Annotated in this window: 55 protein-coding genes and 1 pseudogene; 34 read left to right on the forward strand and 22 right to left on the reverse strand. The window is 72.3% G+C overall.

Translation table 11 applies throughout. The annotated features are described in order from the left end of the window. Positions 1–132: 132 nt before the first annotated feature. Genes ABZ215_RS15710 through ABZ215_RS15720 form a run of 3 tightly spaced genes read right to left on the reverse strand, consistent with a single transcriptional unit; the run spans position 133 to position 3,507 of the window. Positions 133–1,722: an NAD(P)/FAD-dependent oxidoreductase gene (locus tag ABZ215_RS15710; protein WP_354950077.1), complete on the reverse strand. Its 1,590-nt coding sequence runs from the start codon at positions 1,720–1,722 to the stop codon at positions 133–135. Between the two features lie 11 nt (positions 1,723–1,733). Then, positions 1,734–2,810, reverse strand: a complete 1,077-nt coding sequence (locus tag ABZ215_RS15715) for an NAD-dependent epimerase/dehydratase family protein (protein ID WP_354950078.1) — start codon at positions 2,808–2,810, stop codon at positions 1,734–1,736. 52 nt (positions 2,811–2,862) lie between these two features. Then, the gene (locus ABZ215_RS15720) at positions 2,863–3,507 is read right to left on the reverse strand and encodes a TetR/AcrR family transcriptional regulator (RefSeq protein WP_020422982.1); all 645 of its coding nucleotides are present in this window, start codon (positions 3,505–3,507) and stop codon (positions 2,863–2,865) included. Between the two features lie 115 nt (positions 3,508–3,622). On the opposite strand from ABZ215_RS15720, the gene ABZ215_RS15725 reads away from it, so the two are divergent. The 3 genes from ABZ215_RS15725 to ABZ215_RS15735 are packed head-to-tail and all read left to right on the forward strand — an operon-like array spanning position 3,623 to position 5,658. Continuing rightward, a complete protein-coding gene (locus ABZ215_RS15725; RefSeq protein WP_354950079.1) occupies positions 3,623–4,549 on the forward strand; it encodes an NADP-dependent oxidoreductase in 927 nt (308 codons plus the stop codon). A 9-nt stretch (positions 4,550–4,558) separates the two neighbouring features. Continuing rightward, on the forward strand, positions 4,559–4,999 hold the full coding sequence (locus tag ABZ215_RS15730; protein ID WP_354950080.1) for an ester cyclase: 441 nt from the start codon (positions 4,559–4,561) through the stop codon (positions 4,997–4,999). Continuing rightward, positions 4,996–5,658, forward strand: coding sequence for an alpha/beta hydrolase family protein (locus ABZ215_RS15735; protein WP_354950081.1), 663 nt, complete (start codon positions 4,996–4,998; stop codon positions 5,656–5,658). The genes ABZ215_RS15730 and ABZ215_RS15735 overlap by 4 nt, the downstream gene beginning before the upstream one ends. Here the strand turns inward: ABZ215_RS15735 and ABZ215_RS15740 are convergent. Both ABZ215_RS15740 and ABZ215_RS15745 read right to left on the reverse strand, forming a co-directional pair. Continuing rightward, positions 5,649–6,452: an SDR family NAD(P)-dependent oxidoreductase gene (locus ABZ215_RS15740; RefSeq protein ID WP_354711871.1), complete on the reverse strand. Its 804-nt coding sequence runs from the start codon at positions 6,450–6,452 to the stop codon at positions 5,649–5,651. The two genes, ABZ215_RS15735 and ABZ215_RS15740, sit on opposite strands and share 10 nt — an antisense overlap. A gap of 37 nt (positions 6,453–6,489) precedes the next feature. After that, on the reverse strand, positions 6,490–6,909 hold the full coding sequence (locus tag ABZ215_RS15745; protein WP_354711870.1) for a CBS domain-containing protein: 420 nt from the start codon (positions 6,907–6,909) through the stop codon (positions 6,490–6,492). A 118-nt stretch (positions 6,910–7,027) separates the two neighbouring features. Here ABZ215_RS15745 and ABZ215_RS15750 point away from each other — a divergent pair, with 118 nt between their 5' ends. Then, positions 7,028–7,456: a cupin domain-containing protein gene (locus ABZ215_RS15750; RefSeq protein WP_020422988.1), complete on the forward strand. Its 429-nt coding sequence runs from the start codon at positions 7,028–7,030 to the stop codon at positions 7,454–7,456. Between the two features lie 327 nt (positions 7,457–7,783). Next, entirely contained in the window at positions 7,784–8,527 is a 744-nt protein-coding gene (locus tag ABZ215_RS15755) for a GAF and ANTAR domain-containing protein (RefSeq protein ID WP_354711869.1), read from the forward strand. Positions 8,528–8,540: 13 nt separating this feature from the next. On the opposite strand, the gene ABZ215_RS15760 is transcribed toward ABZ215_RS15755, so the two are convergent. Further along, on the reverse strand, positions 8,541–9,017 hold the full coding sequence (locus ABZ215_RS15760) for a GNAT family N-acetyltransferase (RefSeq protein WP_354950082.1): 477 nt from the start codon (positions 9,015–9,017) through the stop codon (positions 8,541–8,543). 32 nt (positions 9,018–9,049) lie between these two features. On the opposite strand from ABZ215_RS15760, the gene ABZ215_RS15765 reads away from it, so the two are divergent. Further along, entirely contained in the window at positions 9,050–10,150 is a 1,101-nt protein-coding gene (locus ABZ215_RS15765) for an FUSC family protein (RefSeq protein ID WP_354950083.1), read from the forward strand. A 55-nt stretch (positions 10,151–10,205) separates the two neighbouring features. Beyond that, positions 10,206–10,418, forward strand: a complete 213-nt coding sequence (locus ABZ215_RS15770; RefSeq protein ID WP_354950084.1) for a DUF2795 domain-containing protein — start codon at positions 10,206–10,208, stop codon at positions 10,416–10,418. Between the two features lie 833 nt (positions 10,419–11,251). Here ABZ215_RS15770 and ABZ215_RS15775 read toward each other — a convergent pair. Beyond that, entirely contained in the window at positions 11,252–12,346 is a 1,095-nt protein-coding gene (locus ABZ215_RS15775; RefSeq protein ID WP_354711864.1) for a glycosyltransferase family 9 protein, read from the reverse strand. Between the two features lie 96 nt (positions 12,347–12,442). On the opposite strand from ABZ215_RS15775, the gene rfaE2 reads away from it, so the two are divergent. The 4 genes from rfaE2 to ABZ215_RS15795 all read left to right on the forward strand — a co-directional run bounded on the left by rfaE2 (position 12,443) and on the right by ABZ215_RS15795 (position 15,690). Further along, entirely contained in the window at positions 12,443–13,948 is a 1,506-nt protein-coding gene (gene rfaE2, locus ABZ215_RS15780; protein WP_354950085.1) for a D-glycero-beta-D-manno-heptose 1-phosphate adenylyltransferase, read from the forward strand. Next, a complete protein-coding gene (locus tag ABZ215_RS15785; RefSeq protein WP_354950086.1) occupies positions 13,945–14,745 on the forward strand; it encodes a glycosyltransferase family 2 protein in 801 nt (266 codons plus the stop codon). Before rfaE2 ends, ABZ215_RS15785 begins: the two co-directional genes overlap by 4 nt. A gap of 5 nt (positions 14,746–14,750) precedes the next feature. Further along, positions 14,751–15,464, forward strand: coding sequence for a methyltransferase domain-containing protein (locus tag ABZ215_RS15790; protein WP_354950087.1), 714 nt, complete (start codon positions 14,751–14,753; stop codon positions 15,462–15,464). Positions 15,465–15,531: 67 nt separating this feature from the next. Continuing rightward, entirely contained in the window at positions 15,532–15,690 is a 159-nt protein-coding gene (locus ABZ215_RS15795; RefSeq protein WP_017984551.1) for a hypothetical protein, read from the forward strand. Here ABZ215_RS15795 and ABZ215_RS15800 read toward each other — a convergent pair. After that, positions 15,687–16,529, reverse strand: coding sequence for a hypothetical protein (locus ABZ215_RS15800; protein WP_354950088.1), 843 nt, complete (start codon positions 16,527–16,529; stop codon positions 15,687–15,689). The two genes, ABZ215_RS15795 and ABZ215_RS15800, sit on opposite strands and share 4 nt — an antisense overlap. Before the next feature lie 142 nt (positions 16,530–16,671). Next, entirely contained in the window at positions 16,672–17,091 is a 420-nt protein-coding gene (locus tag ABZ215_RS15805) for a MarR family transcriptional regulator (protein ID WP_354950089.1), read from the reverse strand. A 75-nt stretch (positions 17,092–17,166) separates the two neighbouring features. Between ABZ215_RS15805 and ABZ215_RS15810 the strand changes: the two genes are divergently transcribed. Then, entirely contained in the window at positions 17,167–17,772 is a 606-nt protein-coding gene (locus ABZ215_RS15810) for a maleylpyruvate isomerase family mycothiol-dependent enzyme (RefSeq protein ID WP_354950090.1), read from the forward strand. On the opposite strand, the gene ABZ215_RS15815 is transcribed toward ABZ215_RS15810, so the two are convergent. From ABZ215_RS15815 to ABZ215_RS15825, 3 genes are all read right to left on the reverse strand, one after another. Next, positions 17,769–18,230: a DUF4383 domain-containing protein gene (locus ABZ215_RS15815; protein WP_020423059.1), complete on the reverse strand. Its 462-nt coding sequence runs from the start codon at positions 18,228–18,230 to the stop codon at positions 17,769–17,771. The genes ABZ215_RS15810 and ABZ215_RS15815 overlap by 4 nt on opposite strands. Before the next feature lie 59 nt (positions 18,231–18,289). Then, a complete protein-coding gene (locus ABZ215_RS15820) occupies positions 18,290–18,775 on the reverse strand; it encodes a MaoC family dehydratase (RefSeq protein ID WP_020423060.1) in 486 nt (161 codons plus the stop codon). 176 nt (positions 18,776–18,951) lie between these two features. Further along, positions 18,952–19,977, reverse strand: coding sequence for a glycosyltransferase family 4 protein (locus ABZ215_RS15825; protein ID WP_354950091.1), 1,026 nt, complete (start codon positions 19,975–19,977; stop codon positions 18,952–18,954). Positions 19,978–20,081: 104 nt separating this feature from the next. Between ABZ215_RS15825 and ABZ215_RS15830 the strand changes: the two genes are divergently transcribed. Continuing rightward, entirely contained in the window at positions 20,082–21,284 is a 1,203-nt protein-coding gene (locus tag ABZ215_RS15830) for an FAD-dependent oxidoreductase (protein WP_354950092.1), read from the forward strand. On the opposite strand, the gene ABZ215_RS15835 is transcribed toward ABZ215_RS15830, so the two are convergent. Continuing rightward, entirely contained in the window at positions 21,281–21,874 is a 594-nt protein-coding gene (locus tag ABZ215_RS15835; RefSeq protein WP_237338830.1) for a TetR/AcrR family transcriptional regulator, read from the reverse strand. The two genes, ABZ215_RS15830 and ABZ215_RS15835, sit on opposite strands and share 4 nt — an antisense overlap. Positions 21,875–21,922: 48 nt before the next feature. Between ABZ215_RS15835 and ABZ215_RS15840 the strand changes: the two genes are divergently transcribed. The 3 genes from ABZ215_RS15840 to ABZ215_RS15850 all read left to right on the forward strand — a co-directional run bounded on the left by ABZ215_RS15840 (position 21,923) and on the right by ABZ215_RS15850 (position 23,639). Beyond that, positions 21,923–22,396 (forward strand): hypothetical protein, encoded by a 474-nt coding sequence (locus ABZ215_RS15840; RefSeq protein ID WP_237338829.1) that lies wholly within the window; start codon positions 21,923–21,925, stop codon positions 22,394–22,396. Positions 22,397–22,472: 76 nt separating this feature from the next. After that, positions 22,473–22,643 carry a hypothetical protein gene (locus tag ABZ215_RS15845; protein WP_020423065.1) on the forward strand — a complete coding sequence of 57 codons (171 nt, stop codon included), beginning with the start codon at positions 22,473–22,475 and terminating at the stop codon, positions 22,641–22,643. 90 nt (positions 22,644–22,733) lie between these two features. Next, complete coding sequence (locus tag ABZ215_RS15850; RefSeq protein WP_354950093.1) at positions 22,734–23,639, forward strand: PfkB family carbohydrate kinase; 906 nt, start codon at positions 22,734–22,736, stop codon at positions 23,637–23,639. A 438-nt stretch (positions 23,640–24,077) separates the two neighbouring features. Here the strand turns inward: ABZ215_RS15850 and ABZ215_RS15855 are convergent, their stop codons facing one another. Together ABZ215_RS15855 and ABZ215_RS15860 are read right to left on the reverse strand one after the other, a co-directional pair. Further along, a complete protein-coding gene (locus ABZ215_RS15855) occupies positions 24,078–25,307 on the reverse strand; it encodes an erythromycin esterase family protein (RefSeq protein WP_354950094.1) in 1,230 nt (409 codons plus the stop codon). Continuing rightward, positions 25,304–25,693, reverse strand: coding sequence for a hypothetical protein (locus ABZ215_RS15860; protein ID WP_020423069.1), 390 nt, complete (start codon positions 25,691–25,693; stop codon positions 25,304–25,306). Before ABZ215_RS15860 ends, ABZ215_RS15855 begins: the two co-directional genes overlap by 4 nt. A 148-nt stretch (positions 25,694–25,841) precedes the next feature. Between ABZ215_RS15860 and ABZ215_RS15865 the strand changes: the two genes are divergently transcribed. From ABZ215_RS15865 to ABZ215_RS15875, 3 genes are read left to right on the forward strand one after another with little or no spacing between them, the layout of a single operon-like run. Then, positions 25,842–27,047 (forward strand): site-2 protease family protein, encoded by a 1,206-nt coding sequence (locus tag ABZ215_RS15865; RefSeq protein ID WP_354950095.1) that lies wholly within the window; start codon positions 25,842–25,844, stop codon positions 27,045–27,047. Between the two features lie 37 nt (positions 27,048–27,084). Continuing rightward, complete coding sequence (locus ABZ215_RS15870; protein WP_354950096.1) at positions 27,085–27,525, forward strand: hypothetical protein; 441 nt, start codon at positions 27,085–27,087, stop codon at positions 27,523–27,525. After that, positions 27,522–29,048, forward strand: a complete 1,527-nt coding sequence (locus ABZ215_RS15875; protein WP_354950097.1) for a glycoside hydrolase family 13 protein — start codon at positions 27,522–27,524, stop codon at positions 29,046–29,048. Before ABZ215_RS15870 ends, ABZ215_RS15875 begins: the two co-directional genes overlap by 4 nt. Here ABZ215_RS15875 and ABZ215_RS15880 read toward each other — a convergent pair. Continuing rightward, on the reverse strand, positions 29,040–29,444 hold the full coding sequence (locus tag ABZ215_RS15880) for a four-helix bundle copper-binding protein (RefSeq protein WP_354950098.1): 405 nt from the start codon (positions 29,442–29,444) through the stop codon (positions 29,040–29,042). The two genes, ABZ215_RS15875 and ABZ215_RS15880, sit on opposite strands and share 9 nt — an antisense overlap. A gap of 83 nt (positions 29,445–29,527) precedes the next feature. Between ABZ215_RS15880 and ABZ215_RS15885 the strand changes: the two genes are divergently transcribed. Further along, positions 29,528–29,854 (forward strand): hypothetical protein, encoded by a 327-nt coding sequence (locus ABZ215_RS15885; RefSeq protein ID WP_020423074.1) that lies wholly within the window; start codon positions 29,528–29,530, stop codon positions 29,852–29,854. 155 nt (positions 29,855–30,009) lie between these two features. Beyond that, a pseudogene (locus tag ABZ215_RS15890) lies at positions 30,010–30,203 on the forward strand (IS481 family transposase); the annotation flags it as partial. 39 nt (positions 30,204–30,242) lie between these two features. Here the strand turns inward: ABZ215_RS15890 and ABZ215_RS15895 are convergent. After that, positions 30,243–30,764: an NUDIX domain-containing protein gene (locus ABZ215_RS15895; RefSeq protein ID WP_354711848.1), complete on the reverse strand. Its 522-nt coding sequence runs from the start codon at positions 30,762–30,764 to the stop codon at positions 30,243–30,245. 50 nt (positions 30,765–30,814) lie between these two features. Here ABZ215_RS15895 and ABZ215_RS15900 point away from each other — a divergent pair, with 50 nt between their 5' ends. Continuing rightward, positions 30,815–32,416, forward strand: coding sequence for a RecQ family ATP-dependent DNA helicase (locus ABZ215_RS15900; RefSeq protein ID WP_354950099.1), 1,602 nt, complete (start codon positions 30,815–30,817; stop codon positions 32,414–32,416). A gap of 9 nt (positions 32,417–32,425) precedes the next feature. Here the strand turns inward: ABZ215_RS15900 and ABZ215_RS15905 are convergent, their stop codons facing one another. After that, entirely contained in the window at positions 32,426–34,012 is a 1,587-nt protein-coding gene (locus tag ABZ215_RS15905; RefSeq protein ID WP_354711846.1) for a transposase, read from the reverse strand. A 146-nt stretch (positions 34,013–34,158) separates the two neighbouring features. On the opposite strand from ABZ215_RS15905, the gene ABZ215_RS15910 reads away from it, so the two are divergent. Then, on the forward strand, positions 34,159–36,750 hold the full coding sequence (locus tag ABZ215_RS15910; protein WP_354950100.1) for a bifunctional FO biosynthesis protein CofGH: 2,592 nt from the start codon (positions 34,159–34,161) through the stop codon (positions 36,748–36,750). Between the two features lie 389 nt (positions 36,751–37,139). On the opposite strand, the gene ABZ215_RS15915 is transcribed toward ABZ215_RS15910, so the two are convergent. After that, positions 37,140–37,643 carry an FBP domain-containing protein gene (locus ABZ215_RS15915; protein WP_354950101.1) on the reverse strand — a complete coding sequence of 168 codons (504 nt, stop codon included), beginning with the start codon at positions 37,641–37,643 and terminating at the stop codon, positions 37,140–37,142. 57 nt (positions 37,644–37,700) lie between these two features. Here ABZ215_RS15915 and ABZ215_RS15920 point away from each other — a divergent pair, with 57 nt between their 5' ends. From ABZ215_RS15920 to ABZ215_RS15940, 5 genes are all read left to right on the forward strand, one after another. Continuing rightward, positions 37,701–38,519 carry an inositol monophosphatase family protein gene (locus ABZ215_RS15920; RefSeq protein WP_237338819.1) on the forward strand — a complete coding sequence of 273 codons (819 nt, stop codon included), beginning with the start codon at positions 37,701–37,703 and terminating at the stop codon, positions 38,517–38,519. 534 nt (positions 38,520–39,053) lie between these two features. Next, positions 39,054–39,431 carry a pyridoxamine 5'-phosphate oxidase family protein gene (locus ABZ215_RS15925; protein WP_027936369.1) on the forward strand — a complete coding sequence of 126 codons (378 nt, stop codon included), beginning with the start codon at positions 39,054–39,056 and terminating at the stop codon, positions 39,429–39,431. Between the two features lie 19 nt (positions 39,432–39,450). Continuing rightward, complete coding sequence (locus ABZ215_RS15930) at positions 39,451–40,959, forward strand: GAF domain-containing protein (RefSeq protein WP_354950118.1); 1,509 nt, start codon at positions 39,451–39,453, stop codon at positions 40,957–40,959. After that, on the forward strand, positions 40,956–41,651 hold the full coding sequence (locus ABZ215_RS15935) for a response regulator transcription factor (protein ID WP_354950102.1): 696 nt from the start codon (positions 40,956–40,958) through the stop codon (positions 41,649–41,651). Before ABZ215_RS15930 ends, ABZ215_RS15935 begins: the two co-directional genes overlap by 4 nt. A gap of 137 nt (positions 41,652–41,788) precedes the next feature. Next, on the forward strand, positions 41,789–42,385 hold the full coding sequence (locus ABZ215_RS15940) for a VOC family protein (protein ID WP_354950103.1): 597 nt from the start codon (positions 41,789–41,791) through the stop codon (positions 42,383–42,385). Positions 42,386–42,753: 368 nt separating this feature from the next. Here the strand turns inward: ABZ215_RS15940 and ABZ215_RS15945 are convergent, their stop codons facing one another. After that, positions 42,754–43,920: an aminotransferase class V-fold PLP-dependent enzyme gene (locus tag ABZ215_RS15945; RefSeq protein ID WP_354950104.1), complete on the reverse strand. Its 1,167-nt coding sequence runs from the start codon at positions 43,918–43,920 to the stop codon at positions 42,754–42,756. Between the two features lie 132 nt (positions 43,921–44,052). On the opposite strand from ABZ215_RS15945, the gene ABZ215_RS15950 reads away from it, so the two are divergent. Beyond that, complete coding sequence (locus ABZ215_RS15950; RefSeq protein ID WP_020421518.1) at positions 44,053–45,840, forward strand: AMP-dependent synthetase/ligase; 1,788 nt, start codon at positions 44,053–44,055, stop codon at positions 45,838–45,840. 3 nt (positions 45,841–45,843) lie between these two features. Here the strand turns inward: ABZ215_RS15950 and ABZ215_RS15955 are convergent, their stop codons facing one another. Then, on the reverse strand, positions 45,844–46,737 hold the full coding sequence (locus ABZ215_RS15955; protein ID WP_020421519.1) for an SDR family oxidoreductase: 894 nt from the start codon (positions 46,735–46,737) through the stop codon (positions 45,844–45,846). A gap of 437 nt (positions 46,738–47,174) precedes the next feature. Between ABZ215_RS15955 and ABZ215_RS15960 the strand changes: the two genes are divergently transcribed. Further along, entirely contained in the window at positions 47,175–48,368 is a 1,194-nt protein-coding gene (locus ABZ215_RS15960; protein ID WP_020421520.1) for an MFS transporter, read from the forward strand. A 445-nt stretch (positions 48,369–48,813) separates the two neighbouring features. On the opposite strand, the gene ABZ215_RS15965 is transcribed toward ABZ215_RS15960, so the two are convergent. Next, positions 48,814–49,086 carry a hypothetical protein gene (locus ABZ215_RS15965; protein ID WP_354711842.1) on the reverse strand — a complete coding sequence of 91 codons (273 nt, stop codon included), beginning with the start codon at positions 49,084–49,086 and terminating at the stop codon, positions 48,814–48,816. 103 nt (positions 49,087–49,189) lie between these two features. Between ABZ215_RS15965 and ABZ215_RS15970 the strand changes: the two genes are divergently transcribed. From ABZ215_RS15970 to ABZ215_RS15985, 4 genes are all read left to right on the forward strand, one after another. Further along, the gene (locus ABZ215_RS15970; protein ID WP_354711841.1) at positions 49,190–50,212 is read left to right on the forward strand and encodes a GGDEF domain-containing protein; all 1,023 of its coding nucleotides are present in this window, start codon (positions 49,190–49,192) and stop codon (positions 50,210–50,212) included. Positions 50,213–51,047: 835 nt separating this feature from the next. Next, entirely contained in the window at positions 51,048–53,210 is a 2,163-nt protein-coding gene (locus ABZ215_RS15975; protein ID WP_237338815.1) for a phospholipase A2, read from the forward strand. Positions 53,211–53,298: 88 nt separating this feature from the next. Then, a complete protein-coding gene (locus ABZ215_RS15980; protein WP_354950105.1) occupies positions 53,299–55,083 on the forward strand; it encodes an LCP family protein in 1,785 nt (594 codons plus the stop codon). A gap of 190 nt (positions 55,084–55,273) precedes the next feature. Next, positions 55,274–55,747, forward strand: a complete 474-nt coding sequence (locus ABZ215_RS15985; RefSeq protein WP_020421524.1) for a helix-turn-helix domain-containing protein — start codon at positions 55,274–55,276, stop codon at positions 55,745–55,747. Positions 55,748–55,807: the final 60 nt, after the last annotated feature.

Consider the following 55,807-nt stretch of genomic DNA (forward strand, 5'->3'; position numbering starts at 1 on the left):
CGAGCAGCCGTGTCAAGGCGGGAAAGCGTGCCTTGACACGGCTGGTCGGCGACTAAAGATCGGCTGTGGATCGGGGGCGGGGGAGGTCTGGTTGGAGTGGTCGGCTGCTTTGCGTTGCCGGGTGGCGGTTTGCTACGAGTAGATGGCTCGTTGTGCTGCTTGGATCGCACTTCCGTATAGGCCGCCGGTGATTCTGTTGCGCGCCAAGGCTGCTCGTGCTGCGTTGGCTCCTGGGGCGCCGTGCACCGCGCCTCCCGGGTGGGCCGAAGCTCCGGCCAGGTAGAGCCGATCGACTGGGGTGTCGGCCCGCGAAAGGCCTGGCACTGGGCGGAACACGAACTGCTGGTGGATCGCCGCTGTGCCGGCGTTGATCGCGCCCTGCACGAGGCTCGGGTTGAGCGCCTCCAGCTCCGCCGGCCCCTGCGGGCACCGCGCCTTGATCAGGCTTCGGAAGCCGGGTGCGCGGCGCTCGATGACCTCTTCCATCCGGTCGGCGTAGCGCTCCAGCCGGTCCCTGTCCCAACGCTCGCCGCGCGGGACGTGCGTGTACGCCCACACCGACTCGGTGCCCGCCGGGGAGCGGGACGGGTCCGTCGTCGTCATCTGGCCCAGCAACAGGAACGGCTGCTCGGGCACCCGGCTGCACGCCAGGTCCGCGCCGTACGCGGTCAGTCCATCGAGGTCCGCGTCCAGGTGCACCACGCCCGACCGGCGCGCCTCTTCGGCCGTCCACGGGATCTTCCCATCCAACGCCCAGTCGACCTTGATCGTCGCGTTGTCCCATTGGAAACGGTCCAGGTCGGACACCAACCTGCCGGGCAGGTGCTCCTCCCCGACCAGCTCCCGGTACAGCGCCGGGGCGGGCACGTCCGCCAGCACCGCCCGCTTGGCCCGCACCAGTTCACCGTGCTCGTCCCGCACACCCATCGCCCGGTTGCCCGCGATCAACACGTCCCGCACCCGGCGGTTGCACTCGACCCGGCCACCGCGATCCGCGAGACGGCGCACCAGCGCGGTGATGATCCGGTCCGCGCCGCCCTCCGGCACCGGGAAACCCACGTCCTGCCCTGCCATCCCCAGCAGCCACCCGAACACGCCGCTGCCCGCGTTGTCCGGACCGAGATCCGTGTGCAGGGCGTTGCCGGCGAACAACAACCGCGCGCCCTCGCCGTCGAACAGCTCCTCGCCCAGCCGCCGCACCGGCAGCGTCACCATCCGCACCAGCCGCAGGGTCTCCGCGACCCCGATCCGGCGCACCAGCCTCGACGCCGACCGCACCGGCGGGAACGGGCGCAGCACCGATTCCAGCAGGTCGTCCCGCACCCTCTGCCACTGCGCGAACGCGTCGCGCCAGGCGTCGCCGTCCTTGGCGGCGAACGTGGACACCGATGCGGCCGTCTCGTCGAGGTCCCGCGACAACGCCACGCACCGGTCGTCGTGCAGGACGTGGGCCAGCACCAGCGGCGCGTGCTTCCACACCAGGCCGTAGGAGTCCAGCCCCAGCTCACGCAGCACCGGCGACGCGTAACCGAGCGGGTAGAACGCGCTGCACAGGTCGCTGCGGAACCCGGGCGCGGTGACCTCGGCACTGCGCACCGCGCCGCCGGGCTCCGGCGCGGCTTCGAGCACGAGCACGCTCCACCCGGCGTCGGCGAGCACGTTCGCCGCCACGAGGCCGTTCTGGCCCGCCCCCACGACGACCGCGTCGACAGTTTCGGTCACGAAGCTCCCTTCTAGGCCTGCGTCTGACGACTGGGCCGCCCCAGCCTGATCCCAGCCAACCGCTGCAGCCACGATTCCGCACCCCGCGGCGCGAGCGGTCCACTGCCCGTACCGCTGCCGTCGCGCATCCCGGCGACCAGTTCGGCCAGCGCCTCCTTCGCGTCGTACCGCGGTTCCCAGCCGAGGTGGGCGCGGGCGCGAGTGGTGTCGATCAGCGGGGCCTTGTCGGCGAGGCTGAGCCAGCCCGGGTGCATCGGCTGCAACCCGAGCCGCCACGTCGGCAGGGCCAGGGTGGTGACCAGCCGCCGCGGCACCGGGACGCGGAAACCGCCGAACAGTTCGGCGAGGTCGTTGACGCCGAGCACCGGTTCGGAAGCGAGGTTGAAGGCACCCTCCGCGCGCTGGTCGAGCATGAGGCAGATCGCGTCGGCGACGTCGTCGGCGTGCACGACCTGGCCACGCAGACCACTCCACAGCGGCACCGGCAGCAGGCGGTTGCCGATCAACGCGGTGGGCAGGAGCGGGCTCAGCGTCCACCGCGCGAGCTGCGCACCGGAGTCGTACTGGGCGACGGCGCACGGCCGGAACACCGCGACCCGCACGTCCGGGTGCTGCCGGGCGAACAGTTCGACGAGGCGTTCCAGGCGCGCCTTGTCACGGCTGTAGGCGCTGCCCGGGACGCCGGTGCGCGGCCAGTCCTCGTCGACGCGGGTCCAGCGCGGGGCCGGGGTGTAGGCGGCGACGGAGGACGCGCAGACCAGCTGCGGCACCCCGGCCTCGGCGACGGCGGCCAGGACCTCCTGCGAACCCTCGATGTTGGTCCGGTTGCGGGGCGGCTCGTCGACACCCGGGTGGATGGCCCAGGCGAGGTGGACGACGGCGTCCGCGCCCGCGAAGACCTTCGGCAGGACGTCCGGGGCGGAGTCGGAGTCGAGGTCGCAGTCGACCCACTGGGCGCTGACATACGGTGGACGAGCGTCCGGAATCCGCCGCGCCAGCCCCACGACCTCCCAGTCCGGCCTGCGCGCGGCCGCGCGCAGGAACGCGGTGCCGATGCTGCCGGACGCCCCGGTGACCACGACCTTCATGCCGGACGTGTTCCACCAGGGCGGGTTCGCTAACCGCCGGGCACGGAACTTCTCAGTCCACCGGCAGGGCGGGCGCGTCCGGCGTCGCCACCGCCGCCAGCCGCGCGCGGACCGCCGTGCGGGCGTAGTCGTAGCGGGACGGGTCGTCGTGCAGGAGGGCGTCCTCGGCGGCGGCCCTGGTGAGCGCGTCCAGCTCGAAGGCCAGCTGCGCCGGGTCCACGTCCGGATCGATCTCGCCGAGCTCCTGCGCCTCGGCGATCGTCGTGCGGTACAGCGTCTGCCAGTCCCGCCGACCGGCGGCTATCGCGTCGCGCACGCGGCCGGGGCGCGCGTCGAACTCGGCCGCGGTCGCGACGAAGAAACACCCGCCCGCGAACACCGGCTGCCGCACGTACGCCAGCCACGACTCGGCCAGCGCCCACACCCGCCGCAGCCCCGCCGGCGCCTTCCGCGCGGGCTTCACGACCTTGCCGACGAACACCTCGACGGCCGCGCGCACCGTCGCCAGCTGCAGCTCCTCCTTCGAGCCGAACTGGGCGAACACCCCGCTCTTGCTCACGTCCAGCTCGGTCGCCAGCCGGCGCACGGACAGGCTCTCCAGCCCCTCCACGGAGGCGATGTCCATCGCCCGGTCCAGGATCGCGCGCCGCGAGCGCAGCCCGCGCTGCACCCGCTTGTCCACGTGCACGTCAGCCACCCGGCCAGTCTATCCCGGACAGCCGTCCACCGCCTGCTCGATTCCCTGCGGAGAATTGTCGTCTTCAACCGCGCGAACTTACCGTACGGGTGTCCACCAACTTAGAGGAGACGACATGCGAGCGGTACTGCAGCGGGCGTGGGGCGACCCGCTCGAAGTGGCCGAGGTGCCCGCACCGCGGCCCGCCCCCGGCGACGTCCTGGTCCGGGTCTTCGCGGCGGGCGTCAACCCCGTCGACCACTACACCGCGATCGGCCAGGCCTACAACATGGTCCTGTCGCTGCCCCACACCCACGGCTGGGACGTCGCGGGGGCGGTCGAGCAGGTCGGCTACGGCGTGACGCGGTTCGCGCCCGGCGACCGCGTCTACGGCATGCCGTGGTTCCCGCGCGCGGCGGGCGCGTTCGCCGACTACCTGACCGCCCCGGCCCGCCACCTCGCGCCGATGCCGGAGGGGCTCGGCTTCACCGACGCCGCCGCCCTGCCGCTCGCCGGGCTGACGGCGTGGCAGATCCTCACCGAAGTGGCCGGCGTGTCGGCCGGGCAACGTGTCCTGGTCTCGGGCGCGGCCGGCGGCGTCGGGCATCTCGCCGTGCAGATCGCCAAGGCCCGCGGCGCGTACGTGATCGGCACGGCGAGCCCGCCGAAGCACGAGTTCGTACGCGCGCTGGGCGCCGACGAGGTGACCGACCACCGGACCGGGCCGCCCGCGCGGGACGTGGACGTGGTGGTCCAGATGTTCGGCGGCGAGCACGGCCTGACCGCGCTGCGCGCCCTCCGGCCGGGCGGACTGCTGGTCAGCGGCCAGTCCGCGTGGACGCCGGGCCTGCACGAGCGCGCCGCGGAACTCGGCGTGCGCGCGGCCGGCTACCTCGTCGACCCGGACGCGGCCGGGCTCGCCGCGCTCACCGATCTGGTCCACAAGGGACAGTTGTCGCCGCACGTCAGCGAAACGTTCCCGCTTACCGAGGCCCAGCGCGCCTTGAGCCTGCTCGCCGAGGGCCGCACCACCGGCAAGGTCGTCCTGACCGTCACCGACTGAGGAGGAACCGTGGAAAGCACAGTCCGCGCCTACGCCGAAGCCAAGAGCCGCGCCGACACCGGCGCCGCGCTCGCCCGGTGCCACCCCGGCGTGGTCATCGAAACCGTCCCCTTCCGGGCCGTCGCGCACGGCACCGCGGAGGCCGAGCGCCAGTTCGCCGGGTTCTTCCGCGCGTTCCCCGACTACCGCGTGCGCGCCGACTACCTGCGCACGGCCGGGGACCTCGTGGTCTGCTCGGGCACGATCAGCGCCACGATGCGCGGCGCGCTGGCGGGGATCGAACCGACCGGGAAGTCGTTCGAGCTGCCGTTCGCCTGCCACTGGCAGGTGCGTGGCGGCCTGATCGCCCACGAGCGGTTCTTCTTCGACTTCCACTGGATGTGCGAGCAGCTGGGCCTGTCCACCGACGAGGCGGGCAAGCGGTTCACCGAGTGGCGGGAGGCGGCATGAGCACGTACGTCCTCGTGGCCGGCGCGTGGCACGGCGGCTGGTGCTGGGACCGCGTGGCGGCCCGGCTGCGCGAACGGGGTCACCGCGTGATCGCCCCGGACCTGCCGATGGACGCCGGCGCCGGCCTGCACACGCACGCCGCCGAGGTGGCCGCCCTGCTGACGGACCTGGACGACGTCGTGCTCGTCGGGCACAGCTACGCCGGTTTCGTCGTGCGGGAGGCCGCCGACCGCGTGCCGGAACGCGTCGCGCGGCTGGTGCTCGTCGACGCGTGGTTCGGCGGGGACGGCGAGTCGCTGGACAGCCGCGCGCCGGGGCGGTTCACCGAGTGGGTGGACTCGATGACGGTCGACGGGCTGATCGGCGTGCCACCCGCGGCGGCCGTCGGCGTCACCGACCCCGCCGACGTGAAGTGGCTGGAGGCGAACATGGCCCCGCACCCGCGCCGGTCGTTCGCCGAGCCGACGACGCTGACCGGCGCGGTCGAGTCCATCCCCTGCCACGCCGTGGTGTGCCTGGACAACGAGCGGATGCCGCTGGCCCGCCTGGCGCGGGAAGCCGGGTGGCCGGTCACCGGGCTGCGCACCGGCCACGAGTGCATGGTCACCGCGCCGGACGAGCTCGCCGGGGTGCTCCTGGAGGCGTCCACTCAGGACTGACCGGCGGAACCCGGTTCAGCCATCCGGCGGTGCATCGCCGCCTTCACCGTGTCCGGCACAGCCCGCGCCGCCGCGGCCTGGACCTTGTTGCGCGCCGAACCGGCGACCACCTTGTCCTTGCCTGCCATCATCGCGGCGAACCCCTGCTCGGCGACCTCCGCGGGATCGTCCTTGGGGCCCTGGGCGATCTTGGTGTCGGTCATCCCGGCCCGCTCGAAGAACTCGGTGTCCGTCGGCCCCGGCAGCAGGGCGGTGACCGTCACACCGCTGTCCTTCAGCTCCTCGCGCAACGCCTCGGCGAACGAGGCCAGGAACGCCTTGCTCGCACCGTAGACGGCCTGGAACGGCCCGGGGGTCATCGCCGCGACCGAGGACGTGAACAACACCCGGCCCGCCGCCTGCTCCACCATTCCCGGCAGCAGGCGGCGGGTCAGGTGCACGGCAGAGGTGACGTTCAGGTGGACCACGTTCAGCTCGTCACGCAGCGAGCCGTCCACGAACGCGCCGCCGACCCCGACCCCGGCGTTGACGGCCAGCGCGGCCAGCGGCCGGTCCACCGACGCAACCGCGGCGACCAGGTTCTCCACCCCGTCGTAACTCGCGAGATCGCCCCGCACGGCCAGGACCTGCGCGCCGAGCGCCAGCAACTCGCGCTGCGCGTCGTCCAGTTCCGCGTTCTCCGCGGCGATCACGAGGTCGTAGCCGTGCGAGGCGAACTGTTTCGCCAGCTCGCGCCCGATCCCGGTGGAGGCACCGGTGACGACCGCGAGCGGTCTGGTTCCTGTGTTCGTCATGGCGGGCGGTTACCCCGATCCGGGCCGCCCACTCGGGCTACGCGTTGCCGCGCGCCGCGCTGATGTCGCCGAGCGCCGACGACGGGTCGCGCTCGATCGCGGCGTCCCCGACCGACACGACGCCGACCGGCTGGTCGTGGTCGACCACCGCGATCCGCCGCACGGCGTGCTGCCGCATCCGCTGGATGGCGGCGTCCGCGGGCTCTTCCGGGCGCGCGGTGACCAGTTCGCCGCTGCACACCTCGCCGAGCGTGCAGCTCCGTGGGTCGTCCTTCTCCGCCAGCGCACGCACCACCAGGTCCCGGTCGGTGACGATTCCGGCCAGGCGGTCGCCGTCGCGCACCAGCACGTTCCCGATGTCCTTCTCCCGCATCGCCTGCGCGGCCTGCCGCACCGGGGTGTCCGCGGACAGCGTCACCGGGTTGCGGGTCATCACGTCGCGCACGAGCTGCGCCATCGGTTTCCGACCTCCTCGCAGTCGTTGTCACACCTTCACCACAGGCCGTTCCCCGATCGGGGCCGCCGAAACCGGCTACCGTGTGACGGAGAGCTCCACCGGATCGGAAGGACGTCCCGTGACCGAGGCCTGGCACCGCCCGTTGCGCCACATCAAGGGCGGCGAACTGACCGGCGACACCGCGCAGACCAGCGGCATGCGGCGGCTGGAGGCGGTGTCCGGCAAGACAGCAGGCTCGGAGAAGGTCTGGATGGGCGAGACGCACGTCGGCCCGCACACCAATTCGGGTGACCACCACCACGGCGAAGCCGAGACGGCGATCTACGTCAAGTCCGGGCACCCGGTGTTCGTGTTCGCCGACGGCGACGAGGAGATCCGGCTGGAGACCGAGCCGGGCGACTACATCTTCGTGCCGCCCTGGGTTCCGCACCGCGAGGAGAACCCCGGCGACGAAGACGCGGTCGTGATCATCGCGCGCAGCAGCCAGGAAGGCATCGTGGTCAACCTGCCGAGCCTGTGGGCGCAGGTGGACCGGCCGGATTCCTGACCGCGAGCCCGATCCCCACTTCTCCGGGCTCTGTTTGTCGCCGTCGCGGGGGCACGTATGATCCTGGCCAGCGTCAAGCAGCCGGCGCCCAACGCCGTCCGAACGGCGGACGGCACCACGAGGCGAAGGGCTTGACGATGAACGACCCCAGGCGGATACGTCCGCATTCATCCCCGCCGTGCTCGAACGTGCTGGGGGGCAGGCTCCGGTTCTGATCCACCCCGGATCCCGGATCACCCACCACATCACGGCACCCGTACACCGCCCGCGTTCCGCGCGGCGGTCCGGCGGTGTGCCCGGCAGCGCACTCGCGGAGAGAACCCACACATGACCAGATCCGAGCGGCCCGAGCCACTGGCCAGACTCGACGACGTCACCCTCGCACTGGAGAACCTGCGGCTCGGCATCGACGAAGAGGAGCCACTCGACGCGGTGCTGCGGCGGCTTGCGGAGACCGCCGTGAACGCGATCGCGGACGCCGACGCCGTCAGCGTCACGCTGCTCGACGACACCGGGCCGCGCACCGCGGCCACCACCGACAACCAGCTGACCGGGATCGACCAGGCCCAGTACGACGCGGGCGACGGCCCCTGCCTGCTGGCCGTCCGCACGCGCGAACCGGTCCGCGCGGTGTCCAAACCGGACAATGGGACCTGGCCCGAGTTCGCCGCCGCCGCGCAGGACCGCGGTGTCCTTGCGTTCCTGGCCGTGCCGCTGATGCTCGGCGCGGGCCGCGACGGCGACGAGCTCGTCGGCTCGCTGAACCTGTACAGCCGGGTGGATGGCGCGTTCGACCCGTTCGACCAGAAGCTGATGCGGTTGTTCACCGGCGCCGCCTCCGCGGCGATCAGCAACGCGCGCCGCTGGTACCACGCGCGCCAGCAGATCCGGCACCTGGAGAGCGCGCTCACCTCGCGCGCCGAGATCGACCAGGCGAAGGGGGTGCTGATGGCGGTGCACGGCATCAGCGCGAGCGAAGCCTTCGACCGGCTGGTGGACCAGTCGCAGCGGCAGAACATCAAACTCCGCCAGGTCGCCATCGACCTGCTGGAGTCCGTGCGCGCACGCTGACGCGCGGGCGGGCTCAGGCGCGGCGCATCGCGACCCGGGGCCAGCGGTCGAGTCCCCGCGCCGCCTCCGCCGCGCGGATCCGGCGCAGCCCGGGCGTCAGCTCGTGCCCGGCCAGGCGGACGAAGCCGCACCGCTCGTAGTACGGCGCGTTCCACGGCACGTCGGCGAACGTGGTCAGCGTCAGCGCCGGGAAACCCGCCCGCGCGGCCTCCTCGATCAGCGCCCGCCCGATCCCGCGCCGGGCCCGGGAGGCGTGCACCGACACCTGCTCGATGTGCAGGGCACCGTCCACCGGCGCCGCGACCAGGTACGCCACCGGTTCCGGGTCGTCGGCCACCCACGCGAAGGGGTAGCTCGCGAGCTCCAAGGGTGTCGGCAGCACGTCGTCGGCGATTTCGGGCATCCCGATGTCCCGGAAGCACTCGCCCGCCGACCGTTCGACCTCCGGCAGCCGGTCGAAATCGGCCGCGGTCGCAGTCCTGATGCGCATGCCGGACAGTGTGACCGGGTACCGCCACATCGATGGCACGAATTTTGTCCCCCTGGTACTGGTTGCGGCGGGCCGCGCGCTTCCCCGGACGGGAGCGCGAGGCCGTGCTGCAGGCGGTCAAGATGGCGCTCGCCGCGGTGCTCGCCTGGCTCGCCGCGCGCGTGGTCATCCCGTCGCCGCAGTCGTTCATGGCGCCGTACGCCGCCGTGTTCCTGATGACCGCGACGGTCTACCGCTCGCTCACCAACGCCGCGCAGCAGACCGCGGCGCTGCTGCTCGGGCTGGCCCTCGCCTACGCCGCCGCCCACCTGATACCGCAGCCGGCGCTGGCGCTCGCGGCCGCGGTGTTCGTCGGGATGCTGCTCGGCCAGTGGCACCGGTTCGGCGGCAGCGGCATCTGGGTCGGGGTGACCGCGCTGCTGATGATCTCCTACGGCACCGCAGGCAACCTGCTCTACCTGGCCGAACGCATGGGTGAGAGCCTGCTCGGCGCCGCGATCGGGGTGGTGGTGAACACGGTGGTCCTGCCGCCGGTGCACCTGCGCCACACGCGCGACGCGGTGACCGCGCTCGCGGCCGAGGTGCGCGACCTGTTGCAGTCGATCGCCGGCGACCTGCGCGACGACTGGGACACCGACACCGCCACCCGCTGGCTGCGGCACGCCCGCCGCCTCGATTCGACAGTGGTGCGGGCCGACGAGGCGGTCAGCTGGGGACGCGAGAGCGTGCGGTTCAACATCCGGTGGCTGGTGCACCGCCGCCGCGGGAGCCTGCCGCTGCCGTCGGCCTTCGAATCGCCGCTGAGCGTGCTCAAAGAGGTCTCCGAGCAGGTCAAGCGCATCACGGAGGCACTGGTGACCGCCGCCCAGCAGGACGAGGCCGACCCGGAGTTCACCGCGGAGTACGCGCGGTTGCTCGACCAGCTGGCCGGCGCGGTCGCGTGCCTGGACCAGAGCGACGACCGGCTCGCCGACCTGCCCGGCTACCTGGACGAACTGTCCGCACACCACCGTGAGCTGGACGGCAGGCTGCGGTTCGACCGGGTCACGACGGTGATGCGGCAAGCCGAGGACGCGGCGCTGCTCGCGGTGGCCCGCTCGGTGCGGGTGCTGGAGACGGCCGCGCCGCGCTGACCTGTTTGGGCTCGCCGCGGGCGGCAAGCCCACAGGCGGGAAAGGAGGGACGCCGATGAACCGCACCACGACCCGGGAGAGCCTGGAGGCCGCGCTGCAGGACCTGGATTTCCCGGCGGAGAAGCCGCGGATCCTGGAGTGCGCGGAACGCAACGGCGCCGACGACGACACGGCCGCCGCGCTGCGCGCGATCCCGCCGGTGAGCTACGGCAGCTGGACCGAGCTGATCTCGGCCGCCCGCGTGGAGTCCGACGACGACCGGGGCTGAGGTCGCGGTGGCGCGGCCGCGCGCCGCGCCACGGCGCAGCTCCCCGGACGGCGGTGCACCGGCTCACCGGTCGGCGAACGCGCGGCCCACCGCCCGGCCACCGCGCCGAGGCACCGCCCGCCGAGCACCCCGGCTCGCCGTGCCGCGAACGCCCAGGCCCGACCCCCCACAAGCGCGCCCGCCCACCGCGTCGAGGCACCGCGTCGAGGCACCGCCCGACAAGCGCCCTGGCTCACCACCCCGCGAATACCGGCCCAACGCCCCACGCGCGCCCCGGCTAGCCACCCGGCCACCGCGCCGAGGCACCGCCCGGCAAGCGCCCCGGCTCACCACCCCGCCACCGCGCCGACACACGGCTGGCCCCGCCAAGCAACCGGCTCGCCGCCCCACGAACGCCCAGGCCCAACCCCCCACAAGCGCGCCCGCCCACCGCCCGGCCACCGCGTCGAGGCACCGCCCGACAAGCGCCCTGGCTCACCACCCCGCGAACCCTCGGCCCAACGCCCCACGCGCGCCCCGGCTCACCACCCGGCCACCGCACCGACGCACCGCCCGGCAAGCACCCCGGCCCACCGCCCGGCCGCCGCGCCGACGAGCCGCCCAGGCAAGCGCCCTGGCCCAACGCCCCGCGAGCACCCCGGCTCACCACCCGGCCACCGCACCGATGCACCGCCCCGCGAGCGCGCCGGCTCACCACCCGGCCCCCGCCTCGGCTCACCGCCCCGCCACCACCCCGGCTCCCCGCCCAGCGAGTGCCCAGGCCCAACCCCCGCGAGCACCCCGGCTCACCACCCGGCCCCCGCACCGACGCACCGCCCCGCGAGCACCCCGGGTCACCGGCCGGCGAGCAGCTCCTCCAGCTCCCCCAGCACGTCTTCGACCGGGACCGTCGCCACAAACGAGTCGTCGTGCTCGCAGCGGGGCAGGTCCTCGCGCGTGCAGTCGACGCCGCACACCGGGCAGTTCGCCGTCCACGAGATCAGCACCCGGTGCCGCGACCGGCCGAGCGGCCCCGCGTTCACCACGTTGCCCATCCAGTAGACGCTGACCGTCGGCGCGCCGACCGCCGCCGCCAGGTGCCGCGGGCCGCTGTCGTTGCCGGCGAACGCCGAGCACCGGTCCAGCACCCCCACCAGCGCGGACATGCTCAGCGACGTCAGCGCGCGCACCGGCGGCCCGGCAAGTCCGGCCACCCGCTCGACCAGTTCACGTTCGTCCGGCGCCCCGATCACCACCACACCGCGCCCGCCCGCCGCGAGCTTGGCCGCGATCTCGGCGAACCGCTCCGCGGGCCACCGGCGGCGCGGGTCACCGGCGCCGGGGTGCACCACGACCAGCGGCTCCGGCAGTCCCTCCAGCACCTGGTCCGCCGCCGCGCGATCGGCGTCGGTCACCGTGATGGACGGTTCCAGCTCCACCGGCCGCGCCCCGGCCAGCCCGGCGACCTCCAGCGCGCGCAGCACCTCGTGCTGGTAGTACCGGAACGGCAGCCACCGGTCGGCCTCCCCGGCGTCCGGCGTCCGCGCGCCGACCAGGTACCGCGGTTCCAGCCTGCGCAGGAACGGATTGGAGTTGCGCCCGCCGCCGTGCAGCTGCACGGCCAGGTCGACCGGCTTCAGCGCGTCGAACCAGGCCTGCTGCTCCGCCGCGTCGAACGGCTTCCCGGCCGGCTCGTGCACGTTCTCGTACGGCGGCATCGGACGCACCTCGGTCACCGGCGACGGGCGCCCGGCGAACAGCTCACGGTGCAGTTCCGTGCCCAGCAACACGATCTCGGCGTCCGGGTAGGCCGCCCGCAGCGCGGCCATCGCCGGCACCGCGAACAGCAGATCCCCCAGACCACCACCGCGCAGCACGGCGATCCTGCGCACGTCCGGCCACTTCGCTTCGATCGGGCCGACCGCGGGCCCTGCGTCGGAATTCACCACGCGCTCAAGGTGCCCGTTTCCGCAGGCAGCAAACGGAAATGTTTGTTCGCCCAAGATCCGGCTACTGGTGGAGCAGGAGAAGGAGTGGAGGTGGACATGGCAGGCGAGACCAAGGACGTGGCCCCCATCACGCCGGACCTCGTCCGGCTGCTGTCGGAGACCGCGCCCACGGTCGTGGTGCTCGGCGACGCGATCCTCGACGTGTGGCTGTCCGGCCACTGCGAGCGAATCTGCCGCGAGGCCCCGGCGCCCGTCGTCGACGTGGGCGCGCGCGCCCTGTCGCCCGGCGGGGCGGCGAACACCGCGGCGAACCTCGCCGCGCTCGGCGCGCGGGCCCGGTTCGTCAGCGTCGTCGGCGACGACGAACCCGGCCGGGAACTGGCCGCGCTGCTGGACTCCCACGGCGTCGACACCGAGAACCTGCTCACCGCGCCGTCGCGGCGCAGCACCAGCAAGCAGCGCGTGGTCGCCGACGACCAGGTGCTGCTGCGGTTCGACGAGGGCGACCGCGACGACCTGCCCGCGGTGCAGACCAACCGCCTCACCAAGGCACTGGAAAAGGCGCTCGCCGGCGCGGACGCGCTGATGGTGTGCGACTACGGCAACGGCCTCCTCGGCAAACCGCTGCGGGACGCGGTGGCGCGGCTGCGGGCGGACATCCCGCTGCTGGTCGTCGACGCACACGACTTCGAGCACTGGCAGCAGGCCCGGCCCGACCTCGTCACCCCGAACGCCGCGGAGGCGGCGAACCTGCTCGGCGCCGACCTGCCGGAGCCGGGCGAGGAACGCGCGCGCCTGTTCGAGGACGAGCGGCGGACACTGCTCGACAAGACCGGCGCCGCGGCCGCGGTCGTGACGATGGACCGGCACGGCGCGATGCTGCTCACCGGCGAGGGCCGCGGCTACCGCACGTGGGCCGATCCCGCGCCGGAAAGCCAGGCCAGCGGCGCCGGCGACACGTTCGCGGCGGCGCTCGTGCTGGCGCGGGCCGCCGACCTGCCGACCACGAGCTGCATGGAGCTGGCGCAGGCGGCGGCGAACGTCGTGGTGCACCAGGACGGCACCGCGATCTGCACCCAGGCGCAGCTGTCCTTGGCGCTGAGCCGGGAACGTGAGGCCGCGGTGCCCGCCGCCGAACTCGCCCGCGCGGTCGCCGCGCACCGCGAGGCCGGGCGACGGGTGGTGTTCACCAACGGCTGCTTCGACGTGCTGCATCGCGGGCACATCACCTACCTCAACGAGGCCAAGCGGCTCGGCGACGTGCTGATCGTCGCGGTCAACTCCGACGAGAGCGTGCGACGGCTCAAGGGCCCGGACCGGCCGGTGAACACCGCGCAGGACCGCGCCGCGGTGCTGTCCGCGCTCAGCTGCGTGGACCACGTGGCGGTGTTCGACGAGGACACCCCGGTCGAGCTGCTGAAGCAGCTGGAGCCGCAGCTCTACGTCAAGGGCGGCGACTACACCGAGAACATGCTGCCGGAGGCGCCGACCGTGCGGTCCTACGGCGGCGAGGTCCGCGTGCTCGGGTACGTCGCCGACCACTCGACGACGTCGGTGATCGAGAAGATCCGCACTTCCGCGCCGGTCGGGGAGGGCGCGTGAGGGTCGACGTCCTCATCCCCACCCGCAACCGCCCCGCCGAACTCGCCGTCACGCTCTCCGGTTTGGCCGCGCAGGACTTCCCGGACTTCGCGGTGCACGTGGCCGACCAGTCCGACGGGGACGCGTCCTACGAGTCCCCGGCCGCCGAGGCGATGGTCCGGGTGCTGCGGCACCAGGGCCACCCGGTCCAGCTGAGCCGGAACCTGCCCCGGCGCGGGCTGGCGCAGCAGCGCAACCACCTGCTGGACCAATCCAAAGCGGACTACGTCTTGTTCCTCGACGACGACGTGTGGCTCGAACCCGGCGCGATCACCCGCCTGCACTCGGCGATCAGCGAGCTGGGCTGCGGGATGGTCGGCAACGCCGTCACCGGACTGTCCTATCTGGACGACCGGCGGCCGCACGAGCTGGAGCCGTACGAAGAGTGGGAGGACAGGCCGGAGCCGGAACAGATCACGCCCGGCACGCGCGAATGGCAGCGCTGGACCCTGCACAACGCGGCCAACCCGACCCACCTGTCGGAGCGGGTCCGGCACCGTCCGAAGTGGACCGCGTACAAGGTCGCCTGGGTCGGCGGTTGCGTGATGTTCGACCGCGAGGCGCTGGTCAACGTCGGCGGGTTCGAGTTCTGGCAGGAACTGCCGCCGGAGCACTGCGGCGAGGACGTGCTGGCGCAGATGAAGGTCGCCGCCAAGTACGGCGCGGCGGGCATCCTGCCCACCGGGGCCGTGCACCTGGAGTCACCGACTACGGTGGTGAACCGGGACACCGAAGCCTACGACGTCGTTCCCCCGTGAGGATCATGACCGAGCCCGTTTCCCAGCAGCGCCTCCGGCTCCGGGACGAGTTCCTGGGCCGGGCGGCGGACGAGTTGTTCAAGTACGACGAGCGGTTGCGTGGACTCGACCTGGAGGTCCGCTTCGACCGCGGAGTCGCGCACCTGACCGGCGAGGTCGGCGAGCGGGCGCACCTGGACACCGCGCGTGAGCTGATCGGGAGGCTGGACGGGGTGTTCGGCGTGTGGGACCGCGTCCGGGTCGGCGGGCGGGACCCGCTGATCCTCGACCTCGGCTGCGGCGGCCAGAAGCAGTACCCGGGCAACCTCGGCGTGGACCTGATGACCACCGGTGAGGTGGACGTGGTCGCCGACCTGTCCGGGCCGCTGCCGTTCGCGGACTCGTGCGCGGACCGGGTGTTCCTGGTGCACATCCTGGAGCACCTGATCGACTTCCTGCCGCTGGTGGACGAGGTGCACCGGGTGCTGCGCCCGGACGGCATCGCCTACGTGCTGTCACCGTGGTGGCGCTACGTGAACGCGGTGGCCGACCCGACGCACGTGCGAATGCTGGACGTGCAGACGATCAAGGGCATCTGCCGCAGGCCCGGCTCGCCGCGCACCTGGTTCCCGCTGCACGCGGGCTGTGACGGGGCCAGCATCTTCGCCGAGCTGCGGCCGGTCAAGGACGGTTCGGCGGAGGCGCCGGGCGCGGCGCACCTCGCCCGGTTCTTCGACTAGTGACCTGACTCGCACCTGCGCGGTCCCGGCAACGGGGGTGAAACACGTGGTGCATACCGTGAACCGCATGACGACCCACCGGATTCCGGCCGGCGCCATCAACCTGTGGCCGGAGCAGCCCGAGAGCACGACCCGGACCGGCGGCACGGAGAACCGCGGCCTGGTGTGGTCGGCGCTCTGGCAGCACGACGAGACCGAGCCGCCCGCCGCCGACGCGCAGTCCTAAGCCGCGAGGCCGAGCCGCGTCAGGTACGCGGACAGCTCCGGTGGCGTGTGGAACGCGCTGCGGATCGCCAGTGCGGCGTCGCAGCCGAAGGCGATTTCGTCCCTGCTGATGGCGTGGCCCTCGGCGCGCAGGCCGTCTCGGTAGGCGTCGAGGACCAGCTCGCGCAGCGCGGGCAGGACGGCGACCGGCAACTCGCCCTCGTCGGCCAGCCCGACGAGGAGCTGGCCCAGGTCGGAACCGACCGGGAGCGGGCACTGCCAGCCGACGTCGATCACCACGAACGTGTCCGGCTCGTCCCGCGGCACCAGGAGGTTCTGCGGGCAGGCGTCGTGGTGCCCGAGGGTCTGCGGCAGCGCGTCGAGGCGGTCGAGCAGGTCCGGCACCCGGCGTGCGAGCGCGCGCTGGTCGTCGCGGGTCATGGCGTCCAGGTGGAGCCGGCCTTCGGCGAGGATACGGAGCGCCGGCCCGGGCGGGCCGCCGAGCCGACGCCCGGCCCAGCGGCCGAGCAGGTGCGCGGCGCGCTCGAACCGGGGCGGGTCCCAGGGGAGGTCCGCGCACTGGACGTCTTCCAGCCACATCGCCACGCGGTCGTCGCCCAGCTCGTCGATGCGGAAGACGGCGGGGGTGCGCAGGCCGGGCGGCAGCCGGAAGCCGGACCGGAGGAAGTCCGCCTCGCCGCGCCAGGGGAACTCGCGCGCGAACCGCTCCCGGAGGCCGGCGGGGATGGTCGCGAACACCGCGGAATGCCGTGGGGCCTGGAGGATGTTGACGAACGCCGGCTGCGGCCCGGTGACGCGGTAGACCGCGGCCGTCGAGGGTGCGGTGGGGGTGAACCGCACGGGCACGATGCGGGTCGGCTGGCCCGCGCCGCGCCGCTGTGTTCCTGGTGGCAGCGTCGAGCCGACGCCGCGTCGCGGAGCTTTTCGTGACAGCGTCGAGCCGGCGCCGCGTCGCCACGGAGCTCGTTTCAGCGGTGCCGCCTCAGCGGTAGGGATCGGTGATCTCACAGAGCTTCTCCAACGTCTCCCGCAGCTGCGCCATCCGGCGCTTGCCCACGTGCTTCTCCCACTCCGCCTCGATGCGGGCAATCTCGGCCTCCGCGACGGGCGCCGCCTCGCGGGCCTTGTCCGTGGCGTGGATCAGGCGCGCCCGGCCGTCCCGCGGGTCCGGCACCCGCTGCACGTAACCGGCCTTCTCCAGCTGGTCCACCAGGAACCCGGCGGTCTGCTTCGTCACCTGCGCCGCCTCGGCCAGCTCGGTCAGCCTGCTGCCGGCCGGGTTGAGCCGCTGCAGCAGCCGCGCCTGCGCGAGCGTCACCTCGAACCCGGCGGCGCGGATCGCGTCCATCACCCGGTTCTCCAGGTGGCGGTACGGGATGTAGAGCAGCAGTCCGGTGTTCACGCGGGCTCCTTGACGATAGTCAGAGAACTTGCCTAAACTAGTCAGACCATCTTACCACTTTCGGGCGAGGTTCCCATGGAACAGAACGACAAGTGGCTGGCGATCGACGCGGAACGCGGGCGGATCGCCGACCTCTACGAGACCCTCACCGACGTCGAACGGACGTACCCGTCGCTGTGCGACGGCTGGACGGTCCACGACGTCGCGACGCACGTGGCACTCGCACCGCACGTCGGAGTGGGCACGGTCCTCAAGGCGGCGCTGCGGGCGCGCGGGAACTTCAACCGCATGGTCTACGACCTGACCAAGCGGGAGTCGGCGCGGCTCTCGCCGCCGGAGGTGGTGGAACTGCTGCGCACGGCCGTCGGCATGCGCCGTCTCGCGCCGCGGCAGAGTCTCGACAACGCGTTGATGGACGTGCACGTCCACGCGCAGGACATCGCGATGCCGCTCGGCCGGCGGCTGCCGATGCCGGCCGAGGCGGCGGTCGCGTCCGCGGACCACCTGTGGGAGATCGGTTTCCCGTTCCACGCCCGCAAACGCCTGGCGGGTCACCGTCTGATCGCGACGGACGCCGACTGGCGCGCGGGCGAGGGCACGGAGGTCCGCGGCCCGATCCAGGCCCTGGTCATGCTGCTGGCCGGCCGCACCGCGACCATCCCGCAGCTGACCGGGATCTAGGCCGCGCGGTTCTCGCGGCCGCGCTCGACGGCGGTCAGACCCCAGCCGAGCGCGATCATGCCGACGCCGAGGCCCAGGTGCAGCCAGTTGTCGGCGTTGTTCAGCGGCACGAAGTTGGCGCCGCTGTCCTGGTCGATGACCAGTCCATAGACCCACAGCAGCAGGTAGACGAAACCACCCAGCACGAGGAACCCGCGAGCGCCGCCCGGGGTGCGGGCCAGCGCCAGGCCCACGACACCGAACAGCAGGTGCACGATGTTGTGCAGGATGGACACGGCGAAGACCCCGAGCAGCATCGCGCCGGAGTGGTGGCCGGCGAAGGTGAGGTCGTCGTAGTTCGTGGTGATCCCCGGGATGAACCCGAGGATCCCGACGAGCAGGAACACGGCGGCGACGATGGTCGCTGCGGTTTGCACGGGTCTGCGGACCCTGGTCGCGGTTGCGGAACGCCCGGTCATGACTACTCCTTTGGGACGAATTGCCCCCGGATAGCCCCGGCGAGCGTTCCGAAACCCGTTCAGGGACGGCGGCCGACGAGATTCATCGCGACGAGGCTCAACACGACCTGGTCGTCCTGGTTGAGCAGCTCGCCGCGGGTGTGGACGAGCCCGCGGTCCGGCTTGGAGCGGGACGCCCGCGCGGACACGACGGTGGCACGCAGCCGCAGCGAGTCACCCGGCCGGACCGGCGCGGGCCAGCGCAGCTCGTCCACGCCCGGCGAGGCCAGGCTGGCGTTGCGGGAGAGGTAGTGGTCGGCGAACAGGCGCATCATGAGGCCCGTCGTGTGCCAGCCGCTGGCGATGAGCCCGCCGAACGGCCCGGTGTTCGCCCACTCCGGCCGGGTGTGGATCGGCTGCGGGTCGAACTGGGTGGCGAAGTCGAGGATCTCCTTCTCGGTGACCGAGAGGTGCCCGTACTCGTAGACCGCGCCCGGCTCGTAGTCCTCGAAGAAGCGCTGGTCGATCGGCGCGGCGAAGTCCGCCTCACTGAGGGTCATCGTCATGGCGCCAGCATCGCACGGACTTCGCCACCCACCTCGGCGCGCGCCGCCCCCGTTGCGGCGGTGGGCACCGGGGCGGCTCGTCGGTCAGCTTGGCGCGAGTTGGCCGCTGGTGGCGGCGGCAGATTGGCACGGGCAGCGAGCCAACCGCCCGCCGGGGGCAGTGCCACCGGCGGTGGTCAGCGCGCCGAGCTGCTCAAGTTGTGCGCCGCCGCCAGGGCGTCCGCCGTCTCAGCCGCCATGCGACGCACGTCGAAGTCTTGCTCAGCCTTCTCCCGGGCGGCGTGGGCGAGTTTGCGGCGCAGCGCGATGTCCGTGCAGACCCGGTCCACCGCCGCGGCCAGTGCCGGTCCGTCGCCGGGTGGGACGATCATCGCCGCGCCCGCCAGTTCGTTCACCACCTCCCCCACCGCGGTCGTCACGCACGGCACCCCGTGCGCCATCGCCTCCAGCACCGCCAGCGACAACGTGTCCCGCCGCGACGGCAGGCAGAACACGTCCAGCCCGAGCAGGAAAGCGCTCACGTCCCGCAGCCGCCCCAGGAACCGCACCGGCAGGCCCCGCGCCCGCTCCGCCAGGTCCCGCCCGTCCCCGGCGACCAGCACCCGCACCACGCGCCCCCGCCGCCGCAGCGTCGCCACCGCGGACAGCAGGTCCGGGCCGGTCGCCCCGCCGATCGCGCCGATCACGGCCGGCGTCCGGTCCGACGGCTCGACCGGCGAGGCCGGGATGTCCACACCAGGCCGGATGCGCGTCACCCGCTCGGCGGGCGTGCCCAGGTCCCGCAACCGCGCCTCGACGATCCGCGACGGCGCCAGCGCCCCGGCCAGCCGCCGGTAGCAGTCCCAGACCGCGCTCGACTGCGGCGCGCCACCGACCCGGTGCAGCGTCGCCACGGTCGGCGCCACCGACTCCGCGGCCTGCACGGCGGCCAGGTTCGCCCCGGCGTCGGCCAGGTTGACGTGCACGACCTCCGGCGAAAGCGCTCGCAGCGCGTTCTCCACCTGCGGCGCCCACACGCTCCGCACCGCCGACGCCACGATCTGCTTCGGCACACGCTCCGGGAACGCGCCGGCGAGCGGCTCCCCCACGACGAGGCTCGGCGCGACCCACGACGGCAGGCACCGCAGCAGCCGCCGGACGTAGACCTCCGCGCCGCCGAACGCCTCGTTGTCCACCACCAGCGCCACGTTCAGGCGTTCCATCGCCACCTCACGTAGTCGGCATACCGGACACAGCTACCCGTTCCGTGATCACCCACACCTAACCGGTCGGTCAGACCCCTGACCGATCGGTTAGCATCGTCCGCATGGAACACGTGACGTGCTGCGTTGTTGGCGGGGGCCCGGCCGGGGTGATGCTCAGCGTCCTGCTGGCCAGGGCCGGAGTCAAGGTGGCCGTGCTGGAGAAGCACCGGGATTTCCTGCGCGACTTCCGCGGGGACACCGTTCATCCGTCCACTCTGCGCCTTCTGGACGAGCTGGGCCTGGGCCGGAAGTTCGCCGAGCTGCCCGGCCCGGAACTGACCGAGATGCGGATGCGGGTGGCCGGGGAAACCGTGGTCGCGGCGAACTTCGGCCGCCTGCCCGGACGGCACAAGCACATCCGGATGGTCCCGCAGTGGGACTTCCTCGACCTGCTGGCCGCCGCCGAACCGCTGGACCTGCGGATGGGCACCGAGGTGACCGGTCTGCGCAGGACGGACGGCCGCGTGACCGGGGTGACCTACCGGGACTCCGACGGCGAGGGCGAGCTGTCCGCGGACCTCGTGGTCGCCTGCGACGGGCGGGATTCGGTGGTGCGCCAGGCTGCCGGGCTGCAGCCCGACGAGTTCCCGCTGCCGATGGACGTGTGGCAGGTGCGGATTCCCGCGCCCCCGCACGACGAACGCGACGGCCGGGTGTTCGGCGTGTTCGGCAACGGGCAGGTCGCGGTGACGATGGACCGCGGCGACTACCACCAGACCTCGTACCTCATCCCGAAGGGCGAGGACGCCCGGCTGCGTGCCCGCGGCCTCGACTGGTTCCGCGGGCGGCTCGCGGAACTGTTCGGCTGGGACAGTGAGGTGCTGGCCGAGATCCGGTCGTGGGACGACGTCAAGCTGCTGGAAACCTCGATGGGCCGGCTGCCGCAGTGGCATGTGGACGGTCTGCTGTGCCTCGGCGACGCCGCGCACACCATGTCACCGGTCGGTGGGGTGGGCGTGAACCTGGCGGTCCAGGACGCCGTCGCGGCCGCCCGGATCCTCGCCGGCCCGTTGTCCGAGGGCCGGGTGTCCACACAGGATCTGGCGAAGGTCCAAAAGCGACGCGAGTGGCCGACGCGGGTGGCACAGCGGGCGCAGCTGGGCGAGCACGAGATGCTGCTGAAGCCGGCACTCGAGGGCACCCTGACCCGCGTGCCGCCCCCGCTGCGCGCGGTGCAGCGGTTCCCGCTCCTCGCGGTGGTCTCGGCCTACCTCGGCGGGATCGGCGTCCGGCCGGAACACGCGCCGGCCTTCGCGCGGCGTTAGGTGATCGCCGCCAGCACGAAGCGCTCCACCTCGTCGGCGGCCGCGTCCAGGTCCAGTTCCGGGTGCGCGAGCCAGTGCGACACCACACCGTCGATCGCGCCGCCGATCGCCAGCGCGACCGTCGTGGTGTCGAATTCGCGCAGCTCCCCGGCGCGCTGGCCGTCCTCCAGCAGGGCGGCCAGCCCTTGCCAGCGGCCGCCGGCGTCGTGCGAGCCGGGCGCCTTGAGCTTCGTCCCGTTCGCGTCGTCGAGCAGCACCTCGGTGATGAGCCGGACGTGCCGCCGGTGGGCCGACTGGTAGCTGATCATGGCGCGCACGTAGGCGGTGACCGCGGACGTGGCGTCGGGCTGGCGGTCGACCCTGGCCCGGACGTAGTCGCCGAACTGCTCGAACACCTGCTCCAGCGCCGCCTGCGCGAGGTTCTCCTTCGACGAGAAGTGGTACAGCACCGCGGCCTTCGAGATCCCGGCCGCCTCGGCGATCGCGGACAGCGACGTGCCGCGGTAGCCCTTGGTCGAGATGAGGTCGATGGTGCACTCGATGATCTGCTCCCGGCGGGCACGCTCGGTGAAGGTCGTCGGCCGGGACATGACCCGATCCTAGAGGTTGCCCGCCCAGCCGCCGGGTATCCGCCCGGAATGCTGTCTTCGATCCTGCGGGGCGCCGCCGCCGGGGCGGCCGGGGCCACCGCCCTCAACGCCGTGACCTACGTCGACATGGCCGTCCGGGGGCGGCCGGCGAGCTCGACCCCGGAGCAGACTGTCGAGAAGGTCGCGCACGCCGTCGGCGTCGAGATCCCCGGCGACGAGCAGCGGAAACAGGCTCGGGCGAGCGGCATCGGAGCGCTGCTCGGACTGCTCACCGGGACTGCGGTCGGCGCCGCCTACGGGGCGGCGCACGGCGCGGGCTGGCGGCCCGGCACGGTCACCGGCGGCCTCGCGGCGACCGGCGCCGCGCTGGTCGCCGCCAACGGACCGATGACCGTTCTGCGCATCACCGACCCGCGCCGCTGGAGCTTCGCCGACTGGGCCAGCGACGTGGTCCCGCACGTCGCCTACGGCTTCGTCACCGCCGCGACCTTCGCCGCCACCGTGCGGAAACGCCGCCGCTGACCACCCGTGAGGGGGAGGTGTATGCGGAACGGCCAGGGGGTATCCCGGCGTCAGCGCTCGATCGGGGAGGGAAACCATGGGCAGGCACCGCATCGACGACGCGGGCACGGACCTGAAGTGGGGCGGTCCGGCTCTCGTCACCGAAGCCAGGCACGCCGCCCGCGGCCGGCACGCGCGGCCCGAGGACGAACAGACGACGCAGCCGCTGGAAGGCGCTCTCACCGGCGAGGTCGCCGTCGCGCCCTGACGGGCCGGAAAGCGCAGGCCAGCGCGTCGCGAACGGGTGCCGCCCGTTCGGGTTGATTAGTGCGAATCGGTATCGGGTACTGCTCCCGCCGTGACACCAGAGGTGGTCGTGGTCGGGCAGATCGCCCGTGACCTCGTCCTGCGCGTGGGTGACGCCCCGGAGGCCGGGACGTCGGCCGCGGTGCGCTCCCGCGATGAGATCCTCGGCGGGAAGGGCGCGAACCAGGCCGTCGGCGTCGCCCAGCTCGGTGTGCCGGTCGCGTTGCTCGCGGTGGTCGGCGACGACCGCGCCGGGCACGACCTGCTGGCCCACGCCGCCGGCGACGGCATCGACGTCTCGCACTGTGTGGTGCGGGAACACGCCCGCTCGGCGCTCATCGTGAACGTCGTCGACGACCACGGCCAGTGGCGCTACCTGGAGGACATCCCCGAAGACGTCCAGGTGGCAGAACACGACGTGCTCTCCTCGGCCGCACTGCTCCGGGACGCGTCATCGGTCATCGTCCAATTGCAGCAACCGGCCCGCACGGTGATGGCCGCGGCCCGGCTCGCCCGCGAAGCCGGCGCCCGGGTGGTGCTGGACGGCGTGCCCGCGGACAAAGAGGTGCTGGCGTGCGCCGACGTCCTCCGCGCCGACGCCAGGGAAGCGGAAATTCTCACCGGACAGCCCGTCGGAAATGTGGCCGAAGGGGTCAAAGCGGGCGTTACGCTGCTCGCGCACGGGCTCGACTTGGCAGTACTTGAGGTGGCCGGCCACGGCAACGTGTTCGTCAGCCGGGCCGGCTACGAGTTCCTCCCGCACGGCGACGCGCACGTCGTCGACACCACCGGTGCGGGAGATGCCCTGGTCGCGACCCTGACCTGCGCGTTGTCGCGGGGGCAGGACCTGCGCACCGCCGCACGAGCGGCGGTCGAGGCAGCGGCGAGCACAACCGAACACGCCGGGGGCCGACCCCGGCTGAACCCCGGCATCCTCGAGTCGCGGAAGCAGTCATGACCCTCAGCCAGCCCAAACCGGCAACCCGGATACTGATAGCCCCGGACCGCGCGGCGCCACCCGTGCCGTGCGAAGAATGCGGTTACTCCGCCCTGCGCATCGCCAAGCTCGTCAACGAGGCGGATGAGCCGCTGGCGACCCTGCTGGTGTGCACCAACTGCCGGGCGCACACTCCACTGCCGGAGTTGCCTGCTCCTCGGCGGCCTTAGGCGCCTGCCGCTACGCGGGTATCTACTGCGCCGGCTTCGCTTCGCTACGCCCGGATTTGCCCCTCCCGAACCCGATCTCTCAGTGTTCGGTTGCCGAGAAGTCGCGTCAAGGCGGGAAAGAGTACCTTGACCCGACTGCTCGGCAACCGATTTGGCTGGGGATCGGGTTGCGGGAGGGGACTGCCTCGTGGAGTGGTTCCTTTGCGTTGCCGGCGTGCGGATGGGAATCCTAAGAAACCCCTACCGGGGCGTGCAGAGGCACCACGGCGCTGGAGAAATCACAGAACAAGAACGCGTCGTACCGGCGCGGAAGCATCGTCGGCACGTAATTCCCCCGCCACTCCAATCGCGGGTCGTACACCACGCCGACCGCTCGGTGTCCCCGCACTTGCGAGGCCCACTCGCCCACCTCGTCGAGCAGGAAGAGCGAATCGGCGTCGGGGACGGCCGCGTGCAGCATCGACTCCAGGCTGTCCTCCCGTGCGGGCGGCACCGGCATGTCCTCCGGGGGCGCGCCCCACCGCGAGCCGGCCATCACCGTGCCCCGGTGCGTGCCGAAGCCCACCGTGAACGACTCGCCGGGGTGGCGTTCCCGCACCAGCTGCCCCACGTTCAGCATCCCGGCCGCGGCCATGTCCGTCGCCCGCGCGTCGCCGATGTGCGTGTTGTGCGCCCACACCACGGCCTTCGCCGACGGGCCGTACGCCTCCAGCAGCCGGTCGAGCGTGTCGGTCATGTGCTCGTCCCGCACGTTCCACGATTCGACGTCACCGCGGACCATCGTCCGGTAGTAGCGCTCCGCCCCGGCGACCACCTCGGCGTTCTGCCGCGCCACGAAACCGGCGTCCAAGCCGGGCACGTCGCCGGTCTCCCGCAGCGAAGCGAGCAGCCGCAGCACGTCGCTTTCGCAGTTTTCCGGCACGAGCCGCGTCGAGTACGCGTAGTCGTGCGGGTCCTCGGCGAACGGCTCGAAGCAGCGCATCGCGGAAAGCGCCGTCTCCACCTGGCCCGGCTGGTGCTCGCGCAGGTACCCCAGGATCTCCCGCAGCGAATCCCACAGGCTGTAGACGTCCAGACCATGGAAACCCACCGGGCGGTCGCCGAACCGCGCCGCGTTGTACGCCGTCAGCCACCGGGCGAATTCCACCACGTCGTCGTTGGCCCACATCCAGCGCGGCCACCGGTCGAAACCGGACAGCACCGCCTCCGGATCACCGCGCCCGCCGGCCACGCAGCAGTGCACGCGGTGGCAGTCCGGCCAGTCGCCCTCCACGGCGACGAACGAAAAGCCCCGCTCCACGATCAGCCGCTTGGTGATCTCCGCGCGCCACCGGTAGAAGTCGGCGGTGCCGTGCGAGGCCTCCCCCAGCAGGACGAAACGCGCGTCGCCGATGCGGTCGATCAGCGGGTCGAGGTCCTCCACCCGGCGCAGCCCGATGGCGTCCTCGCGCGGGGTCAATACGAGAGCTCCTTGGCCGCGGCCTGCGCGGTGGCGAGCTCCTGGCACAGCCGCACCGTGACCTCCTGCGCCCTGGCCAGCGCGGCCGTGGCGTCGAAGACCGACGTGATCAGCGTTTCGTACCCGCCCTGATCACCCGGCACGTCCAGGTTCCCCAGCCACAGCTGCCGTTCCAGCCACGTGCCCAGTTCGGGCAGGCTGCGCGCGACGTTCTGGGAGAGCAACTTGAGCGATCCGAGCACCTGGTAGATCTCCGCGGCGCCGTCGATGCCGGTTTCGCCGCCCACCCCGGAGGCGCGGTGGTACAAGCCGCGCGTCGCCAGCTGGGCCTGTTCCGCCAGCCCGCCGCAGCTGGCCGCCACCTCGCTGTTCCGTGACACGTCCATCTTCGCCGGTCCCCTGTCTGACGCCGGTCGTACTGGTTCAGCTTTCCCGTTCCGCGCCGAAACCAAACCGTGCCGGGCGAAACGTTCAACGGAGGATCAACGCGGGTAGAGGTGTCACGGGGACTTACGCGCGAGAGGGGAGTGGGCGATGGCGACGACCGTGTGGCTGGGCCGGTTCGAAGGCATCCGGGTGGGTCTGCATTGGAGTGTCTTCGCGATGGCCGGGGTGCTGGTCGTGGCACTGCCGTTCACCCAGTGGGCGCCGCTCGCGCCGGTGCAGGGGGTGTTCGCCTACATCGTGGCGAGCCTGATCACCGCCGCGCTGTTCGTGGTGTCGCTGTGCGCCCACGAACTCCCGCACGCACTCGTCGCGCGGCGATCGGGACTCGAGGTCCGCGAGGTGACCCTGTGGTCGCTCGGCGGCGTCACGCGGCTGCGCGGCGAACCGCGGTCGCCCGGCGTGGAGTTCCGCGTGGCGTTCGCCGGGCCGCTGATGAGCCTGCTGCTGGCGGCGATCTTCGGCTTCGCCACCTGGATGACGTCGCCGATCGGCGATTCGCTGTCCGGCGCGGTGCTCGGCTACCTCGCGGTGCTGAACCTCGTGCTGGGTGTGTTCAACCTGATCCCGGTGGCGCCACTGGACGGTTGCCGCGTGCTGCGGTCGATCCTGTGGGCGGCGTGGAACGACCGGCACCGCGCCACGCTCGGCAGCGCACGCGCCGCCCGCGTCCTCGGCTTCGCCGTGTGCGCACTCGGCGTGGCGACCCTGCTCCGCGGGCCGATCGGGCTCGGCGTGTGGCCGTTGCTGGTCGGCCTGTTCATCGTCAACCTGGCGCTGGCCGAGGAACGCGACGCCGAACTCGGCACCAGCCTCGCCGCGATGCGGGTGCGGGACGTGATGACCATGCGCCCGGCCACCGCGCCCGCCGCCACCACCGTGGCGACCTTCCTGCGGGACAACGCCATGCTGCGCCAGCACTCGGCCTACCCGCTCGTCGACCCGGTCGGCCGGTTCGCCGGGCTGGTGACGCTGACCCGCATGCGGGCCGTCCCGCCGGAGCAGCGCCCGAACACCCTGCTCGGAGAAATCGCCTGCCCGCCAACGGAAATCCCGCGCGCCACCCCGGACGAGCCGCTGCTGGCGTTGCTGCCGCGGATGTCCGGGTGCGCCGACGGCCGGGCCCTGGTGTTCGACGCCGACCGGCTCGTCGGGATCGTGTCGCCGTCCGACATCAGCCGCGCGGTGACGCTGCGCGGTCTCGGCGTGGACTGGCACGGCGGCGCGGACGTCGCGGTCGCGCGCAGCCCGTCCAGCCCGCCGCTGGGTCGTCCGGCCGCCCAGCGCTGGCCGTGAGTTTCGGCACCTCCGGGCAGGGGAATCCTCGCTTCCGATGAGCCACGAAAACACCCAGCGAGACGTGCGGCGCCTGGCCGATCAGCTCGTGGACGGCCTCGACCGGGAAGACCTGGACTCCGTGTCCCGCGTGCTGCCCAGGATGATCGGCGCCGACGCGCCGGACGCCGGCCTGCTCCGGCCCCTGTGCGCGGAGCTGGTCACGGTGATCGCCCGCGAAGTGCGGGCCCGCGCCGCACCGGAGGGCGCGGACCTGTTCACCATCGCGCTGTCCGACGAGACCGACGAGGCCGTCCCGATCGACGACCTCCAGCCGGCGCTGCGGGCCGTCCTGCGCGCCGTGCTCGCCGAGCTCAACCAGGACAGCGCGGGGCTGGCGGCGCAGCTGGAGTTCATCGCGGGGGACCCGGATCCGTGCGGGCAGATCGACGCGCTGATCCACCTGGTGTCCTGGGTCCACGACCTGCCGCAGACGTGAGCGGCCAGTGGTGGCGGGACGCCGTCATCTACCAGGTCTACATCCGCAGCTTCGCGGACGGCACCGGCGACGGTGTCGGGGACCTGGCCGGCCTCCGCGCGAAACTCCCCTACCTGTCCGGCCTCGGCGTGGACGCGCTCTGGATCACCCCGTGGTACCCGTCGCCGATGGCCGACGGCGGCTACGACGTGGCCGACTACCGCGACATCGACCCGGTGTTCGGCACGCTCGCCGACGCCGAGGCCCTGATCGCCGAGGCGCACCGGCACGGCCTGCGGATCATCGTCGACATCGTGCCCAACCACACCAGCGACCGGCACCCGTGGTTCCAGGCCGCGCTGGCCGCCGGGCGCGGCTCGCCGGAGCGGGAGCGGTACGTGTTCCGCGACGAGCCCAACGACTGGCGCAGCGTCTTCGGCGGGTCCGCGTGGAGCCGGGCCGGCGACGGCCAGTGGTACCTGCACCTGTTCGACAGCACGCAACCGGACCTGAACTGGGACCACCCGGAGGTGCGCGCGGAGTTCCTGGACGTCCTGCGGTTCTGGCTCGACCGCGGGGTGGACGGGTTCCGCATCGACGTCGCGCACGGCATGGTCAAGGACCCGGCGCTGCCCGACCTCGGCCTGGACCACGAGGGCCTGGTCGAGCCGCCGGACCGCAGCGACCACCCGCACTGGGACCGGCCCGGCGTGCACGAGATCTTCCGGTCCTGGCGCGAGCTCGCCCGCCACTACGGCGACGACCGGATCTTCGTGGCCGAAGCGTGGGTGGACAGCCCTCAGCGGCTGGCCCGGTACGTGCGGCCGGACGAGCTGCACACCGCGTTCAACTTCGACTTCCTGCGCTGCCCGTGGGACGCGGGGAAGCTGCGGTCGGTGATCGACTCCAGCATCGCCGCGCTCGCCGCGGTGGGCGCGCCTGCCACCTGGGTGCTGTCCAACCACGACGTCAAACGGCACGTCACCCGGTACGGCGGCGGGCTGCCGCGGGCGCGGGCCGCGTTGCTGCTGATGCTCGCGCTGCCCGGCGGCGCGTACCTCTACCAGGGCGAGGAGCTGGGGCTGGAGGAGGTCGAAGACCTGCCGGAGGAGGTGCTGCAGGACCCGACGTGGGAGCGGTCCGGGCACACCAAGCGCGGCCGCGACGGCTGCCGCGTGCCGCTGCCGTGGTCCGGCTCGGCGCCGCCGTTCGGGTTCTCGGCCGGCACGCCGTGGCTGCCGCAGCCCCCGCACTGGGCCGCGAAGACGGTCACCGCGCAGGAGGACGACCCGGGCTCCACGCTGTGCCTCTACCGGGACGCGCTGCGGATCCGCAAGGAACACCCCGCACTCGGGGACGGGGAACTGTCGTGGTTGGACAGTGCGCCGGACGTGCTGGCGTTCCGGCGCGAGCCGGGGGTGGTGTGCGTGGTCAACCTCGGCTCGGAGCCGATCGCGCTGCCGCCGCACCGGAAGATCCTGCTGGCCAGCGCCGAACCGGCGGACGAACTCGCCCCCGACTCCGCCGTGTGGCTGTCAGCCTAGGTGCTGGCGCAGCTGCTGGCAGGCGTCCTCGCAGCTGCGGCAGGCCTCGGCGCACACCGCGCAGTGCTCGTGGTGCCCGGCGTGCTTCTCGCACTCCTCGGCGCACGCCCGGCAGGCCTTCTCGCACAGCGCGAGCAGCTCGGAGACGATCCCGGCGGGGTCGCCGCGGCGGGACAGCACCTGCGCGGTCGCGGCGCACACGGCGGCGCAGTCCTGGTCGAGCTTGATGCACCGCACCATCGGGGCCGGATCCGGTTCGGACAGGCAGGCGTCGGCACAGGCCGTGCAGGTCTGGGCGCAGGACACGCACTCCTGCAGGCACGCGGCGATGGCCTCCGGGTCGAGGCCGCCGAGGCCGGCGGGGTGGGTCTGCACCATGCGCAGGGCGTTGGTCATGACGTCCTCCTCTCCCCCGGCGCATACCCGGCCCGGCCGGGTCCAACCGTTTGCCCGGCCGCCGCCCGGGTAGGCCTTGGCACATGTCCGAACTACCGCTGCCCGAGTACGACGAGCTGCCACTGGCCTCGCTGCAGCACCGCATCCGGTCGCTCGACGAGGAGCAGCTCGACCAGCTGATGTCCTACGAGCTGAAGCACGCCAACCGGCTGCCGGTGCTGGAGCTGATGCGCGTGCGCAAGCGCCAGCTCCACGAGGGCGCCGAGCCGTCGCACGGCGAGCACACCAAGATCCCCGAGGTGACCGGCCACGCCGGCGGCTCACCCGCCAAGCAGCAGACGGCGGCCGAGCCGAACACCCCGCTGCGCCACGGCGTCGCCGACCAGACCCCGCACCGGGGACGTTCCTAGATCCGCTGTCCGGGGACGTTGGTGACTGGCTGACACGCTGAGGACGGTCTTGACAGGGGTGAGGCCTCCGGGTTCGGTGTGGCTTGCGGCAACAACGCCGATCACCAGGAGGTCCTCGATGGCGCACCGGAACGCGCCATTGACCCCCACCGTGTGATCGGGCCACCGGCGAGCCGATCCGCCGCTACCAAGGCGACCGCCGGGGCGAGCTGATCCACGTCGATGTCGCAAAGCTCGGCCGCATCCCCGACGACCACTCCCGCCTGGCCTGCACCGAAACCCTGCCCGACGAGAAAGCCATCACCTGCGCCGCGCCCACGCCTGGTTCGCCGAACACGACATCGGCATCGGCGGCCACACCCCCGAACCAACCTGACCAAAAACACACCTAGAGCCGCTCCTGAACGCGGCGCAGCGTCTCGCGCAGGTTGTCCTCCGAGACGGCGTCGATCGCTTCGTCGAGCGGGAGCCACTTCAGCGGCGCGTCCGGCTTCTCCGGCCGCGCCGCTTCCGGCTGCCCGGTCGCCAGCACGTACCGCAGGTCCGCGTGTTCGTGCGCGGGCTCGGCGCCCTTCGCGGGCACCGGGACGACCACCGCGTGCAGCAGGTCCGCGGTCGGCCACGGCCGCAGATCGGTCAGCCCGGTCTCCTCGCGCCCTTCGCGCAGCGCGATCACCAGCGGGTCCGTCTCACCCGGGTCGCCGTGCCCGCCGACCTGCAGCCACGCCTGCTGACGCTGGTGCCACCGCAGCAGCACGCGGCGGCTCTCCGGGTGCACGATCACGGCGGAACCGGTGACGTGCAAGGGAATCTCCCGCGAGAACGGGTCCGCCGCGGTGGCCAGCACCTCCTGGATCCGCGCCACATCGGCGTTCTCGGTCTCGTCCCGTGCGGTGTAGGCCTCCAGCATGCCCGCAGCCTACGACGTTTCCGCCCCACGGATGGGGGAACACCCCGCCGGTGTCCAGACACGACGAACTCCGCCGGACCGCACGCGACACCTTCGGCTGGGCGGAACTGCGCGACGACCAGCTGACCGCGATGGCAGCCCTGCTCGACGGGCACGACGTGCTCGCCGTCATGCCGACCGGGTCCGGCAAGTCCGCGATCTACCAGATCCCCGCGCTGCTGATGGACGGGCCGACGCTCGTCGTGTCGCCGCTGACCGCGTTGCAGCGGGACCAGGTGGGGCAGATCGAGGACAGCGACGCCCCGGACGCGGTCGCGGTCAACTCCGCGCAGCCCGCGCGCACCACGAACAAGGCCTGGGACGCGGTCACCCGCGGCGACGCCGAGTACCTGTTCCTCGCGCCGGAGCAGCTGGCCAAGGACGAGGTGCTGGAGCAGCTCGACGAGATCCGGCCGAGCCTGTTCGTCGTCGACGAGGCGCACTGCGTGTCCGCGTGGGGCCACGACTTCCGGCCGGACTACCTCCGGCTCGGGCACGCCATCGAGCGGCTCGGGCACCCGCGCGTGCTGGCGCTGACCGCGACCGCGGGCGGGCCGGTGCGGGACGACATCGTCTCCCACCTCGGCCTGCGCGACCCGGTGCGCGTGGTGTCCGGGTTCGACCGGCCGAACCTCCACCTCGCGGTGCACCGCGCCACCACCGAGGAGGACAAGCGCGCCGCCCTGCTGAAGTGGGTGCGGGACGCGGAGAAGCCCGGCCTCGTGTACGCCGCGACGCGCAAGGACAGCGAACGCTACGCCGAGGAACTGGGCGCGGTGGCCTACCACGCCGGGATGAAGGCGGCCGACCGCAAACGCGTGCACGAAGACTTCCTCGCCGACCGGGTGGACGTCGTCGTCGCCACGTCGGCGTTCGGCATGGGCATCGACAAGCCGAACGTGCGGTTCGTCGTGCACGCGTCGGTGCCCGAGTCGGTCGACTCGTACTACCAGCAGATCGGCCGCGCCGGCCGGGACGGCGAGCGCGCCGACGCGCTGCTGTTCTACCGGCCGGAGGACCTGAGCCTGCAGAAGTTCCTCACCGCGCGGCGCTTCGACGACGAGGGCATCGCCGAGCTCGCCGAGTCCCTGCGCGAGCAGGACGGCCCGGCCAGCCCGCAGGAGATCGACGGCGAGGTGGACCAGTCGCACCGCCGGGCGATGAACAACCTGAACCTGCTGGAGCAGACCGGCCTGGTCGAGGAGACCGGGCAGGGGAAGTTCAGCTACGCCGACACCGACCCGGAGGAGGCGACCGAGCGCGCCGCCGAGGTGTCCGAGCAGCGCAAGAAGCTCGACCGGTCCCGCGTCGAGGTGATGCGCGAGTACGCCGAGACGTCCGCGTGCCGACGCCAGTTCCTGCTCGGCTACTTCGGCGAGACGCTGGACGAACCGTGCGGGTTCTGCGACACCTGCGACGCGGGCACGGCGGCCGAGCTGACCCCGTCCGACGGCGAGTTCCAGCCGGGCGCGTCGGTGCGCCACGCGGAGTGGGGCACCGGCCAGGTCGTACGCCGGGAGGCCGAGAAGGTCACCGTGCTGTTCGACAAGGCCGGCTACCGCTCGCTGTCGCTGCCCGCGGTCCGCGAGAAGCACCTGCTGACCGAGGAGTGAGTCCCCGGCTCAGGGCGCGTAGGCGTCCAGGCCGAACAGGTCGAACAGCTTCTGCTGCACCGCGTCCCGGCAGGTCAGCAGCCGCCGGGTGCGCGGACGGCCGCCGGTCGACGGGTACCGCAGCACCGTCTCCCCGATGCGGGACAGCAGGTCCAGCAGCTCACGCACGGACAGGTCCAGCCCGGCCCGGTCGGCCTCCTGCCGCATCACGTGCGTCACCGCCGTCGCCAGCACGCTCACCAGCGAGTGCACCGCGATCCGGTGCTCGGTCCAGTGCCGCCGCGGCGCGGACGCGGCCACGAACGGGCCGTTGAGCTGCCGGAACGTCGAGTCCAGGTGGTAGCGCGCCCGGTACGCGGTGATCACGTCGGCGACCGGCCAGTCGTGGTCGGTCACGAGCAGCTGCTTGCCGAAGTACTCCTCGTCCAGGCGCGACCGGGCGTTCTCGTCGACCCGCCACTCCAGCCGCAGCTCGGCCGGGCGCGTGCCGGTCAGCCGCGTGGACAGCACGCGGTCGACCCACCGCACCCGGGTGATCCGCGCGATCTCGGTCAGCACCTGCTCGCGGGGCCGTCGGTTGGTGCCCGCCGCCAGCGCCAGGGCGAGACCGTCGAGCTGCCGTGTGGCGCTGCTCAACGCCTGGGCGAACCCCCGCGCCTGCGCGGCGTGCAGCTTCGCCGAGTGCGTGAGCACCACCCGCCGGGTCGTGCCGGACACCACGGCGTGCGTGTCGAGGGCCGTCACCCCGGCGAAGCGGTCCGGGCCGACCGACCGGCGCGCCGACGCCGGGCGCGCCAGCAGCTCGGGGTAGTCGCCCAGCGGCAACGCGCCGACGAAGTGCCTGCCGTCGTCGAGGTCGAGCTGCGCGTGCTGGCCCGTCTCGAACACCAGCGTCACCGGGCCGGCCACCCGCGACGCCAGCCGGTCGGCCGACACCCCGAACGGGACCGCGCCCTCCCGCCGGTACACGCTCGACGCCAGCGGGATCGCGCCGTCCCGCGTGACCACCGTGCTCAACCCGGCCGGGGAGGCCGCCGCGGTTTCCGATTCCGCGTAGGTCGCGAAGTTCGGCACGTCCACCGCGAGCAGGATCGGCTCCGGCAGGTGTTCCCGCACGCGCGCGGACACCGCCTCCTCGATCCGCTCCAGCTGCGCCCGCGTCAGCCGCCGCGTGGCGCGCCAGAACTCGTCGTCCTGCACGGCGGCCGCGGCGATCCGTGGCCGCACGAACCGGCTCGCCGCGCTGTCCGCCCACCACTGCGCCAGATCCGTGCCCGGCGCGGTCGCGCGGTGCAGCACCGACAACGCGAAGTACGTCCCGATCGACACTTTCGCCTTGCGCGAGCCGAGCACGTCGTCGATCGCCGAGCGCACCTGGAGCCGCTCCAGGGTGGACCAGACGGCGGCGACGTCACCGAAAGCCAAGTGCCGCGTACCGTCGGGTGAACCGGCTGCACCGTCCAGAGCTGCTGCGATGTCTTCGGCGGTGCCGAGATAACGCTGCGACGTGATCCGCGGCGCGCCGTTCACCCGCCCGGTGTGCGCGAGGTAGTAGTAGGTCTTGCCGCCGACCCGCTTGCCGATCACCGAAGCCACACTTTAGGTAATACGCCCGCACCGGCCGCGGCGCAACGACCACGGCCGTGGTGAGCAGCGGAAACAGGGTTCCCGCCACCCGGTGTGGCCGATCTTGCGCGGTCTGGTCCTGGCACCGCGGGCGGGCCGGTCCTAGCGTTTCCGGTATGGCATCCGCTCCCACCGCCTCCGCGATGCGCCGCGCGCTGGCCCGTGCCCGCGACGGCAAGACCCTCGACATCACCGAGGCGACCGTGCTGTTGCACGCGCGCGACGAAGACCTCGAAACGCTGTCCGAGCACGCCTCCCGCATCCGCGACGCCGGACTGGCCGAAGCCGGCCGCGAAGGCGTCATCACCTACAGCCGCAAGGTGTTCATCCCGCTCACCCGGCTGTGCCGCGACCGCTGCGGGTACTGCACTTTCGCGACGGTTCCGGGCAAACTGGACGCCCCGTTCCTGTCGCCGGACGAGGTGCTGGAGATCGCGCGGCAGGGCGCCGCGATGGGCTGCAAGGAAGCCCTGTTCACCCTCGGCGACCGCCCCGAGGACCGCTGGAAGCAGGCCCGCGAGTGGCTGGACGCGCACGGCTACGACGACACGCTGTCCTACGTGCGCGCGATGGCGATCCTGGTGCTGGAGCAGACCGGTCTGCTGCCGCACCTCAACCCCGGCGTCATGACCTGGCAGGACCTGCAGCGCCTCAAGCCGGTCGCGCCGTCGATGGGCATGATGCTGGAGACCACCGCGACCCGGCTGTGGAGCGAGCGCGGCGGCCCGCACTACGGCTCGCCGGACAAGGACCCGGCAGTGCGGCTGCGGGTGCTGGAGGACGCCGGCCGGACGTCCGTGCCGTTCACCACCGGCATCCTGATCGGCATCGGCGAGAACTACGAAGAGCGCGCGGACGCCCTGTTCGCGATCCGCAAGGTGGCGCGCCAGTACGGCGGCATCCAGGAAGTCATCGTGCAGAACTTCCGCGCCAAGCCGGACACCAAGATGCGCGCCACGCCGGACGCCGACCTGCAGGAGCTGGCCGCGACGATCGCCGTCGCGCGGCTCGTGTTCGGCCCGAAGATGCGCATCCAGGCGCCGCCGAACCTGATCGGCAGCCAGTACGACCTCATGGTGCGCGCCGGGATCGACGACTGGGGCGGGGTTTCGCCGCTCACGCCCGACCACGTCAACCCCGAGCGCGCCTGGCCGCAGATCGACGAGCTGGCCCGGCAGACCGAGAAGGCCGGTTACACGCTGCGCGAGCGGCTGACGATCTACCCCGAGTACCTGCTCGCCGGTGAGCCGTGGCTGGATCCGCGCGTCGCCGGGCACGTCGCCGCGCTGGCCGATCCGGAGACCGGCCTGGCGCGGGAGGACGCGGTCCTGGAGGGCCGCCCGTGGCAGGAGCCGGACGGCGGCTGGCAGGACCAGGCCGGCACCGGGCGCACCGACCTGCACGTCGAGGTCGACACCACCGGCCGCACCGAGGACCGGCGCAGCGACTTCGACTCCGTGTACGGCGACTGGAATGAACTCGCTTCGCAGGTTCCGACCGCGCCGCGCCGGATGGACACCGACATCGCGGAAGCGTTGCGCCGCGCGGAACGCGACCCGGCCGGTCTGTCCGATGCGGACGCTCTCGCGTTGTTGCACGCGGACGGCGCCGAGCTGGAGGCGCTCGCCTCGCTGGCGGACGGGCTGCGCCGGGACGTCAACGGCGACGACGTCACGTTCGTGGTCACGCGGAACATCAACTTCACCAACGTCTGCTACACCGGCTGCCGGTTCTGCGCGTTCGCGCAGCGTCGCACGGACGCCGACGCCTACACGCTGTCGCTGTCGCAGGTCGGCGACCGCGTCGATCAGGCGTGGGAGGCCGGGGCGACGGAGATCTGCATGCAGGGCGGCATCCACCCGGACATGCCCGGCACGGCGTACTTCGACCTGGCGGCCGAGGTGAAGCGGCGGCAGCCGGACATCCACCTGCACTCCTACAGCCCGATGGAGGTCGTGAACGGCGCGTCCCGGACGAACATGTCCATCCGGGACTGGCTGACGCGCGCGCACGAGTCCGGTGTGGACTCCCTGCCGGGCACGGCGGCGGAGATCCTGGACGACGACGTGCGGTGGGTGCTCACCAAGGGCAAGCTGCCGACGTCGAGCTGGATCGAGGTGGTGTCCACGGCGCACGAGCTGGGGATCCCGACGACCTCGACGATGATGTACGGGCACGTCGACACGCCCGCCCACTGGGTCGGGCACATCAAGCTGATCGCCGACCTGCAGCGGCGGGCGCTGGAGAAGACCGGGCGGCGCGGGTTCACCGAGTTCGTGCTGCTGCCGTTCATCCACCAGAACGCACCGATTTATCTGGCGGGGCTGTCCCGCCCTGGCCCGACGAAGCGCGAGAACCGGGCGGTGCACGCGCTGGCGCGGATCCTGCTGCACGGCCTGATCGACAACATCCAGTGCTCGTGGGTGAAGCTGGGCGAGGACACCTGCCGGGACGTGTTGAACGGCGGCGTGAACGACCTCGGCGGCACGCTGATGGAGGAGACGATCAGCCGCATGGCGGGCGCGGACAACGGCTCGTACAAGACGATCAGCGAGCTGGAGAAGATGGTCGCGCCGATCGGACGCCCACTGGTCCAGCGCACGACCACGTACGGCCGCCCGTCGCCGGACCGCGTGGCGGCGGCACTGGCCTCCGACGGAGTCGCCCAGGCCGTCCGACGGCCGCTGTCACTGCCGATCGTCAGCTGAGAGCCGGCGCCCGGGGCGGCGAACACGGCCGTGTTCGCCGCTCCGGGTTCGCCCCTCCACCCGCTGCGTCGAGTCCACCCTCCCGCCACCGCGTACGCCCCTCCGCGCGGCGTGTTCGCCAGTTGGCGCGGGTTCGCCCTCGACCGCGCATTCGCCCACCGGACGGCGCGTTCGCCACTCAGCGCGCCCAGTTCGCCATCTGTGTCCCGCGTCCGGCTGATTCGCCTCTCCGGGCGCCTTGTCGCCTTCACGGGCACCGATCAGCCGGCCGCCGAGTCCACCCCTCCAGCCACCGAGTCGGCCCTCCGCGCGTGGCGCGTTCCCCACTCGTGTCAGAGGTTCCACACCCGCGGTGGTTCACCCCTCCGGGCGGCGAGCCAAGCGCGGCGTCAGCCGACGTTGTCCGTGGTCACCTCGTCCAGGAAGCGCGCCACGTTGGCGAGCATCCGCTCCACCCGCTCCGCCAGCGGCGCGCGTTCCACCGGGTTGTGCACCGCCGGGCGGCGCTTGCCCCGCAGGTACAGCCCGCAGGCCAGGTCGGCGCACACGTACGTCCCGACGGTGTTGCCCTGCTTCCCCGCCGCGCCGACCCGCCGCGCGGCGAACAACGACACGTCCGTCGCCGCGTGGATCGTGCCGCAGAAGGCGCACAGCGAGGACTTCAGGGAGCTCCGGTGCTTCGCCGCGGCCCGCAGCGCGACTCCGACCACCTCGTCCCCGTAGGGCGCCACGAGGTAGGCGTTCTGCGCCGCACGCGGGTCCCGCCAGCCGAGGAAGTCCACTTCGGACCAGTCGAGCCCGGACAGTCCTGGCGGCAGCGCCAGCCGTTGCGCTTCCCCCTTCGAGCAGTTCACGAACGACTTGCGGATGCGGTTCTCGTCAAGGGGTTGCACGGCCGGAATGATCCGTCGCAACGCCGCGAGCGGGCAAGTCATTTAGGATCGACTGTGATGAGCACGAAAATCGCGTGGCCGGTGCCCGCCCCGGGACTTCCCGAGAACGTCCACCCCGCACTCGCCGCGATGGCCCGCGCCGCCAGCGCCGCCTACGGGGACGCCCGCCGCAGGCACACCCGCGCGGAGCTGGCCGAAAAGGTCGCCGACGGCGCGGACGGCACCCCGACCATGCGCGTGGACGAGATCGTCGAGGCCGCGATCGCCGAGGAGGCGGACCGGCACCGCGTCAACCTGCTCAGCGAAGAGGTCGGTTTCGTCGACAACGGCTCCGCGGTGACGCTCGTCGTCGACCCGGTCGACGGCTCCAACAACGCCGCCAACGGGGTGCCGCTGAGTTGCTTCGGCGGCACGGTCGCGGTCGACGGCCAGGCGACCGAGGCGCTCACCGTGTGGCTGGACACCGGCCGCGCCTGGCACGCCCGCGCCGGCGAGCCGGTCCCGTTCCGCACCACCGGCCGCACCACGCTCACCGGCGCGACGGTCAACCTGCTCCGCCCGCACAAGCGCAACGCCGAAGCCTGGATGCGCGTCGCGGACAAGGCCCAGCGCGTGCGGATCCTGTCCACCACGGTGCTGGAGTGCGCGCTGGTCGCCGAAGGCTCGGTCGACGCGTTCTGCGACCCGGGCTCGGACACCCACCGGCTGGTCGACCTCGCGACGGCGATGGTCACGGTGCCCGCGGCCGGCGGCGCGGTGATCGACGTGCGCGGCCGCCCGCTGGAGATCGACCCGGACCTGACGCGCCGCTGGTCCGGAATCGCCGCCGCGAGCCGCGCCCTGGCCGACGACCTCGCCGCGACCGTCCTCGGCTGAGCCGGATCCGCACACCCGCGGCCACCGCCGGTGAACAACCCAGGCCTCACCCGCCGCGGGGTCCGGAGTGCCGCCGCAACCCGCGCCCAGCCCCTGTGAACAACCCGGTGTTCACCCACTGCCGCTCCGGCATCGCCGCCACAACCCGCGCCCAGCCACCGCTGGCCCCGCACCGCCACCACAACCCGCGCCCACCCACCGCGCGCCCCGCACCCCCACCACAACCCCGCCCTCACCCACCGCCGCGCCGGCATCGCCGCCACAACCCGCGCCCACCCCCGCACCGCCACCACAACCCCGTCCCCACCCACCGCCGCGCCAACACCGCCGCCACAACCCGCGCCCACCCACCGCTCGCCCCGCACCGCCACCGGGTCCTCCCCCACCGCCAGCCCCACCGCCAGCCCAACCGGCCGCCGCGACCATCCCCAGCCGCTCCCGATCCCCCGGGTCCAATGGCCCTACCGGCCACCACCGGCCGGGGTGATCGTGGTGGCCGTGACGTTCCCCGCGCGCGAAAGACCGGTCGCTCCGATGCTCGATCCGTTCGGACTGGAAGTGCTGGGGCGGGAGCAATGCCTGGAGCTGCTCGCCACCGCCGGGATCGGGCGCGTCGTGTTCACCACGCGCGGTCTGCCCGCCGTCCAGCCGGTCCGGTTCGTGCTGGCGGACGACGCGGTCAACTTCGGCGCGCCGGCCGCCAGTCCGCTGTTCGTCGCGGCGCACGACGGGGTGGTCGCGTTCGAGGCGGACGCCTTCGCCCCGGACCTCGGGTCCGGCTGGTGGGTGACGGTGCTCGGCCGGGCCCGGGCCACCCGCGAACGCGCCAGGGCGTGGCCGGCGAGCACCGCCGATGACCGTTGGATCCGCATCCCGCTGGAAGTAGTCTCGGGTCGGCGGCTCGTGGGGTAGGGCTGCCGGAAGGGCAGTGGTGATCGGACCGGGCGTTCGCGGACTTGTCGAGGCCGTCGTCGGGGTCGCGGCTGACCTCAGCCTGCCCGAGATCCTGTCCAAGATCGTCACCAGCGCGTGCGGTCTCACCGGCGCCGCGCACGCCGTGATCCAGGTTCCGGACGCCGCGCCCGTGCGCACCGGCGACCCGGCCGCGCCCGGCTCGTCGCTGACGATGCCGCTGCACGCGCGTGGCGGGCGGTTCGGCGAGCTGCGGCTCACCGGCAAGGAGGGCGGGTTCACCGGCGCCGACCGGGAAGCCGTCGTCACGCTCGTCGCCGCGGCCGGCATGGCCATCGACAATGCCACCCTGTACGAGCGGACGCGCAGCCGCGAGCGCTGGCTGGAGGCCTCGCACGAGGTCACCGCGGCCCTGCTGACCGGCGAGGACCCGCAGCGCACGCTGCGCCTGATCGCCGAGCACGCCCGGGCGGTCGCGGGCGCCACGGCCGCCGCGGTCGCCGTCCCGCGCGAGGACGACCCCGGCACGCTGGTGTTCGAGGTCGTCGCCGCGGGTGAGGACGCCCCGCCCGGCCTGGCCGGGTTGACGGTGCCGGTCGACGGCACGGCGAGCGGTGCGGCGTTCCGCTCCGGTGAAGCGGTGGTCGTGCGCAACTACGGCCGCTACGCCGCCAAGGAGCAGGCCAAGGTCAACATCCGGATGCCGGATCAGATCACCGGGCTGGACTCGGCGGTCGCCGTGCCGTTGGTCGTCGGCGGGGAGACCCTGGGCGTGCTGCTGGTCGCGAAGTTCGGCGGCGCCGCGCCGTTCACCGACGACGAGGTCGGGCTGGCCCGCACGTTCGCCGGGCACGCGGCGCTGGCGATGGAGTTCGCCCGCGCCGAGGAGGACCGGCAGCGGCTCGCTGTGTTCACCGAACGCGACCGCATCGCCCGCGACCTGCACGACCTGGTCATCCAGCGGCTGTTCGCGACCGGGCTGGGGCTGGAGGCGCTGCGGCCGCTCGTCACGCAGCCCGAGGTCGCGGACCGGCTGACCGGTTTCGTGCAGGAGCTGGACCGCACCATCCGCGAGATCCGCAACAGCATCTTCTCGCTGACCCAGCCCGACGAGGCCGCCGAAGGTGTGCGCGCGGAGCTGCTGCGGCTGGCGCAGGACTGCACGCCCGCGCTGGGGTTCACCCCCCGGCTCGGGTTCACCGGCCCGGTCGATTCGGCGGTGCCTGCCCCGGTGCGCGCCGATCTCACGGCGACGGTGCGGGAAGCGTTGTCGAACGTCGCCCGCCACGCGAAGGCGGACGCGGTGTCGGTGGAGGTGGCGGTGGACGTGGCCGGCCGGTCGCTGACGCTGACCGTCACCGACGACGGTGTCGGAATTCCGGACGAGCCCGGGCGGCGCAGCGGGCTGGTCAACTTGGGCGAGCGGGCGGCGCGGTGGCGTGGCAGTTGTTCGGTCGGCCGGAGTGGCGAGCGCGGGACGAAGCTCGTGTGGACGGCCGAGCTCAACGGCGCGGGGAGGGTGCGATGACGGTCTCGGTGTTCGTGCTCGACGACCACGAGCTGGTGCGGACGGGTTTGCGGACCGTGCTGGAGTCCGAAGGCGACATCCGGGTGGTCGGTGAGGCGAGCACCGTCGCCGAGGCCCTGCACCGGATTCCGCAGCTCACACCGGACGTGGCGATCCTCGACGTGCGCCTGCCGGACGGCGAGGGGATCGGGGTGTGCCGGGAGATCCGGTCGTCGGTGGATCCGGCGCCGGCGTGCCTGATGCTGACGTCGTACTCGGACGACGAGGCGCTGTTCGGGGCGATCATGGCTGGTGCCGCGGGATATCTGCTGAAGCAGGTGTCCGGGATGAACCTGGTGGACGCGGTGCGGCGGGTGGCGGCGGGCGCGTCCTTGCTGGACCCGGAGCTGACCGCCAAGGTGCTGAACCGGATGCGCGGCGAGGGCCAGGGGGATCCGGGGTACGCGCAGCTCAGCCCGCAGGAGCGGCGGGTGCTGGAGCTGATCGCGGACGGGCTGACCAACCGGCAGATCGGGGAGCACCTGCACCTGGGCGAGAAGACGGTCAAGAACTACGTGTCGTCGGTGCTGCACAAACTCGGCTTCGAGCGGCGCACCGAAGCCGCCGTGTACGCCACCCGGCGGCGTGACATTTCCCGTCGGCAAACAGGGCCATTGGACCCTGTTCGCGGCGCTCGTGATCGGCGAAGGTGAAGAGGTCAAAACAGAAGATTCTCGGCCGCGCCGGTCGCCGCGAGCTGAGATAACCGGCCGGAGCAGCGGCCTCCCACCCCTCCCGCTGCTCCGGCCAACTATTGTCTGTTGTGGACGGTGGGGGTAGGTTGCGCCGGATGGGGCTCACTGGGGCGGAGATCTCGGACGCGGTGCACGACGCCGGCTGGCGGTACGTGCTGACGGGTTTGTCGACCGCGGTGGCGGTGCCGTCGGCGCGAGACGCGGGGGTTGTGGCGCAGCGGGTGCTGTCGGTGGCGGACGAGGTCGCGGTGGACATCCGGCCGGGTCGCGTGCGGCTGGTGCTCGCCCCGGTGACCGCGAGGGAGATCGACCTGGCCCGGCGCATCTCCGAGCTGGTGCGGGAGCTGGGACACGAGCCGTCGCCGGGGGACGCGCAGGTGCTGGAAATCGCGATCGACACGCTCGACGCTTCGCGGATCGCGCCGTTCTGGCGGGCGGTGATGGACTACGTCGACGGCCCGCGGCCGCCCGAGGTGGTCGACCCGCGGGGTCAGGGGCCGTCGATCTGGTTCCAACAAATGGACGCCCCGCGCCCCCAGCGCAACCGGATCCACATCGACGTGTCCGTGCCGCACGACGAGGCGCAGCGCCGGATCGAAGGCGCGCTGGCCGCCGGGGGCGTCCTCCGATCCGCCGAGGCCGCCCCGGCATTCTGGGTACTGGCCGACGCCGAGGGAACGAAGCGTGTGTGACGACCTGGCAGGGGCGGGACTAACGCTTCGGCGCCGCGCTGGCTTGTCCGCACTACCTCGCCGCGGCCAGCCTCGCCGGACTGCCTTGCTGCGGTGCCGACCCACCTGCGCGCCACGCTGCCTCACCGTGCTGCCGCGCGGCACTGCCACGCTGGCTTGCCGCACTGTCTCAGCTGCGATGCCGAGCCGCCTTCCCGCCGCACCCCGCCCCAACCGCACTCGCGGCGGTTGAAATGACCTTTCAACCGCCGCTGCCCATCACAACCGCACCTCGCACCTCGTTGAAAAGCCCATTCAACCCCGCACGACTGGGCACCCCACCAACCACCCGCCGCGCAGAACCCCACCACCCAGACAACCCCAAACCCCTACCGCAACCCACTCAACTCCTCCGCCGCCCGCAGCACATCCGCGTACCGCACGTACAACCCGGCCAACCCGAACCGCAGCACTTCGGGCGGCCGGAAGTCCCCGATGACCCCGCGCGCGATCAGCTTCCCCATCGCTCCCTTGGCGTCCGGCCACGCGACCGACACCTGGTTCCCCCGCGCGTGCGACCGCGGCGTCACCACACGCGCGCCCGGCACCAGCGAGTCCAGGCACCGCAGGAAGAAGTCCCCCAGCGCGAGCCCCTTCGCGCGGACCTGGTCGATCGTCACGTCGCGCCACACGTCCAGCGCGGCGTCCAGCGCCAGCATCGACAGGATGTCCGGCGTCCCGGTGCGGCCGCGGCTGATTCCCGCCCGCCCGGCATAGTCCGGAGTCATGCCGAACGGATCCGCATGCCCGGCCCACCCGGTCAGCGGCTGGTCGAAGTCGTCGAGCCACTTCCGTGCCACATAAAGGAACGCCGGCGCCCCGGGCCCGCCGTTGAGGAACTTGTACGTGCACCCCACCGCCAGGTCGACACCGGCGGCATCCAGCGGCACCGGCACCGCCCCCACCGAATGGCACAGGTCCCACACCACGACCGCGCCGGCCGCGTGCACCGCCGCCGTGATGCCCGGCAGGTCGTGCAGCTCCCCCGTCACGTAGTCGACGTGGTTGACCAGCACCACGGCCGTCCGCGGACCGACCTCCGACGCCAGCGTCCCGACCGGCACCCGCCGCACGGAGTGACCGGTCATGCGCGCCGCGCTTTCGGCGATGTAGCCGTCCGTGGGGAAAGTGCCCGCGTCGACCAGGATCTCCGGCCGTCCCGGGTTCAGCCGCGCCGCCGCGACCACCGCCTTGAACAGGTTCACCGTCGTCGAGTCGCCGACCACCACCTGGCCCGGCCCCGCCCCGATCAGCGGCGCGATGCGGTCGCCGATCCGCTCCGGCGCGTCCCACCAGCCTTCGTCCCAGGACCGGATCAGCCGCCCGGCCCACTGCTCGCCGACCACCTCCGCGAGCCGCGGCGCGACCCCGCGCGGCGGGGCGCCCAGTGAATTCCCGTCCAGATAGGACACGTCCGGGTCGAGATCGAACTCCGCCCGCTTGCCCGCCAGCGGGTCCAGCGCGTCGAGTTCGGCCGCTTCGTCTCGCAGCGACATCGTGTCCCTTTCTCTCTATCGCCCTGTGTTGGCGGTCACATAGGGTGGTGTCTCCGCCAGCTGATCACGAGGAGGTCGCAGTTGACCAGCCAACCGTCCGTCGCTGAGCAGGCCGAGGGCTTGACCATTCCCATGCTCCTCCGTCGCAACGCCGCGGAGTACGGCGACCTGCCGGCGCTCACGTCGCTGGACGACCCGGACCGCCCGACGCTGACCTGGTCGGCGTTCCGCGACGAGATCGCCGCGGTCTCCCGCGGCCTGGCCGACCTCGGCCTGCGCCGCGGTGAGCGGATGCTGATCATGGCGCCGAGCACCCCGGACCACCTGATCGCCGACCTCGCCGCCACGCACCTTGGCGCCATCTCGTGCACCGCGTATGCGACGCTGAGCCCGGAGCAGATCTCCTACGTCGCCCGCCACAGCGGCACCCCGATCGTGGTGCTCCAGGGCACCGACGAGCTCAAGCGCTGGCAGCAGGTCCTGCACGAGCTGCCCGCGCTGCGCCGCATCGTGATGATCGACGCGGACGCCGTCCCCGCAGGCGACGAGCGGTTCGTCAGCCTCGCCGAGCTGCGCGCCCGCGGCGCCGAACTGCACCAGGCCGACCCGCAGGCGTTCGAGGACAGCTGGGCGGACCTGCGCCCGGAGGACCCGATCGCGATGATCTACACGTCGGGCACCACCGGCGACCCGAAGGGCGTGGTGCTGTCCCACCACAACGTGATCTTCGAGGCCTACGCCGTGCACGCGCTGCACGAGTCGCCGATGCACCTGTCGAACATCGCGTACCTGCCGCTCGCGCACATCGCCGAGCGGGAGATCTCGATCTACATGCCGATCGTCTACGCCGGCCACGTGCACACGCTCGCCGATCCGACGCAGGTCGCCGGCGCGCTCGGCCGGGTCCACCCGCAGGGCTTCTTCGGCGTGCCGCGGGTGTGGGAGAAGATCGCCGCTGGGCTCAAGGCGATGCTGCCCAGCCTGCCCGAGGACAGGCGCGAAGCGCTGCTCTCCGCCAGCGACCTGCTGCAGCAGGGCTACAAGCTGCGCAACGCCGGCCAGGAGGTGCCCGCCGACCTCGCCGAGAAGATCGCCGAAGCCGACCGCACGGTGCTGGCCCCGGTGCGCGCGCTGCTCGGGTTCGACAAGCTGCACTTCTGCTCGAGCGGCGCGGCCGCGCTGCCGGTCGAGGTGCTGTACTTCCTCGCCGGGCTGGGTGTGGAGATCCACGAGGTGTGGGGCCTGTCGGAGACCTCCGGCGCGATCACGTCGAACTCGGCGAAGGCGTTTCGCGCCGGCAGCGTGGGCCGCGCGCTGGCCGACACCGAGATCAAGGTCGACGCCGACGGCGAGCTGCTGGTGCGCGGGCCCCTGGTGTTCATGGGCTACCTGCAGGAGGACGGCTCGATCGCCTCCGCGCTGGACGAGGACGGCTGGTTCCACACCGGTGACATCGGGACGATCGACGCCGACGGTTTCGTCACGATCACCGACCGCAAGAAGGAGCTGATCATCACCTCGGGCGGCAAGAACATCGCGCCGACCCGCATCGAGGGGCTGCTCAAGGAGCACCCGCTGATCGGCCAGGCGGTCGCGATCGGCAACGACAAGCCGTACGTGACCGCGCTGATCGTGGTCGACGACGAGTTCCTGCCGGCGTGGGCCGCGCAGCAGGGCATCGAGGGCAGCGACCCGGTGGTGCTGGCCGAGCACCCGGCCGTGCGGGAGGAGATCCAGCGCGCGGTCGAGGCGGCGAACGCGCGGCTGGCCCGCGTCGAGCAGATCAAGAAGTACCAGGTGCTGGCCAAGCCGTGGACACCGGAGAGCGGCGAGGTCACCCCGACGCTCAAGCTGAAGCGCCGGATCATCAACGACCGCTACGCGAACGACATCGCCGCCCTGTACACGGCGGACCAGTAGCCCCTAGGCCGAACGGAGAGGCGTGGTCCACTTGCGCAAGCGCGGTGGAACACGCTTCTCCAGGCCGTAGGGCTCCAGGTGGGCGCTGAACACCTCGTCGAAAGCCTGCCGCACCGTCTCGGTGTCCCACGTCTGCCGTTCGAGGATGGGCGCCTTCAGGTAGGGCTGCCCGACGATGTGCAGCTGCGGCCCGTTGCACCGCACGAGCTGCCCCGTGATGCCCTCCGCCTCGTCGCTCAGCAGGAACAGCACGACCGGCGCGATGCGGGACGGCGTCCGGTCGGGGGGACAGTTGCGCAGCGAGCGCTCCGACTTCCAGACCATCCGGGTGTGGGCCAACGGGCAGACGGCGTTGACCCGGATGCCGGATTCCTCCAGATCGAGCGCCCAGGAGTAGGTGAGCGACGCCACCGCTCCTTTACTCGCCGCGTAGACGCCGAGCTTGCGCTGGCCGAGCGAGGCGCCGGAGGAGATGTTGACGATCGAGCCGCCGCGGCCTGCCGCGACCATGGCCTTCACGGCCGCGATCCCGGTGTACATCACGCCGAGGACGTTGACCTCGACCAGCTCCCGGACCTCGTCGAGGTCCTCCTCCCAGGGCAGCGCCTCGTAGTTGAGGCCGGCGTTGTTCACCAGTCCGTCGATCGCGCCGAACTCGGACACGCACAGGTCGACGATCGCCTGTGCCTGCGCCGGGTCGGCCACGCTGTGCCCGCTGGCCACCGCCCGCCCGCCGTGCGCGCGGATGTTCGCCGCGGTGCGTTCGGCCAGCTCGGCGTCGACGTCGTTGACCACGACCGCCGCGCCCGCCTGCGCGAGGTGCACCGCGAAGGCCTCGCCGAGGCCACGGCCGGCGCCGGTCACCACGACGGCCCGGTCCTGCATCAGCATGCTCATCGGTTCTCTCCCCACCGGCCAGTCCCCGAGCTCCAGCCCGTCCTCGGCTGTCTCCCTGGCCTGTGGTTCCAGTCTTCGCGCCGAAACTGCCCAACGGTGACCGCGCGCCGACGAACGGTCCGTCCACTGCGCTGAACGAGTGACGTCTGATCGGCCGGGCTTACCGCACCACGGGTCACGCGGCAGGGAAACTTCCACCGTTCGTCGTAACCCGAAGGTTAGAAGGTCTACGACCGTATGGGCCCAATGAGGAGATACGGTCGCGCTGTGACTGTTCGCCTGCGTGTAGTGAGCGGCATACTGATTGTTGCGGAATGTGTCACTTCGGTGATCGGCGTCACAGGAACCGGGCGGGCAGCGACAGAGTCAGTGAGCGCAGGCAGCCACCCGACGAGGGGGAAGTGGGGAGAGGTGTGAAGACCACGACTCGCCCATCCATGGGTGCGGCGCTCGCCAACCGCGAGTTCCGCACCGTGTGGCTGGCCGAGGCCCAGTCGGTGCTCGGGGACCAGCTGACCACGGTCGCGCTGGCCCTCACCGTCTACCACCGCACCGGCTCGGCGCTGTGGTCCGCGGTCGCCTACGCCCTCACCTTCCTGCCCGCGCTGGCAGGCGGCCTCGGGCTGGCCCAGCTGGCCGACCGCTACCCGCGCCGCACGATCCTCGTGGTCACCGCGGCGCTGCAGGCGTTCTTCATCGCGATCATGGCCGTGCCGGGCATGCCGGTGGTGTGGTTGTGCGTGCTGGTCATGCTCGCGCGGCTGGCCGGCGCGCCGTCCAACGCCGCGCAGAACGCCCTGACCCGCGAGATCTTCACCGACGACGAGCTGTACCTGCGCAGCCAGGACATCCGCGGCATCACCACGAACACCACGATGCTGGCCGGGCTCGCGCTGGGCGGCGTGATCGTCACCGCCGCGGGCCCGTCGCTGGCGCTGGCCCTGGACGCGCTGACGTTCGCGATCAGCGCGGTGGCCCTGCACCACTGGGTGCGCCCGCGCCCGGCCGCGGGCGACGGCGACGGCTCCTGGTTCGGCGCCATCAGCTGGGTCGCCTCCCAGCGCAGGCTGCGCGTGCTGCTCGGCCTGTCCTGGCTGGTCGGGCTCGCCATGGTGCCGGCAGGCCTGGCCGCCCCGCTGGCGCGCGAGATCGGCGCCCCCGACCAGGCCGTCGGGTGGCTGCTGGCCGCGGACCCGCTGGGGTTCGCGCTGGGCGTGTTCGTCCTGTCCCGCTACGTCTCGGCCTCGGCCCGCCGCCGCACGGTCGGCGTGCTCGCGGTCGTGCCGACGGCACTGCTGCTCGCGTTCGGGCTGCGCCCGGACCTGGTGCTCGCCCTGGTCGTCCTCGCGCTGGCCGGCGCGACGGGCGCGTACATCATCACCGTCGGGGCCACGTTCATCACGTGGGTGCCCAACGAGCTCCGCGGTGGCGCGGGCGGGCTGTACCGGACCGGCCTGCGGGTCGCGCAGGGGGTCGGGGTCGCGCTCGGCGGCGTGCTCGCGCAGTGGTCCGGCGCGGCGACCACGGCGATCATGATCGCGGGCGCGGCCGGAGTGGTCCTCGGTGTACCCCTCGCGGTGGCGTGGGGCCGGGTGCTCGGCACGGACAGCGATGCGACCCGCACCGGCTGACGGCAGCGGCGGCTGCATTCGGAAGATCAGAAGTCACGGTCGCGCACGACGATTCACCTCACGTTATTCGGGCGGAAACAAACACAAATCGAGGGCACCTCAGAAGTCGCGGTCGCGCACGACGAACACCTCTCCCACGGGAACGAAAACGAGCGCTATTCAGACCAGGGGATCAGAAGTCGCGGTCAGACACGAGGAACACCTCCATTCGGTGCCTGTGGCCGGGACGCGTCACGTTCGCGCGGCCGCTCGTGGCGGCGGTACGCGACGCTTCGCGTGCGGTGAGATGATACCTGTTGATGGAAAGTACCCGGCGTCGTTCCGGGCACAGCAAAGTTACCCGGCGGCGGTACGCGATGTCGAGGGAAGGTGAGCCGATGCCTCCGCACCACGCGCGTCGGCGATCGCCTACACTCCACGGCGATCCGGACCTCAGGGAGGGCGTTCAGTCCATCGAGGAGCGAAATTCGGTACCCCGCCAAGCCGCGCCCGAGAGGGCGGAGGCGAACACAAAGCGTGATGCGTCGAGCACGCGCCGCGCCATGTTGCCGCGGAATTGGGCATTGTGGCGGCGGCCGAAGCGTTTCATCGTTTTCCTGCTCGTCACCGAACTGATTGCGGTCGCGTGGCTGGTCGTCGCATTCGTGAACGCGAGCCCGCCGAGCGGTCTCGATTGGCTGCGCTTCGCGATTCTCACCGTGGGCGCGACGGCGCACATTCAACTGACCCGGCGGCAGGAAGAACGTCGGCGAAATGCGGGCGGCCGGGTCCTGATCGACCTGACCGCGGTCTGGGTGGTGCCTGCCGCGATTATTCTCCCGGTGCCGTTGACGATCTTGGTCGTCGGCTTGGTCCGGGTGCAGCGCTGGTTCGTCGCGCGGCGGCCTGCGCACAACTTCGTGTACTCCACGGTGGCCCACATGCTGGCGGCGACGCTCGCCCACCAGGTCTACGTCGAGCTGGGTCCGCACGACTGGGGTTCGCTGGACGTCACGGGCTCGCTCACCGAGTTCGGCTGGATGCTGGTGGCCGGGCTCATCTACGAGGGCGTGCAGATCCTCTACGTCGGATCCGTGATCGCGCTGGCCGCGCCGGAGAAGGCGAACGCGCGGACGGTGCTGGGCAGCCCGGCGGACAACGTGCTGGAGGCGATCACGATCGGCCTCGGCGCGGTGACGGCGATCCTGCTGGTGATCATGCCGCCGACGGTCGCGATCATGGCCGTGGTGACGGTGGTCTTCAACCGGCTCGCCGAGATCGAGCAGCTGCAGGCCGACGTGCGGACCGACCCGAAGACGCAGGTCGCGAACATGCGCGGCTGGACCGAGTCGGCCGAGCGGGCCCTGAACAGGGCGACGAAGGCGGCCGATCCGCTGGCCATCCTGATGATCGACCTGGACCACTTCAAGTGGATCAACGACACGTACGGCCACCCCGCGGGCGACGACGTGCTGCGGAACCTGGCGCAGCTGCTGGACGAGGTGACCCGCCCGAGCGACGTCGTGGGCCGCTTCGGTGGTGAGGAGTTCCTGGTGCTGCTGCCGGACACGGACCAGGCGGCGGCGACGGTCGCCGGGGAGCGCATCCGCTCGGCGGTGGCCGGACTGCAGATCAGGACGACCAACAAGCGCGGTGACCAGACGCTGGTGTCGGAGCGGACGGCCTCGATCGGGGTCGCGGTGTTCCCCGACCACGGCGACACCCTGCCGACGCTGATGCAGGCCGCGGACGCGGCCGTCTACGAGGCGAAGGAGGGCGGCCGCAACCAGGTCCGGATAGCCCGCGCCGCCCGCGATTCCGCGCTGACGCAACCCCCACGCGAAGCCAAGCACATCACGCACTGAGCGATTCGCAGACGGCGCGGCGACCTACTTCTGTTCCATTCACGGTCGCCGATCCACTCGCACTCGCCGATTTGCCCGCACCCCGTGTCGCCATGCCCGGGTGCACAGCCACCAGACCGGCAGGTGGACCGCCGTCACAGCAATTCCGGAGCCTTTCAGATACGGCACCCCGAGACAGGCCCCAACGCGCGATCCGATCGCTACGGCGATTCCCACCACTATGAGCCCGCCGCACCCGGGCTCCCGTCCCAACGGCATCGCCGAGACCTGGACCAACCAGCCACGCGACCACCACGGCGATTCCCACCACGACACCCGCCCACGGACACCGCCCCCGCCAGCGGTCCGCTCCCGCCCTCCACCAGCGCCTCACTCCCGACCTTCCACCAGCCTCACTCCCCGCCCTCCACCAGCACCCCACTCGCGCCCCACCAGCGGCGCACTCACCTCCCCCACCAGCGGCCCACTCCCGCCCCCACCAGCGGCCCACTCCCAGCCCCACCAGCGGCCCACTCACCTCCCCCACCAGCGGCCCACTCCCAGCCCCACCAGCGGCCCACTCACCTCCCCCACCAGCGCCCCACTCACCTCCCCACGAGCGACCCACCCACAACCCCACGAGCGACCCACCCACAACCCCACGAAAGACCCACTCGCACACCGAGAACGCCCCCGTCCCCAGAGCACCCGCCCCGACCAGGGCGTTCGCCCGACCCCGGCCCCCCGACTCCTAAACCTCCCACCCCTCACCCACTAGAGTGGCGCACTCCGGAATCCACGATCAGGGAATTCCCTGGTGGCCGCAGAGGCCGCTCCCCTGCCACTCTGGGAGGCGATGATCACCCCAGCGACCTTCACCGACCACCCGCCACCCGGGCAGGCCACCACACCGGTGCCCCGGGTGCGCCGCCGCCTGGCCACCTCCGCCTGGCTGCTGGTGCTGTCGCTGGCCGTCGTCACCTTCGGGTTCGTCGCGTCGCGGCCGGCCTCCCCGCCGGACGCCGGGCCGCCCACCGGCGGCGCGCTGGCCGCCCAGCAGGCCATCGAGGCGCTCGTCCACCCCGGCCAGCAGGCGACCGCGCTCGCCCTCCTGCCCGCCGACTTCACCCAGGTCACCGGTGTCGTGCCGGGCCAGATGCAGGCGCGGGACGGCACGGTCCGCGCGGTGCACGTCGACGGCGGCTGCTCGACCCCGTGGGGCGACGACAACACGAAGTGGGACTACGCGGTCCCGTGCAAGGCACACGACCTGGGCTACGACCTCCTCCGCTACGCCGCCGCGGTCGGCCACCCCCTCGGCCAGGACGTCCGCGAGGCGCTGGACCAGCGCCTGTCCGACGACATGCACGCGGCCTGCGTCATCAACCCGATGGACTCGCCACGCACGTGCCGCGTCGTCGCGAGCCTCTACTCCGCCGGGCTCGTCGTGAACTCCTGGCACCAGCGCTGGGGCCCGCCGGTCGGCGACCCGATCGGCCCGCTGCTGGCAGGCGTCGCCGTGATCGGGTGCCTGTTGATCTTCCGGCTCCGCGGCTGGCTGCAGCACCGGCACGCCCGCGTCGCCACCCCCCCGCCGCCGGCCGCCACGAGGCCGCCTGCGCCGCTGTCCCCGTGGGTGACGCTCGGCGTGGGCAGCCTGGTGCTGCTGATCCTCGGCGAATCGGCCATCGCGCTGGCGCGGTGGGCCGGCGTGGGCGCGGACTGGCTGTGGCCGCTCACGTGGGTGGCTCAACTCGCCCCGGTGTTCTTCTTCGCCGGCGGCCGCGCCAACGCGGCGGGCTGGCGCGCCACCAGGGACAGCGGCGGCGGGTACCGCCAGTACCTCGCCCATCGCGCGAGCTGGCTGCTGCGCCCGGCCCTGATCTTCGTCGTGGTGGCGCTGCTCGTCCCGCTGGCGCTCGAACTCCTCGGCATTCCCGAGGGCACGAACGCCGCGATCATGCGCATCGCTCTGCACCCGCTGTGGCTGCTGGGCATCTACCTGCTCACGGTGGTGGCCACCCCGCTGATGCTCGCCCTGCACCGGTGCGCCGCGGCGGCCTCGGTGGCCGGCCTCCTCGCCTTCGTCGTGCTGGCCGAGATGGCGGCACGGGCCATCGGCTCGCCCATCCCGCGCTACCTGGCGGCCTTCGGCCTCGCGCTGCTCGCCCAGCAGGTCGCGTTCGGGCGGATCCGCACCTCCAACCGGCTGCTCCTGGTCGGTGTCACGGCCGCGGGGGTCACCGGTCTCGCCCTGCTCACCACGGTCGGCGGGCTCAGCCGCGACCTGCTCGGCGCGCCGGGCGCGCCGCCCGCGTTGTCCGGGCCCACCCTGCCGGTCCTGCTGCTCGGCGCCGCCCAGATCGGCCTGCTGGGCCTGGCCGCGAAACCGCTCGCCCGGCTGACCACCAGGTGCGCCGGCCTCGCCCGCCTGGCGATGCGCGCGCCGATGAGCCTGTACTTGGGCTTCCTCGCCGCGATGCTGCTCGTCGTCGCGCTGGTTTACCTGCCGGACCACCCGGCAGCGATCTTCGGCTGGGTCCGCGACCCGCGCACGTGGTTCGCGCTGGCGCTGCTCGCAGTTCCCGCGCTGATGGTCTTCTGGTGGTTCGAGCGCCACCCGCGGGAGACGGCTGTCCCGGTCGCGGACCACCCGGCCTCGGACGGCTGGCTCGCCCACGCGGCGACCATGCTCGGGATCGGGTTCGCCGTGGTCGGGCTGTTCGGGTTCGCGCTGACCCGGTTCGGCGGTGACGACGGCTCGATCATGGGACTGCCGGTCGACCCGATCCAGAACCTTATCCAGCTGCTGATCGGGGTATTCCTCCTGCACACGGTGCGGACAGGGCTCAGCGGCGCGCGCAGCACGTGGGTCGTCACGGGGGTCGCGTGCGTTCCGGCGCTGCTGTCGGCGGCCGATCCGGTGACGATGGCGGTGCACGGCGTGACGGCCCTGATCGCGCTGGCGGCGGTGGCCAGCACGCTCGTATCCACCAAGGCGGTGGCGCAAAACACGTAACCGAGTGTTGTGAACCACTTCCGGTTGGCCGTATGCGACGCTACGGCCGAGTAGGTGAACGATAGCGGCGACGAAAGGAGCACCTGGCGTGGACGACCCGCGGAATGATCGTGGGACCGGCCGGCCCGCACGGCCGCGACCGCGCCAGATCGACGCTCGCTACGAAGGCCCGGTCCGGCGCACGCCGGCCGACCGCGCCGGTCGCTCCTCCCCCGACCGCGTCCCGCCCGAACGGGTGGGCCGCACCCCGGCCGACCGCGCCGGGCGCACCTCCGCGGGCCGCCCGGCCGTCGACCGCGCAGGCAAATCGGCGGGCAACCGCACCTCGGCAGGCCGCCCACCTGCCGGCCGCGCCGTGCGAGGGCCGGCGCCCCGCGACCGGGCCGCGCCCGCCCAGATCCGCCGCCGTCCGCCGCCACCGCCGCCGAGGCGCTCGTCGCGCCGGGGCGCGAAGGTCGCCGTGGGGCTGGTGTCCCTGCTAGTCATGAGCCTCACCGGCTACGCGTGGGCGGCGATGCAGGGCCTGGTCAACGGCCTCACCACCACGGACGTGATCGACGCGAACCAGCCCGCCGACGGGGCCCGCGACATCCTCCTGGTCGGCATGGACAGCCGCACCGACGCGCAGGGCAACCCGCTGCCGGCGGACCTCCTCGCCCAGCTCCGCGCCGGTGTCGCGGACGGCGAGGAGAACACCGACACGCTGATCATGGTCCACATCCCCAACGACGGCAGCAAAGCCGTCGCGGTCTCGCTGCCCCGCGACTCCTACGTCAACATCCCCGGCTTCGGCAAGCACAAGATCAACTCCGCGTACGCCCGCGCGAAGGCCGCGGAACGCCGGAAACTGCAGGAAGAGGGCGAGACGGACGCCAAGTCCATCGAGGTGCAGTCCAACCAGGCCGGGGCCAAGACCCTCATCCAGACCGTCGAGCAGCTGACCGGCTCGACGATCGACAACTACGCCTCGGTCAACCTGCTCGGGTTCTCCGAGATCACGAAGGCCATCGGCGGCGTGGACGTGTGCCTGAAGGAGAACGTCAACGACCCGTACTCGGGCGCGAAGTTCACCAAGGGGCAGCACACGATCTCCGGTGTCGAGGCGCTCGAGTTCGTCCGGCAGCGGCACGGTCTTCCGCGCGGCGACCTCGACCGGGTCGTGCGTCAGCAGGTGTTCATGGCCGGGATGGCGCGCAAGGTGCTGTCGGCAGGCACCCTCGCCGATCCGGGCAAGCTGAACAGTCTCACCGACGCGGTCAAGAAGTCCGTGGTGCTCAACCAGGGCTGGGACATCCTCGGGTTCGCCCAGCAGATGAAGGGGCTCACCGGCGGGCAGCTGGAGTTCCGCACCATCCCGGTGGTCAACATGGACTACAGCACCCCGGACGACGGGCAGGCCATCCAGGTCGACCCGAACCAGATCCGGGAGTTCGTCCGGGGCCTGACCGCCCCGGCCCAGTCCGCACAGCCCGCCGAGACCGGACCGGCCAAGTCGGCGACCACTGTGGACGTCCGAAACGGAACCGGCCGCGAGGGGCTCGCGTCCACGGTCCTGCAGAGCCTCACTGGCAAGGGCTTCACCGGCGGCCAGACCTCGAACACCACCTCGCGCAAGTCGACCGTGGTCCGGTACCCGGCAGGCGGCCAGGAGGCGGCCCAGCAGGTCGCCGACGCACTCGGCTCGGGCGCGACGATCGAGCAGGACCCGACCGTGACCAAGGGGCATGTCGTCGTGCTCGTCGGCAGCGACTACTCGGCCTCTCCGTCGCGCGTGGTCCAGCAGGCGGCCGCCGCGCCGCCCGCGAGCACCCAGGCCCCTGCGCCGGGCAGCGACGAGCCGATCACCGCCAACGGCATCACCTGCGTCAACTGACCACACCGTCCAGCCCACCCCGGGTTAGCCCGATCGGCCTAATAACGCCGGTCAAATGAAACGGACTGGGCAAAGTCGCGTAAGGAACCCGCACTCAGCGACTTACATACCCGTGAACACCGCTGGAGTTCGACCGGACGTGCCAGAGCAGGGGTGCGGCGCGACGCAAGGTCAGGGCAGGGGACGGGGAGTGCGCATCGACAATGACCTCTACCAGCGAATCCTGGGGGAGGAACTCCGCAAGCTGCGCCGGCGACGAGGCTGGACGCGCAAGGAGCTGAACCAGCACCTGCAGAGCGACATCTCGCTGCAGACGCTGGCGACCTACGAACTGGGCACGCGCCAGTGCTCGGTGGTGCGGCTCGTCGAGCTGTGCCTCGCGATGGACGAGCTGCCGCAGGACCTGCTGGCCCGCGTGCACCGGCGCGTCTTCGCCGACGAGCCGGGCAAGGTGCGGCTGGACCTGACCCGGATCGTCGCCGACGAGCGGACCGAGCTGCTGCCGCTGCGCCGGTGGGCGGAGGGCAGACTGCGCCAGCCCGGCGCGGCGCGCGAGGTGCGCCTGGACCGGGCGGCCATGTCGTGGATGGCCCAGCTGTGCAACCTCACTGTGCCCGAACTGCTGGACCGCCTACGCGCAATCTCCGGCGTAGAAGACGACTGACGTTCCTGCCGGAGCGCACCGTCACTCGGATCGCGCTCCGGCAGGACAAACTCCGCCAAC

Source organism: Amycolatopsis sp. NPDC006131 (genome assembly GCF_040614175.1).
Lineage (GTDB): Bacteria > Actinomycetota > Actinomycetes > Mycobacteriales > Pseudonocardiaceae > Amycolatopsis_E > Amycolatopsis_E tucumanensis.

Excerpts from the sequence above, each read along its gene's own strand:
- ABZ215_RS15715 (WP_354950078.1), bottom strand. The coding sequence starts at position 2,810 with ATGAAGGTCGTGGTCACCGGGGCGTCCGGCAGCATCGGCACCGCGTTC.
- ABZ215_RS15725 (WP_354950079.1), top strand. The coding sequence starts at position 3,623 with ATGCGAGCGGTACTGCAGCGGGCGTGGGGCGACCCGCTCGAAGTGGCC.
- ABZ215_RS15735 (WP_354950081.1), top strand. The coding sequence starts at position 4,996 with ATGAGCACGTACGTCCTCGTGGCCGGCGCGTGGCACGGCGGCTGGTGC.
- ABZ215_RS15740 (WP_354711871.1), bottom strand. The coding sequence starts at position 6,452 with ATGACGAACACAGGAACCAGACCGCTCGCGGTCGTCACCGGTGCCTCC.
- ABZ215_RS15745 (WP_354711870.1), bottom strand. The coding sequence starts at position 6,909 with ATGGCGCAGCTCGTGCGCGACGTGATGACCCGCAACCCGGTGACGCTG.
- ABZ215_RS15755 (WP_354711869.1), top strand. The coding sequence starts at position 7,784 with ATGACCAGATCCGAGCGGCCCGAGCCACTGGCCAGACTCGACGACGTC.
- ABZ215_RS15760 (WP_354950082.1), bottom strand. The coding sequence starts at position 9,017 with ATGCGCATCAGGACTGCGACCGCGGCCGATTTCGACCGGCTGCCGGAG.
- ABZ215_RS15765 (WP_354950083.1), top strand. The coding sequence starts at position 9,050 with ATGGCACGAATTTTGTCCCCCTGGTACTGGTTGCGGCGGGCCGCGCGC.
- ABZ215_RS15770 (WP_354950084.1), top strand. The coding sequence starts at position 10,206 with ATGAACCGCACCACGACCCGGGAGAGCCTGGAGGCCGCGCTGCAGGAC.
- rfaE2 (WP_354950085.1), top strand. The coding sequence starts at position 12,443 with ATGGCAGGCGAGACCAAGGACGTGGCCCCCATCACGCCGGACCTCGTC.
- ABZ215_RS15790 (WP_354950087.1), top strand. The coding sequence starts at position 14,751 with ATGACCGAGCCCGTTTCCCAGCAGCGCCTCCGGCTCCGGGACGAGTTC.
- ABZ215_RS15795 (WP_017984551.1), top strand. The coding sequence starts at position 15,532 with ATGACGACCCACCGGATTCCGGCCGGCGCCATCAACCTGTGGCCGGAG.
- ABZ215_RS15810 (WP_354950090.1), top strand. The coding sequence starts at position 17,167 with ATGGAACAGAACGACAAGTGGCTGGCGATCGACGCGGAACGCGGGCGG.
- ABZ215_RS15815 (WP_020423059.1), bottom strand. The coding sequence starts at position 18,230 with ATGACCGGGCGTTCCGCAACCGCGACCAGGGTCCGCAGACCCGTGCAA.
- ABZ215_RS15820 (WP_020423060.1), bottom strand. The coding sequence starts at position 18,775 with ATGACGATGACCCTCAGTGAGGCGGACTTCGCCGCGCCGATCGACCAG.
- ABZ215_RS15825 (WP_354950091.1), bottom strand. The coding sequence starts at position 19,977 with ATGGAACGCCTGAACGTGGCGCTGGTGGTGGACAACGAGGCGTTCGGC.
- ABZ215_RS15830 (WP_354950092.1), top strand. The coding sequence starts at position 20,082 with ATGGAACACGTGACGTGCTGCGTTGTTGGCGGGGGCCCGGCCGGGGTG.
- ABZ215_RS15835 (WP_237338830.1), bottom strand. The coding sequence starts at position 21,874 with ATGTCCCGGCCGACGACCTTCACCGAGCGTGCCCGCCGGGAGCAGATC.
- ABZ215_RS15840 (WP_237338829.1), top strand. The coding sequence starts at position 21,923 with ATGCTGTCTTCGATCCTGCGGGGCGCCGCCGCCGGGGCGGCCGGGGCC.
- ABZ215_RS15845 (WP_020423065.1), top strand. The coding sequence starts at position 22,473 with ATGGGCAGGCACCGCATCGACGACGCGGGCACGGACCTGAAGTGGGGC.
- ABZ215_RS15860 (WP_020423069.1), bottom strand. The coding sequence starts at position 25,693 with ATGGACGTGTCACGGAACAGCGAGGTGGCGGCCAGCTGCGGCGGGCTG.
- ABZ215_RS15865 (WP_354950095.1), top strand. The coding sequence starts at position 25,842 with ATGGCGACGACCGTGTGGCTGGGCCGGTTCGAAGGCATCCGGGTGGGT.
- ABZ215_RS15870 (WP_354950096.1), top strand. The coding sequence starts at position 27,085 with ATGAGCCACGAAAACACCCAGCGAGACGTGCGGCGCCTGGCCGATCAG.
- ABZ215_RS15880 (WP_354950098.1), bottom strand. The coding sequence starts at position 29,444 with ATGACCAACGCCCTGCGCATGGTGCAGACCCACCCCGCCGGCCTCGGC.
- ABZ215_RS15885 (WP_020423074.1), top strand. The coding sequence starts at position 29,528 with ATGTCCGAACTACCGCTGCCCGAGTACGACGAGCTGCCACTGGCCTCG.
- ABZ215_RS15895 (WP_354711848.1), bottom strand. The coding sequence starts at position 30,764 with ATGCTGGAGGCCTACACCGCACGGGACGAGACCGAGAACGCCGATGTG.
- ABZ215_RS15910 (WP_354950100.1), top strand. The coding sequence starts at position 34,159 with ATGGCATCCGCTCCCACCGCCTCCGCGATGCGCCGCGCGCTGGCCCGT.
- ABZ215_RS15920 (WP_237338819.1), top strand. The coding sequence starts at position 37,701 with ATGAGCACGAAAATCGCGTGGCCGGTGCCCGCCCCGGGACTTCCCGAG.
- ABZ215_RS15925 (WP_027936369.1), top strand. The coding sequence starts at position 39,054 with ATGCTCGATCCGTTCGGACTGGAAGTGCTGGGGCGGGAGCAATGCCTG.
- ABZ215_RS15935 (WP_354950102.1), top strand. The coding sequence starts at position 40,956 with ATGACGGTCTCGGTGTTCGTGCTCGACGACCACGAGCTGGTGCGGACG.
- ABZ215_RS15940 (WP_354950103.1), top strand. The coding sequence starts at position 41,789 with ATGGGGCTCACTGGGGCGGAGATCTCGGACGCGGTGCACGACGCCGGC.
- ABZ215_RS15945 (WP_354950104.1), bottom strand. The coding sequence starts at position 43,920 with ATGTCGCTGCGAGACGAAGCGGCCGAACTCGACGCGCTGGACCCGCTG.
- ABZ215_RS15950 (WP_020421518.1), top strand. The coding sequence starts at position 44,053 with ATGCTCCTCCGTCGCAACGCCGCGGAGTACGGCGACCTGCCGGCGCTC.
- ABZ215_RS15955 (WP_020421519.1), bottom strand. The coding sequence starts at position 46,737 with ATGAGCATGCTGATGCAGGACCGGGCCGTCGTGGTGACCGGCGCCGGC.
- ABZ215_RS15960 (WP_020421520.1), top strand. The coding sequence starts at position 47,175 with ATGGGTGCGGCGCTCGCCAACCGCGAGTTCCGCACCGTGTGGCTGGCC.
- ABZ215_RS15965 (WP_354711842.1), bottom strand. The coding sequence starts at position 49,086 with ATGTGCGCCGTCGCGCCCACGGTGAGAATCGCGAAGCGCAGCCAATCG.
- ABZ215_RS15975 (WP_237338815.1), top strand. The coding sequence starts at position 51,048 with ATGATCACCCCAGCGACCTTCACCGACCACCCGCCACCCGGGCAGGCC.